This window comes from Staphylococcus sp. HMSC061G12 (assembly GCF_001838465.1).
In the GTDB taxonomy this organism is placed as follows: Bacteria; Bacillota; Bacilli; order Staphylococcales; family Staphylococcaceae; genus Staphylococcus; species Staphylococcus simulans.
The window spans coordinates 34,331-91,907 of record NZ_KV837062.1; the positions used below are offsets into that span (position 1 = coordinate 34,331).

Below are 57,577 nucleotides of genomic sequence, written 5' to 3' on the forward strand. Positions count from 1 at the left end.
TTTTAAAAATAATAATAAATCATAAAACCATAGTTAACTTTTATAAACTTATAGTAAATATGTGCAATTCTCCTTAAATCTTAAGCTATCATGAAAATATCTTAAACAAAGGAGCATAAATACATATGAAAATTAAATCAACTGTTTTTTCTACTCTCATGATTTCTACTGCACTTCTCGCAACTTCCCAAGCAACTTATGCGAACACTGACACTATCGGTCCAGCTTCAAATGCGCATAATCAGTCTACAAAAAACATGTCGAATCATCCGCATAACATCTTAAATCAAAATGTTTCAATTGCACATCGTGGCGCGAGTGGTTATACACCTGAACATACTTTCTTCGCATATGACAAAGCGAAACATGAACTTAACGCAGACTATATTGAATTGGATTTACAGATGACTAAAGACGGCAATCTTATCGCGATGCATGATGAAACGGTAGATCGTACAACTGGTGGAAAATTCCATGGTCCCGTCAAAAATTATACGACAGAACACCTGAAACAAATGGATGTCGGTACTTGGTTTAACGTTGAAAATCCACAATATGCGAAACCTGAATATGAAGGCGCAAAAATTCCGACGCTTGACGAGATTTTAAATCGTTATGGTCAAGATACTAATTATTATATCGAGACAAAGTCACCAGATGTGTATCCAGGTATGGAAGAAAAATTACTTCAAACACTGAATCAACATGGCTTATTAACTCCTGCAAAACTAAAAAACGGACAAGTTGTGATTCAAAGCTTCTCACAAGAAAGTTTACTGAAGATGCAACGCTTAAATAGCCATATTCCGCTTATTCAACTAACAGATGTTGGTCAATTATCCGCTTATACTGATCAACAACTAGACTTTATTTCATCTTATGCACAAGGTGTCGGCCCTGAGTATCATGATGCGACACCACAAAATGTCGACAAAGCACATCGTCACGACTTACTTGTTCATCCATATACAGTAAATACACAACCAGAGATGCAAGCATTGCTGAATGCAGGTGTGGATGGTGCATTTTCAAATTATATCGATCAGTATATTCAGTTACGTGATCAAAAATAGTACTAATTGACCACATATAGTTATTTCATGTATGAGCTTCTAACAGCTTACTAGTATTTTCATTCTATAACTAAAACAATATTTAGTTTTAAAAACCACAAGATATAACAATGACCCCATTCACTTCATTTAAGAAACGAATGGGGTCTTATTTATTAATCTTTAGGCAACCAACGAGAGAGTTTGCCTTTTTTAAATAATATCATTAATACAACATAGCTGATGAAAGCACCGACAGCACTTGAAGTAATAAAGGCTGCCATTAAAGGTTTAATCGCAAAATGTTGTAAACCGAGTACGAATGCTAATGGAATACACATAAAACTTCCGATTAATCCTGTACCGATGACTTCACCTATAGCTGCCATAAATAAATGTTTACGGTAGCGGTAAAGTGCACTTGCCAACAATACACCAATCATACTGCCAGGAAACGCAAAAGCAGATCCTGTGCCGAACATCATTCTAATTACAGAAGATAGAAAGGCTTGTGCCAATCCAAACCACGGTCCTACAAATACAGCACATAGCACATTAATCATATGCTGAATCGGTGCTGCTTTAATCGGTCCAATAGGGATAACAATCAAACTGCTTAAAACCACATTAATGGCGATAAACATTGAAGTCAGTGTAAGCTTTCTTACATTCACAATAAAAAACGCCCTTTCACTTATAATTTAAAGTTACTGCTTGTGGTGCGCTGCATTTAACTGATCAGCCATCGTATTAATCATCATCTGCAATAAATCATTCGCATCTGCTTGGGCATCACGAAATTCTGTCACAATCGGCAACGCATTGATTTTTTGTTGAATCTCCGCAATCTCTGCTTCACTACGCTTGAAAGCTTCCATTTTGCCATAGTTCTGCAAATTGACTGATTGCTTTTGTCGTTGTTTCAAATCAGCCATCCACGCATCGATATGATGATTACGATGTATTTGTTGTTCAACTTTTTGATATTCTTTAACGGTTTCTAAAGCTTTTATTTGATCACTGAGTGCTTGTGCCTTAGCGATAATCTCTGCTTTATCGTACATTATGCTTCAACCGCTTCAGCTTCCACAATATTTAAGAATGTACCGTTTAAAGAATATTGTTTCGCTTCATCAATTTTCACTTTCACTAATTGACCAATTGCTTCTTTAGGTCCTCTGAAATTGACAAGTTTATTTTTCTCAGTATAACCTGCTAAAACATTTTCATCTTTTTTACTGCTGCCTTCACATAATACAGTGACCACTTCACCTTCGTATGCTTTTAAGGCACGTTCTGAATAATAACCGACTTTTTTATTCAAACGTTGTAAACGTTCTTTCTTCACTTCAGTTGCCACGTTATCTTTCATACGTGCTGCTGGTGTACCATCACGTTGTGAATAAAGGTACGTATACGCATGTTCGAATTCAACTTCATCATATAGTGATAAAGTCTCTTCAAATTGTTCTTCAGTTTCATTTGGATAACCGACAATGATATCTGTCGTTAACGCAACATCTGGAATTGCTGCTTTGATACGATTTACTAAATCTAAATAACTTTCACGTGTATATTTGCGTCCCATAATTTTAAGTACGGCATCATTACCAGATTGTACCGGTAAATGAATATGCGGAACAATATTGCCGCCTTTGGCAATAACTTCAATCATGTGGTCTGTGAAGTCCCATGGATGACTTGTTGTGAAGCGAACACGTGGGATATCAATTTTAGCGATATCTTCAAATAAATCGCCTAAACCATATTCAATATCTTGTAAGTCCTTACCATATGAGTTAACATTTTGTCCTAATAATGTAATCTCTTTATAACCTTGACGTGCTAAATCACGTACTTCTTCAATAATATCTTCTGGTCTACGGCTACGTTCTTTACCGCGTGTAAACGGAACAATACAATATGTACAGAACTTGTCACAACCGTACATAATATTGACCCAAGCTTTGAAATAATCATCACGTACTTTAGGCAAGTTTTCAATAACATCGCCTTCTTTTGACCATACATCAATGACCATTGCTTTAGATAAATAAGCTTCTTCTAAAATTTCAGGCAGTTTATGAATATTATGCGTACCGAAAATCATGTCCACATTTTGGAATGATTTTAAGATTTTATTTACAACTGATTCTTCTTGTGACATACAACCGCAAACGCCGATTAAGCAATCTGGACGATCACGTTTTAAATGTTTTAAATTACCGATTTCACTGAACACTTTATTCTCCGCATTCTCACGGATTGCACAAGTATTCAGTAAAATAACATCCGCTTTCAACATGTCGTCTGCTAGCGTATAACCAAGTGCCTCAAAAATACCTGCCATTACTTCTGTGTCATGTGCGTTCATTTGACAACCGTATGTTTTAATAAAGAACGTACGGCCTTTACCCATATCTTTAAACTTTTCATCTATTTGGAAATCACGATTATATTTTACTTCTTCTTTACCGCGTTTTTTGGCTTCTTTTAAACTAGGAGGTTGATACACTGTTTCGAAGTACTGACTATAATCTTTTTCTTTTTTATTTCGTTGAGCAATGACGTCTAAAGAACCTGCTTTTCTTTGTTCTTCATTCACTTCGCAAAATCCTTTCTATATCCCCGATTTATCATTATTACATTATATATGGTTTATCATAAAAGTGCAAAATGATTCTTGTTCTCATAAGAAAAAGCCGGTCAATGTGACCGACTCTTTGATTAGTGTTTAGATTTAGGGTTCAAAGCATCTTTTAATCCTTCACCCACGAAGTTGATACATAAAATTGTAATCGTAATAATCATCGCTGGTGGCATCCAAATCCATGGTTTACTGCTTAATACATCCGCTTCTTGCGCATCCGATAACATATTCCCCCATGTCGGTGTTGTTTTCGCAATACCGAAACCAAGGAAACTTAAACCAGCTTCTGCCACGATTTGTACCGCAAATAATAATGTTGCTTGTACAATGATGACACTTAAAATATTTGGAAGTAAGTGTTTTAACATAATTTTATAAACAGGTGTTCCAATTGAAACAGCCGCTAAGAAATATTCATTTTCTTTTTCCTGCATGACTTTACCACGTGTTAATCTGGCAATCCCAACCCATGATAAGGTAATGATTACAGCTGCTAAAATAAATGCTGAGCCATATGGGTTTTTGATTTTGTCACTGAATGTCGCATTTAATACGATTGCGAATGGAATGAATGGGAACAACATAACAAACTCAGTAAAACGCATTAAAATGGTATCTACTTTGCCGCCATAGTAACCTGAAATCATTCCGACAATCAAACCGATGATTAAAATTCCGGCAGTTGTCACAATCCCAAAGACCATAGAGACACGACCAGAATAAAGCAGACGACTTAAAATATCACGTCCACCGGCATCTGTGCCTAACCAGTGTTCTGGTGACATATCCCCTTTAATATAAACCAAATTTTGTAAGTTTGGGTCGTACGGCGCAAGCAGTGGAGATAACATTGAAATCACAAATATCGCAATTAATGTAATCAGCGCTGTCATTGCTAATTTATTATGTGTGAAGTGAATCATGGCTGTTTTCAGCGGTGAATAACTTTCATGTTTCTTTTTTGATTTTTTAGACATGTTTTCTCCTCCTTAGTTGCTCTTAATTCTAGGGTCTACAATACTGTATGTGATGTCGGATATTAAGTTCGCTAATAGTCCTAAAAATGCAAAGAATAAAAGTAATGCCATCATTAATGGATAGTCTTTACCGCTGATTGCTTCAATTAATAATTTACCGATACCAGGATAAGAGAAAATCGTTTCAGTAATTACAGCCCCGCCGAAGATAGATAACACATCTCCACCGAAGAATGTCACAATCGGAATGACTGAGTTTCTTAAAATATGTTTGTTGTAAATTTTGTTTTCTGAAATACCATTTGAACGTGCTGTTCTGACATAGTCTTTACGTGAATTTTCGATAATATCATTTCTTAAGAATTGTACGTAACCTGCTGTCGACATAATACCTAGAATCAATGCAGGCAATAAGGCATGATAAATTTTACTCATATAGTACGGGAATGTACCTTCTTCCAAACCAATCGTCACTGAGCCTTGGAATGGGAACCAGTTTAATTGGAAAGCAAATAAATAAATTGCGAACACACCCGCTACAAATGAAGGTAACGCGAGTAAGAAATAGTTCGCGATTTGTATAGAATAATCTAAAGGTGAGTACGGTTTCCGTCCTGAAACAATACCAAGCGGAAACGCTAAAATATAAGTAAATATCAAACTTAATGTACCTAGTGTAATTGTGTTTGGCATTCTTTCTTTAATTAAATCTAAAACTGGACGTTTGAATCGTACAGATTCACCTAAATCACCTTGAGCGATTTTTTCAGCCCATTTCATATATTGCACATGAATCGGCTGGTCATAGCCTAATTTTTTTCTTTGCTGTTCAATATATTTAGATGCTGAACTATCAGTTGACGTTACAGATCCTGTAAAAGCATCACCCGGCTGCATTTTCGCAATACTGAAGATAACGATTGAAATTAAGAATAATAACGGAATCATCAATAATAAACGACGAACAATTAACTGAATCATTTTTCCACCTCTTCCTCAATCAATAAGCATGCTGCGAAATGATTTTGACTGACTTCTTTATACTTTGGCTTAGTTGTTTTACACGCTTCTTGAGCAATCGGACAACGGGTATGGAATGGGCACCCTGTCGGTGGATTGGCAGGAGAAGGTAAATCACCTGTTAATAAAATACGTTCTTTTCTTTTTTCTGGATCAATTTCAGGAATAGCTGAAATCAAAGCTTGTGTGTACGGATGTTTAGGGTTGTTATAAATTTCATCTGACGGACCTTGTTCTACAATGTGTCCGAGATACATAACTCCAATGTAATCACTCACATGCTTTACGACACTTAAGTCATGGGCGATGAATAAATAACTGAGATTAAACTCTTCTTGCAAATCATCTAATAAGTTCAAAACTTGAGATTGTACAGAAACATCTAACGCACTGACAGGTTCATCTAAAATGATAAGTTTTGGTTTTAAAGCGAGTGCGCGTGCAATACCGACCCTTTGTCTTTGACCTCCTGAAAATTCATGCGCATATTTATAATAATCTTCTGTGTTTAGTCCTACTTTGACAAGCAGTGCTTTGACTTCTTTTTCGAGTTCTTCTTTAGATATTTTATGATAGTTTTTAATCGGTTCAGCGACGATATCGCCGACCATTTGAAGCGGGTTTAATGATGCATAAGGATCTTGAAAGACCATTTGAAAACCTTGTCTCGCTTCTCTCAACTTTCTACCTTGAATCTTTGTGATATCCTCGCCATCGAATAAAACAGTACCATCTGTCGGTGTCTGTAATCTTAAAATGCTGCGTCCTGCTGACGATTTACCACAGCCTGATTCACCAACAAGCCCCATTGTTTCTCCTTCATTAATTTTAAAACTGATACCGTCTACTGCTTTAACTTGACCGATTGTTCTACGAAAAAATCCACCTTTAATTGGATAATATTGCTTAAGATTGTTTACTTCTAAGATTGTCTTTTTATCCATATCGTTCCTCCATTATTGCTCGTCATATAAATGACAAGCGACTTTATGTTTTGCGTCAATCGATTTTAAAGCGACGTTTTCAGTTTTACAGATATCCATAACATGCGGACATCTGTTTGCGAATTTACATCCTACTTTCGGCATATTAACAAGTGAAGGGACACTACCTTCAATAACTTCTAATTTTTCAACATCACTGTCTAATTTAGGTATCGATCTGATTAAAGCTTGTGTATAAGGATGCTTCGGAGATTTGAAAATTTCATTAGTCGTTCCAGTTTCAATAATATTACCGGCATACATTACGGCAACGCGGTCACAGAGTTCTGAGATAACAGCTAAGTCATGCGAAATGAAGATGATAGACATATTCGTTTCTTTTCTGATTTTTCGTAACAACTCTAAAATTTGGGCTTGTACTGTAACGTCTAAGGCAGTGGTAGGCTCATCAGCGATTAATAAATCAGGACTACAAGAAATAGCTAATGCGATCATGACACGCTGTCTCATCCCACCTGATAATTGATGCGGATAGTTATCAATGACTTCTGCGGCACGCGGAATACCTACTTGGTTAAGCAAATCAATCGCTTTGGCTCTCGCTTCTGATTTATTCAATTTCAAATGCAGCATGATTTTTTCAGTAAGCTGATTACCAATTGTAAATACTGGATTTAAAGCTGTCATCGGTTCTTGGAAAATCATTGAGAGTTCTTTACCTCTTAGTTGGTTATAGTCATTCTCACTGATGTTGTCTACACGCTTACCTTTAAAGACGATTTCTCCTTCTTCAATCTTGGCAATTTTTTCTGGTAATAACTGCATCACAGATAAACTTAATACAGATTTACCTGATCCTGATTCACCTACGATCCCAAGAATCTCCCCTTCTTCAACTGACAAATTAATATCATTAACTGCAGAATGCCATTCTTTCTTTATGTAAAAGCTGGTTTTTAATTGTGTTATTTCTAAAATATTCCTCGATGTCAATTTCAACACTCCCTTTTTTTGCTTAGAAAAAGCCTCGAAAATAATCGAGGCTTTTCATGCAAAATTATTTTTCTACAGTCCATTCATTTGCAGGGTTAGATCCTTTGAATGAAACTTCAAAGTTTTTAACTTTATTGCTAACTAAAGTAATATCTTCAAGTTCTACAAGAGGGATAACTGGAACATCTTTATTCCAAAGTTTTTGCCATTTCAAGTAGATATCTTTACGTTTTTCTTTGTCGTTTCCTACAACATCAAAATCAGTAGCTTCTGCTAATAATTTATCTGATTCTGGGTTGTTGTAACGTGATTCATTCCATAATGCATTTGATTTATATAAACCTGATGGATCTGGGTCAGCCCCTTGTTGCCATCCTCTGACATAAACTTCAACGTTACCGTCTGATTTTTCTAAATCTGCATTATATTTACTGAATTCAACCATGCTGACTTTAGTTTTCAAACCAACTTTTTCCCAATAACCTTTAAGTGCTGCAGTTCTTGGTTCAAATGTTGGGTTTGTACCTGCATAGTGTTTCAAGCTGATTTCGAATTTTTTACCTTTAGGGTCTTCTCTGAAACCATCGCCGTCTCTATCTTTATATCCTGCTTCATCTAATAATTTTTTCGCTTTTTTAACATTGTAGCTATAGTCTTCTAAGCCTTTATTACCTTGAGATACCCAATGACTTGTTGGAATTAATGAGTTCGTTGGTTTAGCGTAACCATACATGAATGCTTTAATCCATTCATCTTTATTGATCGCATAATCCATTGCTTTTCTTAAACGTACATCTTGGTATTTAGGAAGTGGTTCTCCGACTTTCATTGCTTTTTTATCATATTTGTTTAATACAAATCCGATAATCATGTATTGTGTTGATGGTGCTGTTAATACTTTAATGTTGTCTGCTTTAGAGTCTTTAACTTGTTTTGCCATTGGTGGTGTACCTTGACCTACCATGTCGATGTCGCCGTTTTGAAGAGCTTTAACCATCGCGTTTTGGTCTACAACTTTATAGTTGATTTTGTCTAGTTTTGGTTCACCTTTCCAGTAATCTTTGTTTTTCTCAAATTGTACTGATTCGCCATCTACGATTTTTTTAACTTTGAATGGTCCATAACCGATTGGGTGTTTACGAACAGCGTCTGATTTCGCCATATCTTTAACTGGAATATCTTTAAAGATTTTTTCACTCAATAAATCGCCAGCATAAATTTTCAATAAGTTATTAACTTTTTTCTCTTTGAATGTGATTTCTACATTGTAGTCATCAATTTTTTTGATACCTGAAATTGTATCCGCTTGACCTTCTTTTTTCGCTTGTGCCCCTTCGATACAATCTACGTTGTCATAACGTGGACCATCGTAGTCAGGATTTGCTAATGTTTCTAATGTGAAAATCCAGTCATTGATTGTTAATGGATTACCATCTTGCCATTTCACACCTTTTTTCAATGTGAATTTATATTTCTTAGCAGGTTCGATTTCTTTCCATGACACTAAGTTTGGTTCTAATTGTAAATGATCATCCATTTTGAATAATCCATCACTGAATAATCCGATAACACCTGAATCAGTGACTGATGCTGCATAAATACCAGAGAAGTTACCTTCTGGTGGTGCACCTGTACCAATATTTAATGTACCGCCTTTTTTGTCACTCTTGCCCGTACTGCTTGAACCCTTAGTATTATCAGAATCCGACTTTTTGCTGCCGCATGCTGATAGTACTAATAACAGTGATAGTAAAACTATCGCTAACTTAAACCATCGTTTCTTCATATAATTCCTCCTCTTGCTGTTATCTCTATGCCGCTTATATGAAATTATTATATTAATATTCAGACTATTGTGTCAATGACACTTCTATTTTTTATTATTTTTATAATTAGGTTGTTTGATAAAACAAAAAAGCACTCCTGTAATTAGGAATGCTTTAGCAAATAATATTTATTAATCATATTTTGCAGTCAAATCTTCCATTGTAATACCAGTCGGTACATAATAGAACTTCACTTGACTGATGACACTTGGTACTTCTAGTTCGACCATTCTGTCATTAATATTTTGAATTAGAATCAAACACTCGCTCATTGTGCCTTGAACGGTTGTTTCTAATGGCGATACTCTAAATTTTAATCCAGATTGTTCAATAATAGAAATCGCTTCATCAACATATGGAATAACGTCTTCACCATTGGGTGTTTTAGGTAATACTTGAATACTCATCAATGTATCTTGCATCTTTCAAACCTCTTTTCACTATTTCATTAACTTTACTGTATCAAAATTTATATTTTCTATCGAATATTCTATCTTAGTTTTATGGAAATCATACAGTGTGGTAATAACAGCTGATAATAATGAGGCGATGATCAATTTCTTTATAGACTAGGCGGTGGATTTCATCAAGTTTCAAAACTTTAAAACCACCTTCACTGATTCGTCTAACATATAGAGGCACAGGATGATTACCTTCATCAAAAGGAATTTCACCTTTAATTTGTCTGATTGCTCGATTAAAATGTTTGATTAATTCTCCATTTAAACTTTTGAAATGGGTATGATCATTATTTGCTGTTTCCGTAAAATCGATTAATAAATGATCGTCTACTAACACTTTTACGAGATGTCCATTGATATAATCTCTAATACAGTGTGCTAAATGTTTTCGATTGGCTTCGTTTTTTAATAAATAAATACGTGCATCATACCCTTGTGGTGTTTCATTTTCAATTATATGTTCATTTGAAGGATCCACTTGCTGTCCTTCTAAGTAATTATGTGCAATTTTATTTAATAAGTGCTCTTGTGTCATAGGAGTTTCATTTCCGTTTATCTCTTTCTTCATTTTGTACACCTCTTAAATGCGACTTATTTAAACATTACCCTGATTAAGCGGTATGCCAAACTTTTATTTTAAAATTTAGTCAATCTCAATTTAATGGATATACAAAATAATCATATAAATATATTTTCAGAATCATAAATAAGCCTTCATACCCTTACAATAACTTATACCCGTTATTTGAAGAATATGAAGGCTATTTTGTATTTTAAATAAATTGTTTTGTTAGTTCATCAAATTGTGATTGGTCAATGTTGATATCTTGCTTAGCTAAAGCTTCTCCGCTCATCACTTCTAATTGTGATTCATAAGAAGGTGTTTCTTTATCTTGATATACAATACCTGTCAGCAATGATTCATGATTGATAACTGCTTGTGTTGCTTTACCTTTATTTGATGGATCATAATCTTCTAATTCATCAACAGATACAAGATTTTCTTTAAACCAATCATACGTATTTACTTTATTATAAGTCACACATGGTGAGAAAACGTTCACAAATGAGAAACCATCATGGTTGATTGCTTCTTCGATTAAAGCAGTCAATCCTTTGATGTCACTTGAGAAACCTTGTCCTACAAATGTTGCACCTGATGATAATGCTAATTCTAACGGTGCGACGTTTTGTTCAATGTTGCCTTTTGGTGTAGTTTTTGTCACAAAGCCAGGTGCTGATGATGGTGATGTTTGTCCTTTAGTTAAACCATAAATTTGGTTATCCATAACGATGTACGTAATGTTCATGTTACGACGTAATGCATGAATGGTATGACCCATACCAATCGCATAACCATCTCCGTCACCGCCTGAACAAATCACTGTTAAATCTTTATTGGCCATTTTAACACCTTGCGCAATCGGTAAAGCACGACCGTGAATCGCGTGCATACCATATGAGTTAACATAGCCTGATAAACGACCTGAACAACCGATACCTGTAATTAATGCTACTTCTTCTGGTTCTAAGCCTACATTTGCAGCTGCTTTTTGAATCGCTGCTTGGACTGAGAAGTCACCGCAACCTGGACACCAGTTAGGCTTAACGTTATTTCTAAAATCTTTAAATGTTGCCACCTGTAACCACTCCTTCAGTTTCTTTGGCAATTTCTAAACCTTTTTCTTCAATTTCATGTGGTAAGAATGGTGTACCATCATACTTCGTTTGATTGATTAATTTTGATGGACGTTCACATTCATTTTTAATATATTCGCAAGTTGTCCTTGATAGTTATGTTCAACAACAACTACTTTTTTCGCTTTATCTACCGCTTCTTGCACAATTTGTGTAGGGAACGGATGCAATTGTTTAATTTGTAAATGATTGACTTTAATACCTTCATCTTCAAGACGTGCTTTACCTTCTTGAATTGCACCTTTTGTTGAAATGAAACCAATATATAAGATATCCGCTTCATCATACGGTTGATCGTCAATCACAGGTTCATTGATTAATAACTTTTCTGTCTTACGCATACGTTTGTCCATTTGTTCTTGACGGTTTTGTGCAGACTCGCTAGGTTTACCTTCTGGACTGTGTTCTACGCCTGTCACATGATGAATACCGCCTTTAACACCTGGAATTGGTCGTGGTGATACACCGCTTGCTGTTAATGCATAACGTTTGAAGTAAGATTTATCATCTTCATCTCTTTCAATATCACTTTGAAGCAACTCGCCACGTTTAATTTCTACACGACCGAAATCTAATTGTTCAACAGTTTGTTTACCTAATGCTAATTGTAAATCACTTAAGATAATGACTGGGCATTGGTATTCTTCAGCTAAGTTGAAAGCTTCTACTGTTAAATAGAACGAATCTTCAGCATCTGTCGGTGCTACGACAATTTTAGGAATATCGCCATGCGTACCATAAATCATCTGCATTAAGTCAGATTGTTCTTCTTTTGTCGGTAAGCCTGTTGATGGACCGCCACGTTGTGTATTCACAATCACTAACGGTGTTTCAGTCATACCTGATAACCCGATAGATTCCATCATTAACGACAAGCCAGGTCCTGCTGATGCTGTAAATGCACGGACACCTGCATAGTTTGCACCGATAGCCATTGTCGCAGCCGCAATTTCATCCTCTGTTTGGATAACTGCACCATTTACTTTTGGTAAGTTTTCAATCATATATTCCATGATTTCTGATGCTGGTGTAATCGGATAAGCAGCCATAAATTTAGAACCCGCTGAAATCGCACCTAAGCCAATCGCATCGTTACCAATCATATATAAATGCGGCTCAGACTGGCTTGCTTCAAGGTGGTAGTCACCTTTTAAGTCTGTCATTTCTTCTTTCATAGCTTCATAGCCTGCATGCAACGCTTGAACGTTCATGTCTACAATATTTTCGCCTTTTTTACCGAATGTATTCGCAATTAAAGATTCGAAAGATTTGATATCTAAATCCATAATGGCACATGTTGCACCAATTGCGACCATGTTTTTCATTAATTTCGTACCTAGCTCTTTTGCGATATCTGTAAAAGGCAGTACGATCAGTTGGGCTTTACAATTTTCAGGACGAGACGGTTTTGCTTTTGCATCTACAATAATTACGCTGTCATCACGCATTTCATGATGGTTTAATTCAATCGTTTCTTGATCAAATGCGATTAGAATATCTAAATCATCGCTGATCGCATGTACAGGTGTTGTTGATACCCTGATTTTATTATTGGTATGTCCGCCTTTAATACGGCTTGAGAAATGTCTGTATCCGTAGAGATAATACCCTTCACGGTTCATTGCTGTGGCAAAGATTTCCCCAGTCGATTCAATTCCTTCACCTTGTTGTCCGCCTACTTTCCAAGATACTTGTGATTTCATACCTAGCTTTGCCTCCTGTAATATAATTCATCTATCATCATAACAAAATAAACCACTGTATTACTATGATAACAGTGGTTTTAAGTGAAATTCATACTAACGGACGATACCCTATCAGACCATTTCGAATGGGTTATCTTCGTTAATTAAAATCCGTTCAATCTTTTTGGTTTTACCATTTTTATCTAAATCAATAACTACACCAGATAAAACTTCTCTTCCCTCGTCAGGTACAACATGACGTTGCGGTAAACTTGAGATAAAACGGTAAATGACTTCATCACGATTAATACCTAAAATACCATCATAGAAGCCAGTCATACCGACATCTGTAATGTAACCTGTACCTTGAGGTAAAATACGGTTATCTGAAGTTTGAATATGTGTATGCGTTCCAACTACAGCACTTGCGCGGCCATCTAAATACCAGCCCATCGCATTTTTCTCTGATGTTGTTTCCGCATGAAAATCTACAAAAATATAAGGCGTTTCTTTTTGCGCTTCTTTTATCAAAGCATCTGCTTTTTTAAATGGATCATCAATATCTTGCATAAAAGCGCGTCCTTGCAAATTGATAACAGCAAGTTTTGTGTCATTAATCTGCATATAACGCATGCCGACACCTGGTGCTTCATCAGGGAAGTTCGCAGGTCTGACCATACGTTTCGCATCATCAATAAACTCATAAATCTGACGCTGACCATACGTATGATTGCCCATCGTCATAAAGTCTACGCCTTCACGTAATAATTGTTTATAAATTTTTTCAGTCAGTCCTTTGCCGTGTGCCGCATTTTCAGCGTTCACAATTGTCGCAGTCGGACGGTAATGTTGTTTCAATTTAGGAAGATACGTCGTGATTGCCTGACGTCCTACCTTACCTACGATATCGCCGATAAATAATATTCTCAACGTTCCTTCATCCTCTCATATTAGTTAGTTTAATGGAAAAAGCATCAATTGAAAAGTATCAATCGCGTTCTGAAATCAAAGATTCTTTTAAGTTTTAATAACTTCATCTTTAATTTTATGTAGAGCGGGTAAAAGTAATTAAGTCATTCATACATCACATTGTTGTATTTGTAAAAAATCTGTCAATTTTCGACTAGAAGTTTTACTTTTTCAGGGTGTGTTTGTATGTTATGATTTGTCTATCAAATTTATAGGAGATGTCGTTATTCAATGTCAATTAATATTGATCCCGAAAAGTTCGCAGAACTAGTACTTCAATCAAATCCGTCAAAAAGTGAGGATGCTGAAGATATCGCAAAAGAAGCTTTAGAACTTTATGTTAATGCTTATCGTTTAGCTGAAAGATACGCACAATTATCTTCAAACGCTTTAGATACATGCGAAGTACTTAAAGAAGTAAAACAAACAGATTTACTTTTATCTAAATAAAGACAACGATTATAAAAATAAAAGCAATGCAGTGATATACACTGACACATGAAACACGTGAAGTTAAGCAAAATATGCTTAACTTCTTTTTTATGTTCAACTTTTTATTGTTTCTTCAAATGTTCTATCAATAAGCTTAGATTATCATCAATGTATTTATTCTTATGTGTAAACAAATAAAAATCACGTTGTATATCTACAGGTACTACGCTTAAATATTGATGATCATAAGGAGTCAGTGCTGAAGAGGAAACAATAGATATTCCCATACCACTGCGCACCATATTTTTAATCAGTGTGGTATTATTCATTTCAACTAAAAAGATATCATCTAAGCCTAGTTTCTCAATTCCCTTCTCTTGGTATGCACGCGTACCTGAGCCTCTTTCTCTAATATAAAAAGTTGAAGCTTGTTCAAACACTTGCCCTTTTCTACGAATTAAAACTAACTCATCATGTTCAATTTTAATTTTATTTAACGCATTGTCTTGAATTTCTTTTTCTACAATACCTACATCGATACTATTATGTTTAAGATGTTCAATAATATGTTCTGAGTTATCTAATCTCGCATGAATGTGTAATTTAGGATATTTTAGAGCCAAGTCTGCGAGATGTTCAGACAATCGATATTCTCCGTAAGTGTAACTGCTGCCAATGGTTAGTTCTCCTGAAATTGTATGAGGTGCTTGTTTTAAATCTTTTCTCAAACGATCTTCAAGTCGCTGTTTTTGTATCGCATATCGAAATAAAGTTTCACCATCAGTTGTGAGTCGCATGTTCGAATGTTTAAATTCAAATACCTTCACGTCATAGTCACTTTCTAAGCGTTTAATATCTCGGCTGATTGAAGGTTGCGAGGTATATAAGTTTTGTGCTGCTTTCGTGTAGCTTCTCGTTTTTACGACTTCAATTAATACTTTAAAAGGATCCATTGTACGTCCTCCGACTCTTTGACTTTTCACTATTATAACAAATTTGTTATGAGCGCTATACCAAATATTTATTTAACGTTATAGTCAGCCAATGATAACCTTAATTTTAAGGAGGCATGACTATGACAACATTTAGACAAAAACCTTTCATACTAGGGATACTCTTTACTCTGGTTATCGCACTCATCAGTATGTTGTTAGCGAAGTTGCCGATTCTCGCAAATGTAGGTGCATTGACTATTGCCATCTTATTTGCGATTGTTTATCGACATATTAAAGGATATCCGGAAACACTTAGACCTGGCATTGAATTTTCAGCGAAAAAGCTTTTGAAATTTGCGATTGTCTTGTATGGTCTTAAACTAAATATTAACGAAATCATTACACAAGGACGTACATTATTACTCGTGGATATCGGTGTAGTTATTTTTAGTATCTGTTTTATTTTCTTATTAAACAAATGGCTTAAAGGTGATCGTGATATCGGTCTTCTATTAGGTATCGGAACAGGAATTTGCGGTGCAGCTGCTATTGCCGCAACTTCTTCAATTCTAAAAGCGAAAGAGAAAGACACAGCATTAAGTGTAGGCATTATCGCATTAATCGGAACACTCTTTTCATTAGCCTACACTGTTATTACATCTATCTTTAATATTGCGCCACAATTATATGGCGCATGGTCAGGCAGTAGTTTACATGAAATTGCGCATGTCGTATTAGCTGCTGGATTTGCGGGAGAAGCTTCACTTAAAATCGGACTACTCGCAAAACTCGGACGTGTATTTCTATTGATTCCAGTCAGTTTGATTTTACTCGCAATCATGAAATACAAATCACAACATAGTGCACAAAAAGCTAAAATAGAAATTCCATATTTCTTATTTGGTTTTATTATTGCTGCACTGATTAATACGTATTTACCATTGCCAGAACCTTTAATGGCAGTATTAAATTTCTTAGCAACATTACTCATCATAATGGCAATGGTTGGATTGGGCTTGAATGTTGCCTTAAAAGATATTAAAGATCGTGCCGGCAAACCATTAATAGCAATTGTAATCGCATCTATTATATTATCCGCATTAACTTTTGCGACTCTAAGTATGCTGCATATATAAGTTTAATATGAATTAAATGAAACTATCCCTTGAGCTCATTCAAAAGCTGAAGGGATAGTTTATTTGTATATAAAAGAACCTTGAGCTATCTCTAGCCCAAGGTTCTGTTGGTTTCAAAAATTATTTTGCATATTCAATTGCTCTCGTCTCACGAACAACTGTCACTTTGATATGTCCTGGATACTGTAGTTCATCTTCTATTTGTTTTTTAATATCTCTTGCTAGGCGATGTGCTTTCAAGTCATCGATGTCATCTGGTGATACAATCACACGGATTTCACGACCTGCTTGAATCGCAAATGCTTTTTCTACGCCTTCATAACCTTCAGATAGTGCTTCTAAGCGTTCCAATCTGCGGATATAATTTTCAAGTGTCTCTTTACGAGCACCTGGACGCGCTGCTGATAAAGCATCTGCTGCAGCAACTAGGATAGAGATAATAGATGTTGGTTCAACATCCCCGTGGTGGGAATGAATCGCATTAATAACTGTTTCGTTTTCATGATATTTCTTCGCAAGTTCTACACCAATTTCGACATGGCTGCCTTCTACTTCATGATCAATCGCTTTACCAACGTCATGTAACAAACCAGCACGTTTTGCCAATGTCACGTCTTCACCAAGTTCAGCTGCAAGCATTCCTGATAAATGTGCAACTTCGATTGAGTGTTTTAAGACATTTTGGCCATAACTTGTTCTGAATTTAAGTCGACCGAGTATTTTAACTAGGTCTGGATGCATGTTATGAACGTTAATTTCAAATGTAGCTTGTTCACCAGCATCTCGGATAATATCATCTACTTCTTTACGTGCTTTTTCTACCATGTCTTCGATACGACCCGGATGAATCCGACCGTCTGAAACAAGGTTGACTAAAGCTGTGCGTGCAATTTCTCGTCGAATAGGATCGAAGCCTGATAATATAACCGCTTCTGGTGTATCATCTATAATTAAATCGATACCCGTCAATGTTTCTAAAGTACGAATGTTTCGACCTTCACGGCCAATAATACGACCTTTCATTTCATCATTCGGTAAGTTGACTACCGATACTGTTGACTCTGAAGTATGTTCAGCAGCTAAGCGTTGAACCGTTGTTGCCAACAATTCTTTTGCGGTTTTATCAACTTTTTCTTTCGCTTCATTTTCCTTTTCTTTAACAAGTACTGCAATATCTTGTGACAGTTCTTCTTCAACACGTTGAAACTGTTCTTTGATAGCTTCATCACGTGTGAGACCGGAGATGCGTTCTAATTCTTGTTCGTGCTTCATTATTATGGATTGAACACTACTCTCTTTTGCATCTACTTGTTGTTGTTTTTCTTCAATTTTCGATTCTTTTTGCTCTAAAATCTCATCTTTTTTGTCTAATAGATCAGACTTACGCTCTAAGTTATCTTCTTTTTGAAGAAGGCGGGTCTCTTGTTTTTGAAGATTTCCACGTATTTCTCGAAGTTCATTTTCTGTTTGTTCTTTTAAACGTTGATTTTCTTCTTTCGCCTCAAGTAATCTCTCTTTCTTGAGATTCTCTGCTTCTTTGTTCGCCTGATTGATAATATCATCTGCAGTTTGTTTTGCTTGCACTTGTTTATCGTGCAAAACTTTTTGGGCAACTATATACCCTACAACAACTCCTAGAATACAACCCAGCAAAATGAGTAGGAGGGTTAATAAATTCACACAAACACCTCCTTTTTCTAGGATTTTGTTTATTTGTATATCAATTTCAATATGATTATATGAAGTTATATAAGAATCATACATACCAATTGTACTTTTTTAACATGAGAAGTGTCAAGGTTAATAGTTTACATAACCTTCATAATTACACCGCAAAAAGAAAAACCTGGAAGCTATTTCCAGGTTTATAAAATAGATACTATTCTTCTTCAAATAAAGATGCATTTTCACTATTTTTTTCTGCTTCTTTTTCTTCTTTCTCTTCAACATCTCCATCAAAAATACCAAGTTTTTGGCGTAATTTTTGATCGATGTCTGCTTTAACATCAGGATGTTCTTTCAAGTAATTCTTAACGTTTTCTTTACCTTGACCCATACGGTCGCCATTGTAAGAATACCAAGCACCTGATTTATCAACGATATCATGTTCAACACCTAAGTCGATTAATTCGCCTTCTTTAGAAATACCTTGTCCGTACATAATATCAACTTCTGCTACTCTGAATGGTGGCGCAACTTTGTTTTTAACTACTTTAATTTTAGTACGGTTACCTACAATTTCTTGGCCTTGTTTTAATTGTTCTGCACGACGTACTTCTAAACGTACTGAGCTGTAGAACTTCAATGCACGTCCACCTGGCGTTGTTTCAGGGTTACCGAACATTACGCCGACTTTTTCACGGATTTGGTTGATGAAAATCGCTGTACAGTTTGATTTAGAAATGGCACCTGAAAGTTTACGTAAAGCTTGTGACATTAAACGAGCTTGTAAACCAACGTGTGTATCTCCCATTTCACCTTCAATTTCAGCTTTAGGTGTTAATGCTGCAACTGAGTCGACAACAATAATGTCTACTGCACCACTACGCACAAATGCTTCTGCAATTTCTAAACCTTGTTCCCCATGGTCAGGTTGTGAAAGGTATAAGTTATTGATATCCACACCTAATGCTTCTGCATATACAGGATCTAACGCGTGCTCAGCATCAATAAATGCTGCAATTCCGCCTTGTTTTTGTACTTCAGCAATCGCATGCAATGCAACTGTTGTTTTACCAGAACTTTCTGGTCCGTAAATTTCTACAATTCTTCCTTTAGGGTATCCGCCTACTCCTAAGGCATTATCTAATGTAACAGAACCGCTTGATACACTTGAAACTCGGCGCGCTTTGTTATCGCCTAACTTCATAACCGCACCCTTACCAAACGATTTCTCCATATTCTTAATTACAGTATCTAGCGCTTTTTGACGTTCATTATTCAATGTCTGGCCTCCTATTCGAGATATCTTCTCAAATTTATCTTAATTCATACTATACAGGTTTCTATCCTAAATTACAAGAAATAAACGAATATTTGTTCGGTTATTCCTTGTTTTAAGTGATAACCAACCGAACACTAGTACTTATAAACGTAATTTTTTATCTATTTCTTACTTAGAAAACATATTTATCAAACGGATATAGACATAGTTTGGCGTTCTATGTTTAATTAAATTCCTTTTTTGCGTCATAGTAAACGCTTCTATTTTGAAGTCATCTTCTGTGCGTACACCTAAATACACTTCATCCTCTTCATGCAATAAGGCTACACCGATATCAGTTTGATAAAGTTTACGTACTTGTTCTGCACCTGATTTTAATCGTGTTTTAATATCTAAGTCTTGTTCTACAAAGATAACATCATCAACCAACATACCTCTTAACTTATCAAGTTTATCATCTTCTTTAAGTTTAGAGTAAACTTCTCCTGATGTAACACCATCATAAATCGCAAAAGTACCCGGTACTTTTTCAAGTGTTGCTTGTTCGATTGTTGTTTCATCAGAACCAAAATAATAATCTCCAATACGATTAAGGATTTCTGTTCTAATTGGTTTGATTAAAGACTTACATGTAGCTTCATCTGGTCCACTTGCTGTAACACGAATTTTAACTTCATGAGAACCAGCTAAAGGAGCAATTGTTGGATTAGATTGATTGTCGATTAAATCTAACAACTCTGTTTCAACACGTGATTCTCCGATACCCGCAAACTTCAATTGTTCAGAAAAGATTGTACCGTTTTCTTGCATTAATAATGGAAGTAATTCTTCTTCTGCCATCGGATTCATTTCTTTTGGTGGTCCAGGCATTAACGCAATACGTTTACCATCTTGTTCTACTAACATGCCAGGTGCCATACCTACTTTATTTGGCAGAACCGTTGACCCTTCAATCACTAATGCTTGTTGTTTATTATTTTCGCTCATTTCTTGTTTTTGTTCTTTAAAGTAGCTTTCAATATATTCTAATGCTGTTTCATCTGTAACCAGTTCACGCCCTAAGACTTTTGCTACTGTATGTTTCGTTAAATCATCTTTTGTCGGACCAAGTCCGCCTGTCATTACGATCGTATCGTTAACTTCTAGAGATTGACGCAATAAGCGTTCTAATCTAGCTTCATTATCTCCAATTACCGCTTGTTCCACGACATTTAAGCCAACACCGTTAAATAATTGAGAAAGGAACTTCGCGTTAGTATTGAGTATTTGTCCTAATAGGAGTTCTGATCCTACTGCTACAATAGAAATTTTCATAAAATTTCCTCCATTACCTTTGAGAATCTTAATTCATACTATACAAATATAAGAGTGGCATAAACATAGTGATTTGTGAACTCATATGCATTCAGTTCACCGCTATGTATATGCCACCCTTAAGATGATATAGATTATGATTGTTTTTTAAATACATCTCTACCTTTGTAGAAATATTCAATACCTGAAAGAACTGTAAAGAATACACCGATGTATAACAATACTTGTCCGATTGGGAAACCAATCCATACGACAAGTGGTTCACCAAGTAAAATCCAAACTAATGCAACCATTGTAACTGCTGTTTTAATTTTACCTAATTGACCTGCAGCGCTGACAAAGCCTTGTTCAATTTGAAGTAAGCGTAAGCCTGTTACCGCAAATTCACGTGCAATGATAATAATCGCTACAACTGAATTCGTTAAACCTAGCTCAACAAGTACGATTAAAGCACTCGCAACTAACAATTTATCTGCTAGCGGGTCTAAGAATTTCCCCATGTTTGTCACTAAATTCCATTTACGTGCTAAGTAGCCATCCGCAAAGTCACTGAGTGAAGCGATGATAAAAATCAAACCGCTGATAAAGAACTCAATACGAATCGAATGACTTCCGATAAATGTCATATTGCCAAAGCCGAAGTCGACTAACGCAAAAAGAATAAATACCGGTATTAAAATTACCCTGAAGATGGTTATCTGATTGGGTAGATTCATAAACATTTCCTCTTTTCTTGCTATTTTATAATAAGAATACTGCTGCCACCCATAAGACCAAAGTTACCACAATAAAAATACTGAGCCAAACAACCAGTTGCTTAGAATCTTTACTTTGTGTTTTATAATCTGGCGGATTTGAACCACTGAATTGTTCAATAGTTTCATCATAGTGGCTATCTGCAGAATTCGGCAGCTCCTCTTGATGATGAGCAATCAGGATAGAAGCATCTGTATTCACAGCTTTGGCATATTTCTCAATAATACCTTCCGCATAATTCGGATTAGAAAGCGCATTAAAATCATTCGCTTCGATAAGAGTCAAAGTTTCTCTTTTCACTTTAGTCTTTGACTCTAATTCATTTAACGTCATGCCTAAGCGTTCTCTTTTCCCTTTTAATGTCTGTCCAATTGTATTGCTCATGTTTTGACACTCCTTGAAACATTATTCAAAAAATCCGAATCCTCCGCCAAAGTCATCAAAGGAATTACCGAAATCTAAGTTATTCTTACTTTTAACTGTTTGTTGTTTCATATGTTCATATTTGATTTCTTGATCTTCAGTTTCTCTCAACTCAATAATATAATCAAAGTCTTCTAACTGATAATCACAAGAATCTACAAATAAATCCGGATGTTCTACCACTTTGATTGCTGGTAAAGTCATCACTTCATCGACTAATTGACGATGCTTAGGATCATTTTCTCTGGCAGTCACTGCCCCATCGATAATATAAACATGTTCTGGTCCGTATTCTCCTTTTAATAGAGAATTACGTATGGTTTGTTTAATCAATGTAGAACTGATAAACAGCCAACGCTTATGCGCACAGACACTGCCTGCTACAATTGATTCTGTTTTACCGACACGTGGCATGCCACGAATACCGATTAGTTTATGGCCTTCTTCTTTAAAGATTTCTGCTAAAAAGTCTACCAGCAGACCTAAATCCTCACGTTCGAATCTGAACGTTTTCTTATCATCTGCATCTTGTTTGATATAGCGGCCATGTCTAACTGCTAAACGATCACGTAATTGCGGTTTACGCATTTTAGTAATCGAAATTTCATCAATTTGACTTACAATATCTTCAAAGCGTCGCATTTTGTCTAAACTGTCTGCACGAATTAATAGACCTCGACGATTTTGATCGACGCCATTAATTGTCACAATACTGATCCCCATCATCCCTAATAGACTTGCGACATCTCCTAAAAGTCCAGCTCGGTTAAAGGTAATTTCATATTCTAAATACCATTCAATTTTTCTTTCTGGTGCTATCATGTTTTAACACGCCCCTTAGTTCAACAACATATAGAATTCATCAGAATGAAGTGATACATACTCATTTTCAATAGAATTGAAAGATATCTACATTATACATTATCTCTAAGTATATGAATATGGAATTCATGTTTAAATATACCAACCGCCATTGACTTTCTGTATTGTACCTGTGACACTTTGTGCACGTTTATCATAAAGATAAGCACATGTGTACGCAACTTCATCTGGTGTAACCATACGTTGTTGTGGCAGTTCATCAATAATAGTTGCTAATTCAGAAGGTTCAAACTCATCTGCCATATTACCACTGACCATGCCAGGTGTCACAGCATTGACTGTAATATTTGTCATCGCAAGTTCTTGGCTTAAAGCTTTCACAAAACCGATTTGTGCCGCTTTCATCGCAGAATAAACAGTTTCCATGCTCGCACCTGTTTCTCCCCATATTGAAGAGATAATTAAAATGCGGCCATGAGCACTTGCTCTTAATTGTTCTAAAAAGAAACGTGTAATAAGCATCATGTTTTTAACATTCAACTGATAACATGCATCAATGTCTGTTGCTGTCATATCTTGAAACATGCCATATAAACTGCGACCAGCTGCATAAACTAAAACATCCAAATTATGAATAAATGAAAATACAGATTCCATGTTTATATCATGCGTCAAATCCGCTTGTACAAACGATACATTCTGACTCTCATATTTAGCTTTCAGCTGATCTGGTGACGATTGATTATAATGAACAATGACCTCATAACCATCTGACAATAATTGTTCTACAATAGCGGAACCAATAGAGCCAGAACCTCCAATGACTAATGCTTTCATTTACTTCTTAATCTCCAGTCTGCTGTCAGCAATTTGATCAAAGTTTAAACTTTTCTCTGCCGCTTCATTAATACTCTCTAACGTAATACTATCTACAATGTCCAACATATTGAATAAGCTGACACCTTCGAAATAAAGTTTTGTATATTGATTCGCAATATATTCTGGTGAGTTCAAACTTGAAATAAACTCTCCAATAAATTGTTTCTTCAACAATTCAAAGGCTTCTTCATCTTCTAAATTGCCGACCTTAGCTTTCAACTCATCCAACAATAATGACTTCAACTTATCTGGGTCTGGTGTTGAACTTGTAATTAAAGAGAAGCTGTAAGAAGGTTCTAACACAAATTGATAACCAAATGTATCATCAATTAAGCCTTCATTTAATAAGTTTTGATAGAAGTCTGTTTCTTCACCTAATACCATTTCGAAGAAGAATGTCATTTCAATATCACGTTTCATAAAGACTTCTTTTGATGCTTGTTGCGGTACGTTTTTAAAGCCAAGCATCAATCTTGGAATTTGAATATTCATTTCCTCAACCACTTTGGTTTGTTGAACTGCTTCAGGCTCTTCTAAGTTATCGCGTACAATTTCAGGCTGTGCTGTCAATTCTCGTTTTGCTTCATGATCACGAACTAAATCATGAATACGTTCAGGATCGACATTACCTACAACAAACATCACCATATTAGATGGATGATAAAATGTTTCGTAGCAAAGATATAAATCATCTTTTGTAATTTCATAAATACTTTCAACACTGCCAGCAATATCTACTTTAACAGGGTGTTGTTTATACATTGCACGTAATGTATTGAACATTAGCTTATAACCTGGTTGTTCTTGATACATTTTTATTTCTTCAGCAATAATCCCTTTTTCTTTTTCAACTGTTGCTTCAGTGAAATAAGGCGTCTCTACCATGTTCATCAAACGTAAAATGTTCGACTCTACATTTGAGGTTGCGCTAAATAAATAACTTGTGCGATCGAAACTTGTAAAGGCATTGACTTGTGCGTTATCTTCCGCAAAGTCAGTAAATAAGTCGCCTTCTTCTTTTTCAAATAATTTATGTTCTAAGAAATGCGCAACACCATCCGGTACTGTCACAAATTCATCACTGCCTAAAGGTTTAAATTTGCTGTCTAATGAACCGAACTGTGTCGTATATGTAACAAATGTTTTTTGGAACCCTGGCTTTGGAATGATAAAAACTTTTAAGCCATTATCCATTTGCGCTTCATATACTGTTTCATCGATTAACTCATAATAACGTTTTTTCATTTATGCTTCGTCCTCCTTCGTCAACACATAAATCGTATCTAGGATGGCACTTTGTGTGAGACGAATAACATCTTCTTTCGTCACATCGTGAATTTTTTGTCCATAATTACCATTTGTTAAATCTTTCGGTAATAAGATTTGATTATGCGCAATTTCTACCATACTTTTCGGACGATCTTGTGATTCATTACGTTGTGAAATTAAAATTTTCTTCGCAAGTTCTAATTTCTCTTCACTGAATTCACCACGTTGGAATTTTTCAAATTCCGCTAAAATCGTATCTTTCGCAACTTCATATTTTTCAGCAGAAACACCACTTAACACAAACATGTAGCCATTCTTACCATCAATTTGTGAATGTACAGAATATGCTAAACTTTGTTTTTCACGCACTTCATTGAACAAGACAGATGATGGATCGCCACCGAACATTGTGTTGAAGACCACAAAGGTATAGTAATCTGGTTGTCCATAGTATGTGTTGAAGCGATAACCGATGTTCAACTTCGCTTGGTCAATTTCGTCATATTCTACAATAGTTTGCGGCAGTTCGTCTTTAGAACGTTGTGCTTGAATGACTGAAGACACTTGTTGTAGTGGTTTAATATCAAACAGTTGTTTGATTTTGTCTGTGACTTCTTCTGAATCGACATTACCTACGACATAAACAGCACAATCATCGTTCTCTAACATGGATTGGTATGTATGATATAACAATTCTGGTGTGATTTGAGGTATATGTTCGATTAAACCTGATGCTAGATAACTATATGGTTGATCGCCAAACATGTTTTTCATTAATTTTAAGAAAGCTAGTTGTGCTTTATTATCATTGATTGCTTCTAGTTTCTTTTTCAATAATGTCTTTTCTTGTGTCACAAATATTTCATTGAAACGTTCGTTTTCAACTAACGGATGATAAAGAATTTGTTGAAGTAATGCTAAACCTTCATCAAACAAAGGGTCTTTATGTTTTAAGTAACGTTCGTTCACAATTTCTAATGTAATTGTGATGACATGTTTATCCTTGAACTTTGTCACGAAACTATTGACATAAGCTCCATATAACTCTGATAGTTTTCTGTTAAACGCTTTATCTGTCGGCCATTCTTTTGTGGCTCTGACAAGTAATTTACTTAACAAGGCACGCGCAGTCATAGTTTCTTCATCCAGCGGTGCCATAAATTTGAATGTGATAATTGTTGTTTTAAATTTATCCGTCGGCATCACCTTAATGCGCGGCTCTGTATGATTGTGTTGTTGACTCACACTGTCACACCCTTTCTTAATTTTCTTCAATTTTACGTATTGTTTTAAATTTGACTACTTCACTCTTGAAGTAATTATAAGAGTAAAGAATCGGTCTGTTTTGATGGTCATAATGGATTTGTCTTAATAGCATCAATGCTTCATTTGGTGCTGACTCTAAAGCTTCTGATACTTTAGGTTCATAGCTAACCGATTCAATCTCTGTTTCTGAATATGCGATACTGATATCAGCAAAAGCTTTGATTGCAGTTAAAATGGATTCATCATGCGCTTGAAATGCAGCACAAGTCAGGTAACTCGTTGCCACTTTATCTAAACAATAAACAACAGGACTACCATCAGCGGTTCTGATTCTTTCAATCAACGTGACAAATTCGCCTTCTTTTAAATCCAGCGCTTTACGATCATACATTGTTGCTGGTTGTTGATCTAAATTCATAAAGATTGTGCCCGCTTTATAACCTTCATTTTCAATCATTTTGCTGATGCTTAACAACTTATCAAGTGGATAGAAGAAAGGTTGAGAAGTTTTAACACTCGCTGTTGCTTCAAAGTTTTGTGTTAAAACTTGTTCCGTAATAAGTTCATCCACTGCATCATATACATCATCAGTTTTTGCGTTAACTTCTCTTGCGATTGATAAAGTACTTGGAACCGGATCACCCGGTTGCAAGTTACCTTCTTCAATTTCATTTAATATCCATTCTTTAATTCTGTATATCGAATTCGTATTTGTCATCATTACACCTCACCATTATCTAAATCCACTAATACTTGTCGTGGTTTACTGCCTCGTTGTGGTCCAATCACTTGGTTGTTTTCTAAATCATCCATTAAACGTGATGCACGGTTGTAACCGATTCTGAATTGACGTTGTAAAAGGGATGTACTCGCTTTTTGCTGTTCGACAATAAATTGATAAGCTTCATCATATAGCGGATCTTCACTTTTCTTTTCTCCGCCCTCTGGTGTTGTACCAGGTTCCATTTCTTTAACATAATTCGCTTTTTGTTGATCAATTACAAAATTCACTACATTTTGAACTTCTTGATCACTTAAGAATGCACCTTGGATACGCGTTTGAATAGAACCGCCATTACCAAAGTACAACATATCCCCTTTACCTAATAGCTTCTCAGCTCCGCCTCGGTCGATAATCGTACGAGAGTCTGTTTGAGAGCTGACCGCAAAGGCAATACGTGATGGAATATTGTTCTTGATTAATCCCGTAATAACATCCACAGATGGACGTTGTGTCGCAATAATTAAGTGAATGCCTGCAGCACGAGCCATTTGTGTAATACGTTGAATCGCATTCTCAACATCTTTACCTGCAACCATCATCAAGTCAGCTAATTCATCTACAATTACGACAATATAAGGTAATAGAGATTGTTTTTCATCTAATTCCTCATTTTGACGCTTCATATAATCATTATAGCTTTCAATATTTCTCGTACCCGTATGTTGGAATAAATCATAACGACGTTCCATTTCCGCCACAATTTTCTCTAACGCTTGCGATGCTTTATGAGGATTTGTGACCACTGGAATTAATAAATGCGGAATACCGTTATATACATTCAATTCTACCATTTTTGGGTCAATTAGCATGAGTTTTACTTCATGTGGTTTCGCATTCAGTAAAATACTCGTAATGATACCATTGATACATACAGATTTACCGCTTCCGGTAGAACCTGCCACAAGCAAGTGCGGCATTTTATTTAATTCTACGCTGATAGGTTCGCCTGATATATCTCTACCCAAACCTACCTCTAATTTATTCTTAGAAGGGAATTTTTCATCTAAGACTTCTTTTAATGAAACTAATGCGATTTTATCATTCGGTACTTCGATACCTACTGCTGAACGACCAGGAATCGGCGCTTCAATACGCACATCTTTGGCAGCCAAAGCTAACGCAATATCATTATGCAAGTTGACGATTTTGCTGACTTTAACCCCTTGTGCTGGTTGTACTTCATATTGAGTCACTGCCGGACCGATTTTGATTTGGGTTACTTTCGCATTAACATTAAAGTTCTTCAATGTATTTTCAAGCAGTCGCCCTTTCTTTTGAACTTCAGCACGTGATGTCGTTTTTTGTTTCACTGGTTCATTCAAAATAGAAAGCGGCGGTAATTGATAGTCTGAATTTTCAACTTCACCCGCTTCAGAAATACTGCCCATATCTTCAGATGATTCTGTTGATTCATTTGTTTGTGTTTGTTCTACCAACTGACGTTTTTCACGTTTTCTTTTAGGTGCAGGTTCTGCTTGAGGTTTAGGTTCTGCTGGTTTTGGTGTCTCTTCTTTTTGATCATCACCGAAAATCGGAATCGCAGCTTCTTGCTTCTCTGCTTCTGACATGGGAACTTCTGTAAAGTCGCTGACATCCTTCACTTCTTCTTGTTGTGCACGCTCTGCTGCTTTTTCTTCTTTACGGCGTTGTTTTTCTTCTGCACGCTCAGCTTGACGTGCTTTACGTTCTTTTCTATGTACTGCTGCTTTTTCACTGCCTGATTTTAATTTCTCTAAGAAAATTTTAGCCACATCACGATGACGTTGTTTAGATAATAAAATAAAACTAGAAATAAAAAGTAATATTGTTAAGATGACAACGCCGACAATGGATACAAGCGGTATAGAGAAATGAACTAAATAATAACCAAGCACCCCGCCGCCGAAATTCGGAAAATGGGTTTTATCATATTGACGATACACATAAGAAATAACAGGTTCACGGTCGCCCGCAGCACCTTTCGTAAAGACTAAATACAACTGTGTCGCAAATAATAACGCAACTTGTAACACAATTGAACCTGTTAATCTTCTAGTTTTCGGCAACTTGCCGTTATAAGCTAAAAAGCCTGATGCTAATATAACGAGAATGTAGGTTAAGTATCTACTATAGCCAAACAAGTAATTGAAAAGGGTATCAATTACTCTTCCGATTATTCCTAATTGGAAGGCACCTAGAACAACAAGCACTACCGTAATAATCGCAGCAATATAGCGTAACGGTGCTTCATTTTGTTTTTTCTTTGTGGTTTTTCTTCTTGCTGTCGTTTTACGTTTCGTATTTGTTGTTCTTTTCTTTCTTTGTGCCAAAACATACACCTTCTTTTCCATAAAATATGTCTTAGTGAATATGTATTATGCGTACAGACAAACTAAGGTGCCTATACGCACACATGCTAAACTTACTATCCTTCTATTTTAACATTTAACGTATAGACCACATAGTTACACATGTTTAAAATATGAGCTATACGATGAAATGCTATGGTACGCATGTTTGCACACCATAGCATTCTTGTATGTTAATCTTGCATACTTTTAATTAAACTTCAGAAATAATTGGGATAATCATTGGACGACGTTTTGTGTTTTCAAACAACAACTTGCTGATTTTATCACGCATATTTTGCTTGATTTCAGACCATTCAATACGACGTTCTTGAAGACCTTGTTCCACTATCTCGCGTACTTTTTCTTCCGCTTCTTTCAACAATTCTTCACTTTCTCTGACATACACGAAACCACGTGATTGAATTTCAGGTCCTGCCGCAATTTGTCTGTTTTTCGGATCTAAAGTCACAACCGCAATGAAAATACCATCTTCTGCTAATAAATGGCGGTCACGTAAAACGATATTACCGACGTCACCGACACCGATACCATCAATCAGTACGTTACCTGATTCTACTTTTTCATTTAAAATCATATCTTCGCCATCGAAGTTTAAGACATCGCCTTTTTCAGCTAAGAAAATCTTTTCAGGTGCTACACCTGCTTCAGCCGCTAATTTCGCATGGGCAATCTGCATTTTGAACTCGCCTTGGACAGGGATAAAGTATTCTGGCTTCATGATGTTAATCATCATTTTGAGTTCTTCCATGCAACCATGACTTGATGCGTGGATTTTCTTATTATTTGGGATGATATCTGCTCCGGCACGTGCTAATTCATTTAACGTGTCACCGATAATTACTTCCATGTTAGCTGACGCTGTCATGGCTAAGAAGACTGAATCACCTTTTTCGATATTCATAATTTTATGCTTTTGACGCGCCATTTGGTTCAATGCTTCTACAGGTTCTCCTTGCATACCTGTCGCAATAATTACCACTTCATTTTTCGGATAATTTTTAACTTCATTAATTGGAATTAATAAGTCTTTTGGAATATCAAAGTATCCCATTTTACGTGCAATATTGAATGATGTTTCTAGTGAACGTCCTAAGAATGAGACTTTACGATTCAATTTGCAGGCAATATTTAACACTTGTTGAATTCTGATAAAGTTTGATGCATAGCAAGACACAATCAATCTGCCATTCACTTTTGTAAATGCATCTAACATATGAGATTCAATCACATTTTCAGGTGTGTTGTAACCTGGTTTCTCCGCTTCAGTCGAATCACTGATTAACGCAAAGACACCTTCGTCTCCGATTTCAGTCATTTTCTTAAGATCTGGCGCATAGTTGCCTTGTAAACTTTGGTCAAATTTAAATTCACCAGTATACACAATTGCACCATATGACGTATGAATCGTTACACCTAAACTATCTGGAATACTATGTGATGTATTAAAGAATGAAACATTGACATTTTTAAAGCGCATTACAGATTCATTGTTGACTGTATAATATCTGACTTTCTTATCAATTTTACGTTCTTTCATATATTCTTTAACAAGTGCTAATGTCAATTTAGAACCATATACTGGTGCGTCAACTTTTTCTAAAACATAGCTGACTGCACCAATCGCATGCTCATGTCCATGCGATAAGAATATACCTTTTAATTTATCTTTATTTTCAATGACATATTGAATATCAGGAATTACAATGTCGACACCCAGCATTTCGTCTTCTGGGAACATTAGACCTGCATCCAACATAAACATTTCATCGTCAACTTCAACGATATACATATTCTTCGCAATTTCACCCACGCCGCCAAGCGGGATGATGCGAATATCATTATTCTTTTTCTTTACTAAATTCAATTTTTCTCCTCCTATTTATAATCCCCGACCATATAAGTATTCACTCTATATTATAAGTTAAAATCTTTTTAATGTACACTAATGAATCCATAGGCCAGCACGATGTTAAACCGTACATATGTATAAAAGAATGCTTGTGAAGCAACATCAAGTTGTACAAGCATTCTTCTTATTCAATCTCATATTCTATTAGTTTTCTTTATTTAATAATACACGGTGAGATGCATTCACACGGCCTTTACTGTCAATTTCAGTTACTTTAACTTCAATTGAGTCGCCAAGTTTCAATACATCTTCAACTTTATTGATACGCTCATTCGCAATTTGTGAGATGTGTAATAACGCATCAGTGCCTGGGAATAATTCTACGAACGCACCGTATTTTTCAATACGTTTAACTTTCGCATTATATGTTTGACCCACTTCTGCTTCACGTGTAATTTCTTCAATAATTTCACGCGCACGATTGATCATCGCTTGATCTACTGCACCGATAAAGATAGTACCATCTTGTTCGATATCCAGTTTAACACCTGTTTCATCAATGATTTCATTGATTTTCTTACCGCCAGGTCCAATAACATCTCTGATTTTGTCTGGTTTGATTGTCATTGTTTCAACTTTAGGTGCATACGCACTTAATTCTGGTCTTGGTTGATCGATTGTTTGAAGCATGTGTTCTAGAATTGTTAAACGGCCGACACGTGCTTGTTCTAAAGCTTCTTCAATGATTTCTCTAGTTAAACCATCGATTTTGATATCCATTTGGATTGCTGTGATACCATCTTTAGTACCGGCAACTTTGAAGTCCATGTCGCCTAAAGCATCTTCCATACCTTGAATATCTGTAAGAATTGTATAGTTATCATCGCGTGTTACAAGACCCATCGCAATACCAGCAACTGGTGCTTTGATTGGTACACCTGCATCCATTAAAGCAAGTGTAGAACCGCAAATAGATGCTTGTGATGATGAACCGTTTGATTCAAGCACTTCGCTGACAATACGTACTGTATATGGGAAATCTTGTGTGTCAGGAATGATATATTTCAAAGCACGTTCGCCTAATGCACCGTGTCCGATTTCACGACGACCTGGTGCACGAACTGGACCTGTTTCACCTACTGAGAAGTTCGGGAAGTTATAGTGATGCATAAAGCGTTTTTCAACTTCAGGTCCTAAACCGTCAATTAATTGATATTCGCTTAATGCGCCTAATGTCAATACAGATAACGCTTGTGTTTGACCACGAGTGAATAAACCTGAACCATGTGCACGCGGTAATAAACCGACTTCAGATTCTAATGGACGAATTTCATCTGGCTTACGTCCATCTGGTCGTACTTTTTCATCCGCAATTTGACGACGGACTTCTTCTTTTACTAAATCATTTAAGATTGCATTTACTTCAGCTAGTAACGCTTCGTTTTCCGGATCTTCTTCATCTTCGAAAATCTCAATAATTTCGTCACGAACTGCGTCGATATTTTCTTCGCGTTCTTTTTTATCGAATGTTTGAATTGCTTCTTTCAAACCTTTTTCTTGTGTTAATGCAGTTACTTTTTCTTCGACTTCTGCATCACGTTCAACTGGAATAAATTCTGATTTCTCAGGTTTAAGGTAATCAATAATTTCCTCTTGGAACGCTACTAAACGCTTGGTTTCTTCATGACCGAAGAAAATTGCATCTAACATTTCTTTTTCAGTAATCTCGCTTGCGCCTGCTTCAACCATGTTAACTGCGTCTTTATGGCCTGCAACTTCTAAATCTAAACGAGATTGTTCTTTTTGTTCTACAGTCGGGTTGATTACATATTGACCATCAACATAACCGACATTTACCCCTGCAATCGGACCTTGGAATGGGATATCTGATACACTTAATGCCATTGATGAACCGATCATTGCTGCCATTTCTGGTGAACAATCCGGATCAGCACTTAACACGATATTCATGATTTGAACATCATGGCGGTAACCTTTAGGGAATAATGGACGGATTGGTCTATCGATTAAACGCGCAGTTAAAGTTGCTTCGTCAGCCGGACGACCTTCACGTTTTTTAAAGCCCCCAGGAATTTTACCTGCTGCATACATTTTTTCTTCATAGTTAACTGTTAATGGGAAGAAATCTCCATCACGCGGTTCTTTTGATGCTGTCGCAGTAGATAATACAACTGTATCCCCATAACGTACGAGTACCGCACCGTTTGCTTGTTTTGCCATCTGCCCAGTTTCAATTGTTAACGGACGGTTTGCCCATTCGGTCTTAAACACTTTCTTGTCTTGAGACATTAGGAATCTCCTTTCTCTTACTACCTCTTTTACATTAATAATTCTATCATATCATTTACATGATTATTTTTATACGCACATTCGTATCTAAGCTATAAAAAAAGGAAAGCAACCAACGATGGTCCTTTCCTCTAACTGGTATCAGCGTTTTACTTAAGAAAAGATTAACGACGGATACCTAATGATTTGATTAATTCACGGTAACGTTGAATATCTTTTTTACGTAAGTAGTTTAATAAATGTCTACGACGACCTACCATTTTTAATAACCCACGACGTGAATGGTGGTCTTTTTTGTGTGTACGTAAGTGTTCGTTTAAAGCATTGATTTCTGCAGTTAATACTGCGATTTGTACTTCTGGTGAACCTGTGTCTGTTTCGTGTACACGGTATTGTTTGATTAATTCGTCTTTACGTTCTTGTGAAATTGCCATTGTCAATTTCCTCCTTTAATAATTTAGTCTCCCCAGTCTGAGTCAGGCGTCGGAGTATCGACCTGCCAAGAGTGAGGACTGTTTTTAATCTTGTTTTGATTACCACATGTGTAATCATTCCGACCTAAATATTATAAGATACTTCATCACCGAAATCAACCGATAATAAATATTTCGCTTGTTCTTTATCTTTATTCATTTGTTCTACAAGCGGATCAATACCATCAAACTTGATTTCCGGTCTTAAATAGTGGTGCCAAAAGACAATCACACGTTCACCATAAATATCTTCTTCAAAATCAAAGATATTCACTTCAATCACGACATGTGATTTCTTAGGATCATGGAATGTCGGTTTCACACCCACATTACATACGCCTCTATAAATACGTTGTTCTGTACCGATAGCTAAGCTGACTGCGTACACACCTTTTTTAGGTAATACATAATCGTCGCTCGGTTCAATATTTGCTGTTGGGAACCCGATTGTTCTGCCACGTTTTTCACCTTGGACTACTGTTCCTTTGATGCGGTAACGATAGCCTAGTTCATCATTTGCTTTTTGCAAGTCGCCTTCTTTTAATGCTTTTCTAATTTCAGTTGTTGATATTTTCTCTGAGAACATTTCTTGTTTGCTCACAATCGTTGTATTAAAGTGTGTTTTTAATTCTTGGAGTACAGACATATTGCCTTTACCATGTTTGCCGAATGTAAAATCAAAGCCTGCAACGACTTCTTTCACATGGTTTGCGATTAAATATTCGTTCACAAACTCATCAATCGAAACATCCGCAAATTTAGATGTGAAATTCACAATAATAACATAATCGATGTTATATGATTCTAAAATTTCGATTTTATCACTTAACGGCGTTAAATAATCCGTTCTTTTTTGTTTAGGATTCAATACAACCGATGGATGGGGATCAAACGTCATAATCGCTTTTTTCAAATTACGTTTTTTCGCAATCTCATTTAAAGTATGAAAGACTTGCGCATGTCCTTTATGCAAGCCATCAAAAAATCCCAATGCCATCGCAACGTCTTCTTGTATATATTGCTCAGGTTGAATTGGATGTGTAACTTCAATTACTTTCATTTTGCGATGCTCCTTTAGTTAAATACCTTTTTAGGTTTGATTTCATTCGGTTTCTCAGCGTGCGGAATATAAAGCGCTAAGGCTTTTTCTGTTTCTTTATCTTCCATCACTGTTACTTCATCAATCGCTTCAGAAAATTCATTTTTATAAAATTTCTGTCCATTTAAAATGCGTTTTTTGATGTTCGGGTCGTCAATTTGAATATGAGGCAACCCTTTCAAACCATATTCTATCGGAAATAGCTTTTCCTGTAATGCTTCTTGCTTATATAATTCATCAATTTGATCCAAAGTTAAACTTTCATCGATAGAAAAGCCGCCGCTTTCTACACGTGTTAATTGAGACATATGTGCCGGAAAACCTAATGTTCTGCCGATATCAGTTGCTAACGTTCTGATATATGTCCCTTTCCCACAACGTATAAATATATCAAATGAACATGTGTCATCTTTATACCGAATCTCAGAATTACGTTCAATTTCATAAATGCGTACTTTTCGTTTAGGGCGCTCAACTGTTTCATTATTACGTGCGTACTCATAAAGCTTACGTCCATTCACTTTAACAGAAGAATACATCGGTGGAATTTGTTCAATTTCACCTACAAATGATAAAATCGCTTCATCAATTTTATCAGCTGTTAAATCTTTACTGACTGCTTTCGTTTCTAGCACCTCTCCAGTTTGGTCTTCAGTAGTTGTACTCACACCGACCGTAACCGTTGCTTGATATGCTTTACCCATTTCCATGATATAGTCACTGACTTTAGTGGCACCACCAACACAAATTGGTAAAACGCCATTTACTTCTGGATCTAATGTGCCTGTATGTCCTACTTTTTTAGTATGTAAAATTTTACGCAATTTAAATACAACATCATGGCTTGTTAAACCACGTTCTTTAAATACAGGTAAAATACCCTCCATCAACTACACCTCTTCTCTCTGTCATACCTCTACTATTTTACAATAAATTCAAAATGAAATATAGGCAAAGAAAATAAGCAGCTGTTGAACGCATATAACACTTCAACAGCTGCTTATATTTTTAATCATCAAAATCATCATCGTCGTCATCATCTTTAATTTCGAACCATGACACAGACAGTACTTTTTTATTGAGGGCATTCACTTTAATTACTGCGCCTTCATCATCGTCTACGATTTGTTGAACCGTATAAAAAGGTGGATTGTGCTCTTTTTCTAAATCAATATAAACAAATTGACCTGGCACTTGATGTTGTGCGACCGCTTTTGCTGTTTCTTCTGAAATATAAGGTGTCTCTTTCTTCTTAGTTGCTTTTTCTGGCTGTGATTTTGACTTAGTCGGTTGTTTGACTTTTACTGTATGGACATTTTTAATTGCGCCGTCTTTTTTATCTACTTCTAAATCATACTTCAACCCTTCATCTAACAATTTTACCTTATAAGTTGTTTTAGCTTTGTTCAAAGAAATAGATTGAATTTTGCCGTCATAACGATCATCTACTAGTTTTTTAACTTCTTGTTGGGTGTAGTCGTGTTGCGTGGACTTGAAATAAATCACTGCACATAATATCACTATCAATATACAAATAATGACTATCAACAGTATTTTAATCATCTTTTTGAGCACCATTTGAAGTCACCTTTTCTATAATCAAAATAAACGTTGTGCCAACATCAAGCACACTTTGTACTTGAATTTCTATGTCATTACGTTTGGCTAATTCAAACGCGATATAGAGTCCTAAACCAGAACCCCCAGATTGTCTTGCTCTTGCTTTGTCCACACGATAAAATTTATTGAAGATTTGTTCTAAATCTTCTGGCGGAATACCAATGCCACGATCTGAAATATTCACGTTTATGTGCGTTGGATGTTCCGTCGCATGTATCATCACATCATCTTGACTGTACTTAATCGCATTATCTAAAAAAATTGTCATCAACTGTTTGAACTGATCTTCATTCACAAATGCACGTGCAGTATTATCACAGTGAAATATAATCTCCCTATCATATGCATGTGCGAAACGTGAAGCCTTATGCTCTAATATTTCATTTAAATCAACAGATTGCCGTTCTGCCTGTTGATTACTGCGCTCTACTTTAGCTAAATCCAACATTTGCTCAGTTAAATATTTCAGCCGTTGTGCTTCATCGCTGATCGCATCTATACTTTCATTTAAAATATCTTCTCTAGTTTTTCCAAACCGCTTCAACATCTGACTATATGAATTAATCACCGTAATCGGTGTTTTCAATTCATGAGAAGCATTGGATATAAATGCTTGCTGCTTTTCATCATGTTCCTTTAAATTTTCCATCATATCATTATATGTCTGGGTTAATGCTTGCAACTCTTTAGTATCCTTTTGATTAATATCCATAATGACATAATGATTCGTTTCAATCGTCTTTTTCATTTTCTCAATCAATTGATTTATCGGTTGTAAAATAATTTGAGTCAGTAATCGATTTAATAAAAAGACAATCAACAAAATAAACAATGTAGAAAGTGTTAAAACCACTTTTAAAATATCGTATTTACTGTATTTGAAATCGATATTCTCAAAAATTTGTAAATTACTGACTTCTCCATCTTTCCAAACGAGCGGAATACTGACTAAGACAAAATGATGCCCTTTTTTATAAATAGCCTTTTTATATTGTTTATTTTTATACGGTTCACTTAAATCTTTATATTTTGGATTAGATGTGACTTGAAATTTACTATCATCATCTTTACCTACAATCGCAATATAACCATCAGTTAAAATCAAACTTTGCAATACTTTTTCTTTGTCGTTATGATTTTCTTTGGCCTTTCGTAATTCCTCCATCGTGCTGATTGCTTTATCTTCTAATTGTGCGATTTCCGCATTTAACGAAGTGGTACGATAAATAAAATAGATCGTCAAATTAGTAATAATGACAACAATCGCAATCATCAAAGTAATATAAATTTGAAGTTGTGTTCCTAGTTTCATAACTAAGCTCTCATTATATAACCGATACCTCTGACACTTGATATAATTGAAGTATCAGACGTATCTAATTTCTTTCTTAAGTATCTGACATAAACATCTACAACATTCGTATCACCTACGAAATCATAACCCCAGACATACTCAATGATCTGCGCACGATCTAAAGCAATATTTTGGTTAGTCATAAAATAGTACAACAAATCGTACTCTTTTTGTGTGAGTTCGACTAGACTGCCATCGACAAAAACTTCTCTAGATTGTGGATTCAATTCGATGTAATCATGTGTTAAAACTTCAGCAGCTTCTTTTTGATTTAATTGCTGCTGTTTTAAATGTACACGAATCCGTGCTAATAATTCTTCAATTTCAAATGGCTTAGTCATATAATCATTCGCACCAGAATCTAAACCGCTGACTTTATCCATGACTTCATCACGTGCAGTTAACATAATAATTTTAATATAGTCATCATCATTTCGAATACGTCTGAGCACTTCTAATCCATTTAAATCTGGTATCATCACATCAAGTAAAATCAAATCAATGTGACGTTCTTGATAAAGTTGTAATGCTGCTTTACCAGAATGCGCAATACAGACATCATAGCCTGCATAATCCAATTCTAGTTCAATGACGCGTGCTATTTTCTCGTCATCTTCCACAATTAAGATAGTTTCCACTTTCTATTCACTCCTATTTCAATGCAAGCCCAACATATTGCCAATAAACATAATACATCACAATCATGGTAAGCATATATACTGGCATGATACCTAAACTTAAATACATGAGCTGTTTAATTGTAAATGGTCTTTCTTTATTCTCATAAAACAATAACAAGGCTTTAGAACTGACTGGAAAAGTTAAGCAGTAGTTCGTACCGATCAGCGCAATAAATACAACTGCTGTCAGGTTTAAACCAAACATTTTACCAAAAACAATCAGTAATGGAATAAAGACGACTGCACGTGTTGTATGACTTGTAATATACAAGTGAGAAGTCACAGTCAATACTACAATAATCACTAGCGGCACAAATTCATTTACCAGTTTGACATGATGCATCACTTGATATAATTGATGTTGAATGACATCGAGCACTTTATATTTCACCAATAGATTGCCGAGTGCAGTCGCACCCGCTACAAAGAAAATTAAGCTCCATGACACTCTGTTAAATGCTTCACGCCATCCGATCAAATCAACTTTAGGCATAATCATAATCAAGCTCATTAAAATTGTCACAAAGGCGATATCGAAATCATGCAGTGGTTCAGTTATCCAAAGTATCACTGTCAAACTAATGAGGACTGCTGCTTTTTTCTCTTTTTTAGTCAATGGTTGTTTTTCATATTGTATTATATTTTCTGTTGAAATCTTTTCGACAGGCTTCATATAAAACTTTTTTATCATAAATAAGCTTATTATTGCAATAATTATCCCAAATGGAAAGCCCCATAGTAAGAATTGAAGATAAGAAATAGAACCATCTGTTTGATTTTCAAGTAGCCCAATCCCAATAATATGACTGCCTGCACCGATTAAAGATAAGTTTGTTCCCATCAAAATTAACACTGGCATCAATATGCCTAAATACTGACGATTCGAATTAAAACGATTGCCAAATGCTTGATATACAGGTAGAAGTGCTGCTGCACGACCTGAAGTAGATGGAATAATTAAAGATAAAATTTGTACTAAGATAAAGACAAAGATATTCATACGTTTTCCAGACCTACACTTCGCTTCAATCCAGCGAATCAAACGATCTAATAAACCACTGGTTTCCACTACGCCACCAATAATAAATGCGCCAATCATTAACCAAATCACATGTTCTTCTAATGATTGATACAAAATATCTTGCGGCATACCGAGTAAAATACCTAAACATACAACCAACATCGCAGATAACCCTGCTGGCATTTTACTAAAAATAAATAGTCCTAAAGATAACACAAACAAAGCCACACTCAATTGTCCTAAATAGGACAAATTTGTTTCTAAAAACAGCCATAGCGTGAAAATAAGATAAAGAATGGCTGCGATTAATTTAGAATAACTCATCTTTAAAGCACAAAATGTCTTTGTTTAGTTGTGTGTGTTTGTGACTTTGTTTGATTCATCTTCATACCGATTTGAATTGAGTGATATATATTTCGTGCACATTCCTTTAGCCATTTTGATGCATACTCAATAGAATCATCTAAACTTGAAGGCTGTTTAATAATGCTGTGAAAGGCATTAATACCACTTTGATAATTAAATTCCGCATCTTGACCGATTGTGCCTGCTAATGCAATCACAGGTGTATCATATTGTTGAGCGATTCTCGCTACTTCAGCAGGAATTTTTCCGTTTGGCGTTTGGAAATCTAAACACCCTTCTGCTGTGATGACTAAATCAGCTTGTGCAATAACAGGTTCAATATGCAAGTACTGTTGAATTAATTCAAAACGTGGATGCAATGTAGCGTTCGCAAAAGCGATTAACCCTGCACCTAATCCACCAGATGCGCCAGAACCTTGTTGATAAGCAACTGACTCACCTGTTGAACGTTTTATTAAACGTGCCAAATGATCAAGGTTGTCCGATAAATGTTCGACTTCTTTTGGACTTGCACCTTTTTGTGGACCGAATACTTTTGCGACCCCTTTTGGTCCACATAAAATATTCGACCAATTCACTGCTACATCTATAGGTGTATTTAATACACGCGGATCAATATGAGATAAATCCATATCATGAATACGGTCAATTTCACCTCCGCCATGGATAAATATTGTTTTACCTTTATAATCTTTGAAACGTGCACCGATTGCTTGTGCCATGCCGACACCGCCATCAGATGTTCCCGAATCACCACAGCCGATTAAGATACATTCAGCACCATGATCTAATGCGTGGATAATTGCTTCACCTACACCGTAAGTAGAAGTGTGAAGCGGATTTCTCTGGTTGCTAGGTACATGTCTTAGACCCGCAATTGCGGCCATCTCAATTACCGCAACTTTTTGTTTGTTTTCATAAAACATACCATAAAATGTTTTGCGTTTTTGTCCTAATGGATCTTCTGCATTTAAATGATAAAGCTGACCATTTTTAATTTGCGTGATAGTTTGCGCAAATCCTTCGCCTCCATCCACCATGGGAATCACTTGAATATTTAAACTTTCATCTGCTTCATGCAGACCTTTTTGAATTGCTGTACCGACTTCTGCTGAACTCAAGCTTTCTTTAAAGCCTGAGGGTATCACTGCAATTTTCATTGTTATAACCTCCTAGTAAAAATCCTTATCGCCTATGTTAAGGAGGTTAAGTTTGTAAAGAATTAGAGAATTATTAGAATTCAATTAAAAAAGCAGCTATGCACTTGCATAGCTGCCCATAACTTCATTTAATTAGTCATTTTTATGAAGATCTTGAATCATTCTTTCGATTTTATTACCGTACTCGATTGAGTGATCATATTCGAAATATAATTCTGGAATTGTTCTTAGACGAAGTCTTGAACCTAATTCCGCTTTAATAAAGCCTCGCGCTTTTTCTAACGCTTTAAACGTATCGTCTACTTCTTTTTCTTTACCTAATACTGTTAAGTAGACTTTAGCTTGAGATAAATCGTTTGTCACTTGTACGTCAGTGATAGTTAAAAATCCGATTCTCGGGTCTTTAACTTTATTGTTGATAATATCCATCAACTCTTGTTTCAATTGTTCACCAACGCGTTCTGCTCTCATTTTACTCATGTGTGTTTCACCTCTTTATTTCAACAATGAACGATTGAGTTCAATCCAAGATTATAAACTATAATCGTCCCTTTTACAAAACTTTTCCCTTTATATTGAGCAATTAATCAATATGACACGCGCAACATGTTAAGAAACAGTTAAGCATATTAATTTTGCGTAAACGTATAAGATATCATTTCAAAAAAAATCTTTACATTTCAGAAATGAACACATACTTTTTAAAAATAATAGTCTCCTTCAAAAATAAAACCAAGCACTTTATAGCTGTATCAAGCGTTTAAAGTACTTGGGTTAAAATTTCTTATTCATACTAAAAATAATTCAATCACTATCATGTTATTTTTAGTCATTTCATTTTTAAATTTCATTTCATTATTGAACTTCTCGTTGTCGTGAACGTTTCATCAAATATGTTAATACTAATGCTGAAACTGCACCACATAATGCGACCACAATACCAATTTTAAAAATCATTTGGTAGGCAACAGCTTCATGTCCTTTAAAGGCATCCAGTAAGTTACCATTTAATTGATACACCCAAAAGACTGGCGCATACGCTAAAAACGAACCGACACTCATCGCAGACCCTGAAAAATCTTCAGGTAATTTCAATTCTGAAATTGGCGCAAGCAATACACTTTTTGATAAGAATGTCGTTAATGACAAGAATACTAATAAGACAATACTTAACTGTGTTCCGATTTTAAAGTATACAATAATGATTAAAATAACTGTTGATGCGAGTAATGCTACACCAATCATTTTCGCTGAAGATTTAAAGACAAAGTCCGAAATCATTCCCGCAATAACACCAGCGATAACCCCCATCAACGCTGTATTGATTACACCGAAAAATGCAGTTTGTGCTGTTGTTAAATGATAGACACTTTGTAAGTAAGGTACAGTGTAAATCAAAATAATATAACCCCAATATACTGACATTGCGGTAATCGCGGCTAACCACACTTTTGGTTGTGTTAACACATACAATAACCCTTTTAAAGCTTTCGCAGATTTATAACCTGTTTCTTGATTATGCGATTCATCAGCCGCAATCCCATTTTTCGGTACAAATTTCCATATTAAAATAATCATCGGGATTAATAATAAGTTATAGGCTAACATACCGCCTTTTAATACGACGACGCCACTTACCGCAGCCATAATGGCTACAAGTAATAAGTTCATCAACATTTCTTGTGCACGACGAATGGATTCTAATAATCCAAAACCTAAACCTCTATGTTCACGATCAGTGAAGAAAACTACCCCATTCAATACTGCAGGCCAGAAGAAAGCTTCAACTAACCCCCAAATGACTGCGATCACTTTTAATATCGTAAAGCTTGGATTCAAGAAAATCACGATACACATCGTAATAAAACGAATTGACATCCCCGTGATGAGTAAAGAACGAATCGAGAATCTATTATTGATCCATCCACCTGGAATATAGAAGAACATTGATAACCCGATTAAACTAAAAATCACACCAAGTTCCGCATTATTAACATGCAGTACCTGCAAGAGTTGGTGATAAAACGTACCTTTAAAAGCTTCGAATCCTGAATAAATAATTTGTCCTGCAGTGACAACAGAGAGATATCCTGCCAGTTGTCTTGCATTTTTCAATCCTAGTTTATGCATCAGCCAATTCATGTTGTTTTTCCTCCTAGTTGCGGCCTATGTCAAAGTGATTCTTGCAAATGTACTAAATTTTGTGGATAGTCTGTAAACACACCATCCACACCAAAGTTAAAGAGTTGGTTCACTCTATCTACATCATTCACGGTATATACATTTAAAATATAACCATCATCTTTGATACGTCTGACTAACGCTTCAGTCAAATCAATATCTTCCAAATGCAAAATATGTGTATCACAAAAATCTAAAACTGTACGCCAATCTTCATAAAATGCACACATTTCATAGAGTACCGCTCTAGGATATTGAGGAAGTGCTTCTTGAACTGCTTTAAGCAATGGAATATTAAAACTAGAAAATAATATTTCTACTTCAGGACTAAATTTCGGCATTGCTTCAACTAACTGTTTAATTAATGATTTAGCTAATTTTGGTCCATGATTACCTGTAATACCTTTTAGTTCAATATTGACATTTAGTTGAGAGGCATTCACAAAATCAATAAATTCATCGAAAGTTAGAACTTTTTCTTCTTTGAATTTTGGATGGAACCAATAACCTGCACTCGCTTGTTGGATATCTTTAAATAAGGTTTCACTGATTTCTCCTGTCATTGAAGTTGTACGATCTAAATAATCATCATGAATCATTATTAATTGTTCATCTGCAGTAATTCCGACATCGACTTCAATCCATTGCAGTTCAGGAATTTCTGCTGCGGCATGATAAGATGCTAACGTGTTCTCTGGTGCGACACTTGGTACACCCCTGTGTCCAAAGATTGTTTTCATAGCTGTTCACCTTCTAGATTATGGAATAGATTGCTGTAGTGATATTAAATTCAACTTCTCACAACTTGTTAAAAGTTATGTATAATTTCAATTTAATCATATGCCTATGCAAAGCCTATTTCAATAAGTTTTATGGTTTTTATTGAAACTTTACAATACATTTACAAACCTAGTTCTTATAGAGGTCAATCTGTTTTAAAATAAAAAAATCCAATCTGAATACAGTGCTGAGACTATCATCAGATTGGATATTTAATATGTTTTATGATTTTTATTCATCAAAAACTAGAATGTTGAAGAAATGTCCATCAATATCTTCAAATGTGAAGCCATAAAAACCATCACGTTCTTTAGGTTGATCGATAATTTTACCTCCGAAACTCTGTACATCTTCTTTAAGTTGATGTGCTTCTTCTTTTGTATCAACCGAAAGTGAAATCAACGCATCATTACCATAAGGTACGCGATGAATATATGATTCAAAGTATTTCATGGCTACAATCATTATCGGAGAGCCTTTTTTTGCTTTGATACCGAACATCTTACCCTCTTGTTCCGGACGTTCCATAATCTCAAAGCCGATATTTTGATAAAACTTCTTGCTTTTGTCTAAGTCCTGACTCGCAAGATTAAACCAAATATTGTTAACCATCATACATACACCTCCCAATTATATTTATGATAGTAATCCCTTAATCATACGAAAAAGCACTCCCGCTTAAGGAAGTGCTTTTATCTAAATTATCAAGTTTAACGTTGGATTTCAACCATTTCGTATGCTTCGATAATATCGTCAACTTTTAAGTCGTTGTATTTTTCAATTGTGATACCACACTCGTAACCTTTTGCCACTTCTTTCGCATCGTCTTTGAAACGTTTTAACGTATCAAGTTTACCTTCGAAGATGACAATACCGTCACGGATGACGCGTACTCCTGCGTTACGTGTGATTTTACCTTCAGTTACATAACAACCTGCGATTGTACCGACTTTAGAAACTTTGAATGTTTGACGAACTTCAGCTTGTCCGATGACTTTTTCTTCGTATTCAGGGTCAAGCATACCTTTCATCGCTGATTCAATTTCTTCGATTACGTCGTAGATAACACGGTGTAAACGTAAGTCTACATTTTCTTGTTCAGCTGCACGTTTCGCACCAGAGTCAGGACGTACGTTGAAGCCGATGATGATACCGTTTGAAGCATTCGCAAGTGTAACGTCAGATTCGTTGATTGCACCCACTGCTGTATGGATGATACGAACGTTAACACCTTCAACATCAATTTTCATAAGTGAAGCTGCTAATGCTTCTACTGAACCTTGTACGTCACCTTTGATGATTACGTTAAGGTCTTTCATTTCACCTTGTTTCATTTGTTCGAACAAGTTGTCTAATGAAACGTTTTTGCTTTCTTGACGTTGTTGTAAGATGCTTTCTTCATGACGTGCTTCACCGATTCTACGTGCTTGTTTTTCGTCAGAGAAGACAACGAAGCGGTCACCGGCTTGTGGTACATCATTAATACCAGTAATTTCAACCGGTGTTGATGGACCAGCTGATTTGATACGTTGACCTAAATCATTCACCATTGCACGGATACGACCGAACGTATTACCTACTACAATAGCATCTCCCACATGCAACGTACCATTTTGAACTAATAATGATGCCGCAGGACCACGTGATTTGTCTAATTCAGCTTCAATAACTGTACCGACAGCACGTTTGTCTGGGTTCGCTTTTAATTCTTGTACTTCTGATACTAAGACAATCATTTCTAATAAGTCTTCAATACCGTCACCGCTTAATGCTGAAAGTGGTACGAAGATTGTGTCGCCGCCCCAGTCTTCAGGGAATAAACCGTGTTCAGTTAATTCCTGCATAACACGATCAGGGTTTGCTGTTGGTTTATCAATTTTGTTTACCGCTACGATAATCGGCACATCTGCTTCTTTTGCATGGTTAATCGCTTCAATTGTTTGAGGCATAACACCGTCGTCTGCTGCAACCACTAAGATTGTGATATCAGTGACTTGCGCACCACGTGCACGCATAGTAGTGAAGGCTGCGTGTCCAGGTGTATCTAAGAAAGTGATTTTTTTGCCGTCATTTGTGATTTGGTAAGCACCGATATGTTGTGTGATACCGCCCGCTTCACCTTGTGTCACATGTGTATTTCTGATTGAGTCAAGTAGCGTTGTTTTACCATGGTCAACGTGTCCCATGATTGTTACAACTGCTGGACGCTCAATTGCATCCGGATCTTCTTCTTCATCATCGAAGTAGATATCTAAGTCTTCTTCGTCAATGACTACTTCTTTTTCTACTTCTACACCATAATCATCAGCGATTAACTCAATTGTTTCATCGTCTAATGATTGGTTAATGTTTGCCATAATACCAAGTAAGAATAATTTCTTAACGATACTTGATGACTCAATATTCATTTTGTCAGCTAATTCGCCAACCGTAATACCTTCTAAATAAGTAATTTTTTCTGGCATTTCTTTTTTCGGTTGTTCTGGTGCTGGTTTTTGATTATTGTTTTTCTTATGTTTGTTGTTGTTTTTATTATTATTTTTGTTGTGGTTCTTGTTGCCTTTTTTATTATTCTTTTTAGCATTACCGCTATTATTGTTGTTATTATTTTTTTTATCTTTATTATTGTTTTGATGTTTTTTGTGATTATTTTGAGCAGCTTTATCGTTTTGCTTATCTTTAGATGAATTTGGTTTGAATTTTTTATCCAACTCTTTGATTTCATTCGGTTCTAACGCTTGCATGTGGTTAGACACCTCAACATTCATCTTCTTCAATTCATCAATAACATCTTTACTTTTTAATTTTAAATCTTTTGCATACTCGTAAATTCTCTTTTTACTCATATAATCACTCCTTACGTTATTCATCTATCATTGATAATAGCTTTTTGGCAAAACCGTTATCCATTATAGCTATATTCACGCGAGAAGATTTGCCAAGTGCTTGGCCTAACTCTTCTCTTGTACCGAATATACGCAACGGAACGTGATAACTCTCACATTTTTGACTGATTTCTTTGGTTGTCCTCGATGACGCATCCTCAGACAGAATCACTAACGATGTTTTTCGCTTTTTGATTTCTGTCAGAATAACCGACTCACCACTTTTAACCTTGCCAGCCCGCATTGCCAATCCTAAAAAATTCAAGATGTTGCTCTTATTCATTTTGGAATCTCTTCTCTGTAAATGAGACGTATGATTTCTTTATAGACAGGCTCTAAAGTTTCAGCATCAGCATTAAAGAACTTCTCTAAAATGCCTTTTTGCTGTGCTTTTTCTACAAGTGCTACATCTTTAGAAACGTACGCACCACGTCCAGGTTTCTTACCTGTCGCATCTGCAGAAATTTCACCTTCTTTGTTTATAACCACACGAATCATATCGTTTTTGGGACGCATTTCATTTGAAAGTATACACTTTCTCATTGGAATCTTCTTTTTCTTCATAAAGGCATTCACTCCAAATTATTCTTCTACGTCTTTTTTAGCTTCTGTTTCTTCTGAAGCTTCTTCTTCTGACTCAGCTGCTTCAATGTCTTCCGCTTCTTCTGCTTCAACATCTTCAACTTCCTCAACTTCAGGTACTTCTTCTACTTGTGCCACTACCACATCTTCAGAAAGATCTTCTTCGATTGGTGTTTCTTCAACTTCGTCTTGTTCTGGCACTGGGTAGATACCTGCTTCACGTGCATCTGTTTCAGATTTAATATCGATTTTCCAACCTGTCAATTTCGCTGCTAAACGTGCGTTTTGACCACGTTTACCGATAGCTAGTGATAATTGATAATCAGGAACAACTACTGTTGTAGATTGATTGTCTTCGTCTACAATTACTTCTAAAACTTGTGAAGGGCTTAATGCGTTTTTCACAAAGACTTTAGGATTTTCATTCCATTGTACGATATCAATTTTTTCTCCGCCAAGCTCTTCAACAATCGCTTCAACACGGACACCTTTTGCACCTACACATGCGCCGACAGCATCAATATCATCATTTTCAGAGTAGACACTGATTTTTGAACGATCGCCCGCTTCACGTGCAACTGATTTAATCACAACAGTACCATCATAAATTTCAGGTACTTCTTCTTCAAACAAACGTTTCAATAAGCCAGGATGACTACGTGATACATAGATTTGAGGACCTTTTGTCGTTTGTTCTACTTTATTAACGTATACTTTGATACGTTCATTTGGAATGTAACTTTCATTTGGACTTCTTTCAGCTTCAGATAATACCGCTTCAGTGCGTCCTAAGTTAACATACACATATCTGTGATCGACTCTGTCGATGATACCAGTCATGATATCTTCTTCTTTATCGATAAATTCATCATAAAGAATTTCTCTTTCAGCATCGCGTAAACGTTGCATCACAGCTTGTTTTGCTGCTTGTGCACCCACACGGCCGAAGTCTTTCGGTGTAACATCTTCTTCGTAGATATCACCGATTTCATATGCTGGGTTTTTCACCAACGCTGTACTGATGTCCACTTCATCGCGGTCATCAAATACTTCTTCTACGACTTCTTTACGTGCGATAACTTTGAACGTACCTTCGTCCATATTCAATTCCACACGTGCATTACGTGAAGATTCATAGTTCTTTTTATAAGCAGTAATCAATGCTGCTTCAATCGCATCGATTAGTACTGCTCTAGGAATTTTCTTTTCTTTTTCCAAATATTCTACTGCTAATATTAATTCATTTGACACGGTTAAATCCTCCTACTCACGTTAAATCAAAACTGCATGACGTGCTTTAGCAATTTTATTTCTTGGGATTTCAACTTGCTTTTTCTTTGATTTGACTTGCACTTCGATCACAACTGACTCGTCATCTACTGACTGCAAGACACCTAACCATTCTTTAGCACCTTCAACCGGCGCATAAAGAGTGACAAATACAGGTTGATTGACTGCATTACGAAACGCCTTATCGTCTTTGATAGGACGCTCAGCACCTGGTGACGCAACGTCTAGGTAATACATTTGTTCAATCGGATCTGCTTCATCCATTACTGCGCTGATTTTTTCTGATGCTAATGTGCAATCATTTAAATCAACGCCGCCCTCTTTATCAATAGAGATTCTAAGATAGCGGTCTCTACCTTCTTTTGTGAATTCAATATCCACGAGTTCAAAATTCAATTCATCTAAAACCGGTTGAATAATTGTTTCGATTTGTTCAGTAATTTTACTCATGCTGACCTCCTTTATACAAATAGAAAAGAGCGGGTAAACCCCACTCTTCGTGACTAAAGTTCATTTTTTACGCACTATGATTATAACACAGTACATCTTTAAATGCCAATTGTAGCACAGTTGACACTTTTTAAGCATTACATATCAAAAATTGATAATTGTGCTTTATCAGGTAAACCAGGTAATGAACCTAAATCATCTAAATACTCAATGACTTTTTGAGAAAGACCCGCTTTCTTATTCAAGTCTTCTTTAGATAAGAACGGTCCTTCATTACGCGCTTCAACAATACGTTTCGCTACGTTTTCACCTAGACCTGGCACCGCAATAAACGGTGGAATCAATGTATCGCCTTCAATAATAAATTCAAATGCCTGACTCTTTTCTAGACTGATCGGCTGCATACGGAAACCGCGATGCGCCATTTCGTTCATGATTTCAAGCACAGTTAAAACGTCTTTTTCTTTCTTGCCAAGTTCCATGTATTTAGAATACATATCTTTCACTGCCGCTTTGATACCTTCTTTATCTTTGATCATGGTTAATAGGTCAAAGTCTGATGCACGAACAGTAAAGTAAGACGCATAATAATATAACGGATAATGTACTTTGAAGTAAGCGATACGTACCGCCATTAATACGTAAGCTGCCGCATGGGCTTTCGGGAACATGTACTTGATTTTCTTACATGAGTCTAAATACCAATCCGGTACATTATTCTCTTTCATAATTTCTTCCCATTCTTCTTGCAGGCCTTTACCTTTACGTACTGCCTCCATAATTTTGAAGGCTAATGATGGTTCTAATCCGGCATACATTAAATACACCATGATATCGTCACGACAACCGATAACTCCAGATAGATCACATGTACCTGAACGTACTAATTCTTGGGCATTGCCTAACCATACGTCTGTACCATGGGATAATCCAGAAATCTGAACGAGTTCAGAGAATGTTGTCGGCTTCGTATCTTCTAACATTTGACGAACGAACGCTGTACCGAATTCTGGTACACCGAACGTCCCTGTCTTACATAAAATATCTTCTTCTGTAACACCTAAAGATTCTGGTGTACTGAAAATACGCATTGTTTCTTTGTCATCGACCGGCACTGTTTTCGGATCAATACCTGATAAATCTTGAAGCATACGAATCATCGTCGGATCATCGTGTCCAAGTATATCTAGTTTCAAGACGTTGTCATGAATGGAGTGGAAGTCGAAGTGCGTTGTCATCCAAGCTGATGATTGGTCATCCGCTGGATATTGAATCGGAGTAAAGTCATAAATATCCATATCATCAGGTACTACAATGATACCGCCAGGGTGTTGACCTGTTGTACGTTTAACACCAGTACAACCTTTAACTAAACGGTCAATTTCAGCACCACGTTTATGAATACCTTGGTCATTTAAATAACCTTTGACATAACCGAATGCAGTTTTCTCTGCGACTGTACCGATAGTTCCGGCACGGAATACTTTATCTTCACCGAATAAGACTTTCGTGTAGTTATGTGCTTCAGGTTGATATTCACCACTGAAGTTCAAGTCAATATCTGGTACTTTGTCACCTTTGAAGCCTAAGAATGTTTCGAAAGGAATATCTTGGCCTTCTTTAATCATTTCAGCACCACATTCACATGTCTTATCTGGCAAGTCGAAACCAGAGCCGACGGAACCGTCATTAAAGAACTCGCTCTTCTTACATTTTGGACAAATGTAGTGCGGCGGCAATGGATTCACTTCGGTAATTTCAGTCATTGTCGCAACGAAGCTTGAGCCGACAGAACCACGTGAACCTACTAAGTAACCATCATTGAGTGATTTCTTAACCAAACGTTGCGAAATCAAGTAGATTACAGCGAATCCGTTACCAATAATACTTTCTAATTCTTTTTCAAGACGATCAATAACAATTTGTGGTAAATCATCACCATATAATTTACGCGCATTCGCATAACTCATTTCACGAATTTCTTCATTCGCACCATCCATATTAGGTGTATACAATTTGTCTTTAATCGGTACAACACGTTCAATACGATCAGCTAGTGCTTGTGTATTATCCACGACAATTTCTTTCGCTTTCTCTTCACCTAAGAAATGGAATGCATCTAACATTTCATCTGTCGTTCTGAAATGTGCTTCTGGTAACGTAGAACGATTTAATGGGTTACCTGGTTGAGAAGCGATTAAGATTTTACGTGCAATTGCATCATGTTCATTTAAGTAATGCACATTACCTGTCGCAACCACTGGCACATTGACTGCTTTACCCGCTTCAAGCAAACGCTGATAAATCTCAATCATAGTTTCATTATCACGAATCAATTCACGATCGATTAAATCTTGGTATAACGCAGGCGGTTGTACTTCTATATAGTCATAATATTTCGCAATATGTTCAACTTGTGATTGGTCTTTCTGCATTACCGCAGTAAAGACTTCACCTTCATCACATGCTGAACCGATTAATAAACCTTCACGGTACTCATCTAATAATGAACGTGGAATTCTCGGTGTACGATAGTAATACGTCACTAAGGATTCACTGACAATCTTGAATAAGTTTTTTAAACCTGTTTGGTTTTGAACTAAAATCGTCACATGACTTGGACGTGCACGTTTATAAGCATCTTCGTTTGATAGTGATTGGTTGATATCTTGATGATTTTTAACACCGAGTTCATCCACTTGTTTCAACATTTTAATAAAGATATAAGCCGTAGCTTCTGTATCATAGATGGCACGGTGATGTTGTGTCAGTTCAACACCATATTTTTTGGCTAAGAAGTTCAAACCATGTTTACCAAATTCTGTATTTATCGTACGTGATAATTCTAAAGTATCGATAACACCATTTGTATAATGGCCTAAACCTGCACGTTCATAGCCAGTATCAATGAAGCCCATATCGAAGGATGCATTATGGGCAACGAATATCGCATCTCCGACCCATTCTTTGAATTCTGTTAATACATCATCAATTTCAGGAGCATCAACTAACATTTCATCTGAGATGTGCGTCAAATTCTTGATAGTTTCAGATAAACGCTCATGGGGATTACTGAAACGTTCGAACTTATCAATGATTTCGCCATCATGGACTTTTACAGCGGCTAACTCGATAATTTTGTCGTATTGGTTTGATAAACCAGTCGTCTCAACGTCAAATACCACATAAGTCGCGTCTTTAAGATTACGGTCAGTCGGATTGTAAGCAATCGGTACACCATCATCGACCAGCATACCTTCCATACCGTAAATCATTTTAATGGCATGCTTTTCAGCAGCACTGAACGCATCTGGATAAGCTTGAACGACATTATGGTCTGTTACTGCGATGGCAGGATGTCCCCATTTCGCAGCTTGTGCCACATAATCACCGATTTGATTAATACCGTCCATTTGACTCATCGCTGTATGCAGATGTAATTCCACACGCTTATCTTCTGCTTTATCTAGTTTTGGTGTTTTCTTGATTTCTTCAATATCAGACATCATCATGACTAAATCACGTACGAAAGTATCTTCTTCAATACGGCCTTGCGCACGTACCCATTTACCGACACTTAACGCTTTGAAATGTTCTAAATCGTCTTTGTTTTTACGTGTAAACATTTTTAGTACGAGTGAGTCTGTGTAATCTGTTACTTTTAATTCTACGATGTGACGACCACTTTTTAGTTCTTTGATATTCATATCAAAGATAACGCCTTCAATCGCCACTTTGAATTCTTCTTCAATAATAGATTCAATCGGTCTGACGTTATCCACTTGGATTGGTTTACCGATTTGACATTTATCAACAGCACTTTCGTTATTATCTTGTTGCTTAGCTTTTTCTGCTTTCATACGTTCTAATTTTTCAGTTGCTTCTCTTGCGCTTTGTTGATCTTCTTCTTGAATATGTGCTTCTAATGAAGCTAAATCATTATCATGTTCAGACGTGTCTGTTTCAAAGACAATCTTATTCACATCAAAGCCGCATTGTTGGTATGCTTTGACTAAGCTTCCGTTACACGCTTTATGGAAATAATCACGTTCAATATCATTTGAAACCATCACTTTTAAGACATTACCTGAAGTAATCAGACGTTTTTGTCTTAATTGTCCTTTTACTTTGGGTGACAATCTCGTCTGTTCAATACAATGGTTGAAGTATTTCATCGCAAACTCATCTTGGTTTCTTGTATCTTGAACAACAAAATGCCAATCTACAGTCGCAATCTCTTTAAATTCTTCAATCAAAGCGTGGGTAAATAACATGTAGTCTTCATAAGTTAAAAAGCGAGGCAGTGTAATTTGAAATAACCATGTCCGCTCTTTTTGAGAGACATCAATGCGGTTTAATTCACTGTTTTCTATAATATCTGGTTCGAGCTGATTCGCAATTTTAATCTGATCAGCTAACACTTTAAATTTTTCTTGATTTGTCATTGCCAAGACCATTACCACCTTAGTCATTAATTACATCGTTCATACGGTTAGGGAGAATTTTAATTTATTTAAAAAGGTGCATGCCCTTTTGAGTATAGAAAAAATGGAACCACGTTTGACAACGCGGTTGATTTTCATCTCTGTTCTGAAGTTCTAAAATATTATACCAAATTTCCAGTAATACTTAAAATGAGCAAACTGAATTTTTCGCTATGTAAAAAGCCGAAGTGCAGTCAGAGCACTTCGGCTTTTTGATTTATAAAATTAAATCTGTTCGTATAAATCTTTCACGTAATTCACTAAATCTGCTGCCGCAACTTCTTCGCTTTCTCCATTGTCACGACGTTTCACTTCAACAATACCTTCTGCCGCACGTTTACCAACTACAACACGCACTGGTAAACCGATTAAGTCAGCATCGTTGAATTTAACACCTGCACGTTCTTTACGATCATCGTATAAGACTTCAAATGACGCTTGAAGCGCTTGGTATAACTCATCACCAAGTTCTCTTTGGTCATCTTTCTTAGGATTAATCGTAATTAAGTGTACTTCAAATGGTGTCACTGATTTAGGCCAGATAATACCATTGTCATCATTGTTTTGTTCTACAATCGCACTTAATGTTCTTGAAACCCCGATACCATAGCATCCCATTATTAATGGTTGTGCTTTACCTTGGTTATCTAAGAATGTCGCATTCATAGATTCAGAGTATTTTGTGCCGAGTTTGAAGACTTGTCCAACTTCGATACCTTCTGCGAATTTAGCTTCGCCTGAACCATCGCTGAGCGGTTCACCTTCTAAGATGAAGCGGAAGTCTCCGAACGCTTCTACGTTAAAGTCACGTTCTGGATTCGCATTCACATAATGGTAACCATCTTCATTTGCACCAACGACAATATTAGGGATTTCTTGTACGAAATTATCCGCATATACTTTGATACCTTTTTCTTGAATAGGTCCAATTGAACCTGGGTTCGCACCCACTAAGTTGATAATTTCATCTTGGCTCGCAAGTTCAATATTGTCTGTACCGAAGTAAGCTTTTAATTTTACATCATTCACTTCATGATGACCACGCACTAAGACAATCACAAATTCGCCATCTACTTTGAATACCATTGATTTCGTAATTTGATCTAGTGGGCGATTTAAGAAATCTGCCACTTCTTGTGCTGTATGGGCATTTGGTGTTTCAACCTTTTCTAATTCCAGTAAAGCTTCATCGTGTGCTTTTGGCTCATACACAACTTCTGCTTTTTCAATATTAGCAGCGTAGTCGCTGTTTTCACTGTAAACAATTGTATCTTCACCGATTTCACTTAACGCCATAAATTCATGAGTATGGCTGCCGCCGATTGCACCTGAATCTGCGACAACTGGACGTGCGTTAATACCCGCACGCTTAAAGATACGGCCATATGCATCATACATATCATTGTATGTCTCATCTAATGACGCTTCATCCGCATGGAATGAATACGCATCTTTCATAATGAATTCACGACCGCGTAATAAACCGAAACGTGGACGCTTTTCATCTCTGAATTTAGATTGAATTTGGAATAGTGTTAAAGGTAATTGCTTATAAGATTTCAATTCATCACGTACTAATGATGTGACGACTTCTTCATGTGTTGGTCCTAACGCGAATTGACGACCATTACGATCAGTCAGACGCATTAATTCACTGCCATAAGCTTCCCAACGTCCTGACTCTTCCCATAATTCTGAAGGTTGTAATGCCGGCATTAAGATTTCTACCGCATCAATTTTCTCCATTTCTTCTCTGATAATTGATGTAATATTATTTAATACACGTGTCGCAAGTGGTAAATAACTATAAATTCCACTTGTACTTTGTTTAATCAATCCTGCTTTTAACAGTAATCGATGACTTAAGGCTTCAGCTTCCGCTGGCACCTCTCTTAACGTTGGTATAAATACTTTTGACTGTCTCATAAAACTGAGCTCCTCCATTTCCTATAAGAAATAACGTTGTATGTCATTCCATGTCACTAATATCATAATAATTACTACAAATATAGCACCTGCACCAATAATGTAGGCTTCCGCTTTTTTGTTGACGGGCTTTCTGAAAATCGCTTCATAAATAACGAACAGAATTCTTCCGCCGTCTAATGCTGGAATTGGTAATAGGTTCATTAAACCTAAGTTCACACTTAACATAGCTGTCCATGCTATCAAGTTAATGATACCAGTTTTCACCACAGTATCAACATTATGGTAAATACCGACAGGTCCATTCAACATGTCGAATGAAAATCCACCTGTAAAGATACTGCCTATCATAGACACAATTGCTGTGAAAATAATCGTTCCTGCTTTGAAGAATTGCTCTACACCTGTTGTAAGCGGCGCAATCAGAGAGCTATGGTCTTTATCAGGTTGGAAACCTAAGATATAGCGTGTTTGAGATGTCAGTTTGGTTAACTTCTCAACGACTTTTTTAGGTTTGAATTCAGCTGATTTTTGGTGACCGTCACGCTCATATTGAATTGAAACTTTTTGACCTTTATTATCTTCTAAAGCTTTTGTGATATCTTTAAAGTTCTCAATTTTTTTATCACCGATTTGTTCAATTTTATCGCCAGGCTTCAAACCGATTTCTTGTGCTGGTGTATTATCCGCGACTTGTTTCACCACATTATTCGGTGTGCCTTGGTAATATGCTAATCCGATAAAAATCACAATCGCAAGCAAGAAGTTGAATAATGGTCCTGCAAACAATGTTAAGAATTTTTGCCATGGTGTTTTGTGTACCAATTGGCGATTACGCGGTGCAATTTGGATTAACGAACCATTTTCTACAAAATATGCTTCTTTCGCAATATAAAAACGATGGCGTTCGTCATCATAAGATGTAATACCTTCTAAATACATTTCATCTTTGAAGTCAATTTTCTTCACTTCAATGACTTCTGCTTGTTGGAATTTATGTTGATCATCTAACAAGATATGCGTAATTTCATCTTGATCATTTAATTTAATCTTAACTGACATACCTGGTTCTACAGGCGGTTCTTCTAAACCGTCCCCTGCCATACGGACATAACCGCCGACGGGTAATAAACGGATAGTATATAACGTTTCATTCTTTCTGAAACTGAATATTTTCGGTCCCATGCCTATCGCAAATTCAGGACACATAATCCCTGCACGCTTCGCGAAGAACATGTGACCGAACTCATGCACGAAGACTAATACGCCGAATACGATAATAAAAGATAGTATAGTTATTAGCAAAATTGGGCCACTCCTATTTAATTAATTGGTCCATCAAATATGTAAAACTTGCTTAAACAAGATACATGTGACGGTAACATTTTATAAAATCATTTTAATGAAAATCATGCGAACATACAACAAATATACGATGTTACAAAAATGGGCTCTATAATAAATTCGGTTGATGAGATAAC

49 protein-coding genes and 1 pseudogene are annotated in these 57,577 nt (G+C 36.1%); 3 read left to right on the top strand and 47 right to left on the bottom strand.

The features are described from left to right. The first annotated feature begins 125 nt into the window (after nucleotides 1–125). Nucleotides 126–1,073 (top strand): glycerophosphodiester phosphodiesterase, encoded by a 948-nt coding sequence (locus tag HMPREF2937_RS05535; protein ID WP_070864181.1) that lies wholly within the window; start codon nucleotides 126–128, stop codon nucleotides 1,071–1,073. A 155-nt stretch (nucleotides 1,074–1,228) separates the two neighbouring features. On the opposite strand, the gene thiW is transcribed toward HMPREF2937_RS05535, so the two are convergent. The 13 genes and pseudogenes from thiW to HMPREF2937_RS05600 form a co-directional block, all read right to left on the bottom strand. Next, nucleotides 1,229–1,726, bottom strand: coding sequence for an energy coupling factor transporter S component ThiW (gene thiW / locus HMPREF2937_RS05540; RefSeq protein ID WP_002480748.1), 498 nt, complete (start codon nucleotides 1,724–1,726; stop codon nucleotides 1,229–1,231). 33 nt (nucleotides 1,727–1,759) lie between these two features. Beyond that, nucleotides 1,760–2,116 (bottom strand): YlbF/YmcA family competence regulator, encoded by a 357-nt coding sequence (locus HMPREF2937_RS05545; RefSeq protein ID WP_002480747.1) that lies wholly within the window; start codon nucleotides 2,114–2,116, stop codon nucleotides 1,760–1,762. Then, nucleotides 2,116–3,657 (bottom strand): tRNA (N6-isopentenyl adenosine(37)-C2)-methylthiotransferase MiaB, encoded by a 1,542-nt coding sequence (gene miaB, locus HMPREF2937_RS05550; protein WP_002480746.1) that lies wholly within the window; start codon nucleotides 3,655–3,657, stop codon nucleotides 2,116–2,118. The genes HMPREF2937_RS05545 and miaB overlap by 1 nt, the downstream gene beginning before the upstream one ends. Before the next feature lie 122 nt (nucleotides 3,658–3,779). After that, nucleotides 3,780–4,679, bottom strand: a complete 900-nt coding sequence (gene opp4C, locus HMPREF2937_RS05555) for an oligopeptide ABC transporter permease (protein WP_070848263.1) — start codon at nucleotides 4,677–4,679, stop codon at nucleotides 3,780–3,782. Nucleotides 4,680–4,691: 12 nt separating this feature from the next. Beyond that, entirely contained in the window at nucleotides 4,692–5,660 is a 969-nt protein-coding gene (gene opp4B, locus HMPREF2937_RS05560; protein WP_070864182.1) for an oligopeptide ABC transporter permease, read from the bottom strand. Next, nucleotides 5,657–6,643, bottom strand: coding sequence for an ABC transporter ATP-binding protein (locus HMPREF2937_RS05565; RefSeq protein ID WP_023015664.1), 987 nt, complete (start codon nucleotides 6,641–6,643; stop codon nucleotides 5,657–5,659). Before HMPREF2937_RS05565 ends, opp4B begins: the two co-directional genes overlap by 4 nt. Before the next feature lie 12 nt (nucleotides 6,644–6,655). Further along, nucleotides 6,656–7,636 carry an ABC transporter ATP-binding protein gene (locus tag HMPREF2937_RS05570; protein WP_082709446.1) on the bottom strand — a complete coding sequence of 327 codons (981 nt, stop codon included), beginning with the start codon at nucleotides 7,634–7,636 and terminating at the stop codon, nucleotides 6,656–6,658. A gap of 64 nt (nucleotides 7,637–7,700) precedes the next feature. Beyond that, nucleotides 7,701–9,422, bottom strand: a complete 1,722-nt coding sequence (gene opp4A, locus HMPREF2937_RS05575) for an oligopeptide ABC transporter substrate-binding protein (protein WP_070864183.1) — start codon at nucleotides 9,420–9,422, stop codon at nucleotides 7,701–7,703. A gap of 171 nt (nucleotides 9,423–9,593) precedes the next feature. Beyond that, on the bottom strand, nucleotides 9,594–9,884 hold the full coding sequence (locus HMPREF2937_RS05580; RefSeq protein ID WP_002480740.1) for a thiamine-binding protein: 291 nt from the start codon (nucleotides 9,882–9,884) through the stop codon (nucleotides 9,594–9,596). Nucleotides 9,885–9,972: 88 nt separating this feature from the next. Next, nucleotides 9,973–10,491 carry a type II toxin-antitoxin system YoeB family toxin gene (locus tag HMPREF2937_RS05585; RefSeq protein ID WP_070864184.1) on the bottom strand — a complete coding sequence of 173 codons (519 nt, stop codon included), beginning with the start codon at nucleotides 10,489–10,491 and terminating at the stop codon, nucleotides 9,973–9,975. A gap of 205 nt (nucleotides 10,492–10,696) precedes the next feature. Next, on the bottom strand, nucleotides 10,697–11,563 hold the full coding sequence (locus HMPREF2937_RS05590; RefSeq protein ID WP_070864185.1) for a 2-oxoacid:ferredoxin oxidoreductase subunit beta: 867 nt from the start codon (nucleotides 11,561–11,563) through the stop codon (nucleotides 10,697–10,699). Next, a pseudogene (locus HMPREF2937_RS05595) lies at nucleotides 11,550–13,324 on the bottom strand (2-oxoacid:acceptor oxidoreductase subunit alpha). Before HMPREF2937_RS05595 ends, HMPREF2937_RS05590 begins: the two are co-directional and overlap by 14 nt. A 114-nt stretch (nucleotides 13,325–13,438) precedes the next feature. Next, entirely contained in the window at nucleotides 13,439–14,236 is a 798-nt protein-coding gene (locus HMPREF2937_RS05600) for a TIGR00282 family metallophosphoesterase (RefSeq protein ID WP_023015669.1), read from the bottom strand. Between the two features lie 270 nt (nucleotides 14,237–14,506). Between HMPREF2937_RS05600 and HMPREF2937_RS05605 the strand changes: the two genes are divergently transcribed. Next, nucleotides 14,507–14,725 carry a hypothetical protein gene (locus HMPREF2937_RS05605; RefSeq protein ID WP_002480735.1) on the top strand — a complete coding sequence of 73 codons (219 nt, stop codon included), beginning with the start codon at nucleotides 14,507–14,509 and terminating at the stop codon, nucleotides 14,723–14,725. A gap of 104 nt (nucleotides 14,726–14,829) precedes the next feature. Here HMPREF2937_RS05605 and HMPREF2937_RS05610 read toward each other — a convergent pair whose 3' ends face one another. Next, entirely contained in the window at nucleotides 14,830–15,660 is an 831-nt protein-coding gene (locus HMPREF2937_RS05610) for a LysR family transcriptional regulator (RefSeq protein WP_002480734.1), read from the bottom strand. A gap of 122 nt (nucleotides 15,661–15,782) precedes the next feature. On the opposite strand from HMPREF2937_RS05610, the gene HMPREF2937_RS05615 reads away from it, so the two are divergent. Continuing rightward, nucleotides 15,783–16,778 (top strand): YeiH family protein, encoded by a 996-nt coding sequence (locus HMPREF2937_RS05615; RefSeq protein ID WP_070848256.1) that lies wholly within the window; start codon nucleotides 15,783–15,785, stop codon nucleotides 16,776–16,778. A 120-nt stretch (nucleotides 16,779–16,898) separates the two neighbouring features. Here the strand turns inward: HMPREF2937_RS05615 and rny are convergent, their stop codons facing one another. The 33 genes from rny to rseP form a co-directional block, all read right to left on the bottom strand. Next, nucleotides 16,899–18,458 carry a ribonuclease Y gene (gene rny / locus HMPREF2937_RS05620; protein WP_002480732.1) on the bottom strand — a complete coding sequence of 520 codons (1,560 nt, stop codon included), beginning with the start codon at nucleotides 18,456–18,458 and terminating at the stop codon, nucleotides 16,899–16,901. Between the two features lie 199 nt (nucleotides 18,459–18,657). Further along, nucleotides 18,658–19,722, bottom strand: coding sequence for a recombinase RecA (gene recA, locus HMPREF2937_RS05625; protein ID WP_002480731.1), 1,065 nt, complete (start codon nucleotides 19,720–19,722; stop codon nucleotides 18,658–18,660). Nucleotides 19,723–19,890: 168 nt separating this feature from the next. Then, nucleotides 19,891–21,036 (bottom strand): CinA family nicotinamide mononucleotide deamidase-related protein, encoded by a 1,146-nt coding sequence (locus HMPREF2937_RS05630; protein WP_070864186.1) that lies wholly within the window; start codon nucleotides 21,034–21,036, stop codon nucleotides 19,891–19,893. A 134-nt stretch (nucleotides 21,037–21,170) separates the two neighbouring features. Then, complete coding sequence (gene pgsA / locus HMPREF2937_RS05635) at nucleotides 21,171–21,752, bottom strand: CDP-diacylglycerol--glycerol-3-phosphate 3-phosphatidyltransferase (protein WP_023015674.1); 582 nt, start codon at nucleotides 21,750–21,752, stop codon at nucleotides 21,171–21,173. Nucleotides 21,753–21,777: 25 nt separating this feature from the next. Then, nucleotides 21,778–22,176, bottom strand: a complete 399-nt coding sequence (locus tag HMPREF2937_RS05640) for a helix-turn-helix domain-containing protein (RefSeq protein ID WP_002480728.1) — start codon at nucleotides 22,174–22,176, stop codon at nucleotides 21,778–21,780. Nucleotides 22,177–22,197: 21 nt separating this feature from the next. Continuing rightward, a complete protein-coding gene (locus HMPREF2937_RS05645) occupies nucleotides 22,198–23,037 on the bottom strand; it encodes a DUF3388 domain-containing protein (RefSeq protein ID WP_070864187.1) in 840 nt (279 codons plus the stop codon). Between the two features lie 132 nt (nucleotides 23,038–23,169). After that, on the bottom strand, nucleotides 23,170–23,874 hold the full coding sequence (ymfI, locus tag HMPREF2937_RS05650) for an elongation factor P 5-aminopentanone reductase (RefSeq protein WP_070864188.1): 705 nt from the start codon (nucleotides 23,872–23,874) through the stop codon (nucleotides 23,170–23,172). Beyond that, nucleotides 23,875–25,161, bottom strand: a complete 1,287-nt coding sequence (gene yfmH, locus HMPREF2937_RS05655) for an EF-P 5-aminopentanol modification-associated protein YfmH (protein WP_070864189.1) — start codon at nucleotides 25,159–25,161, stop codon at nucleotides 23,875–23,877. It abuts the gene before it with no gap. Continuing rightward, nucleotides 25,162–26,388 carry an EF-P 5-aminopentanol modification-associated protein YfmF gene (gene yfmF, locus HMPREF2937_RS05660; RefSeq protein ID WP_180364621.1) on the bottom strand — a complete coding sequence of 409 codons (1,227 nt, stop codon included), beginning with the start codon at nucleotides 26,386–26,388 and terminating at the stop codon, nucleotides 25,162–25,164. It lies immediately after the preceding gene. A 58-nt stretch (nucleotides 26,389–26,446) separates the two neighbouring features. Next, nucleotides 26,447–27,169, bottom strand: coding sequence for a GntR family transcriptional regulator (locus HMPREF2937_RS05665; RefSeq protein ID WP_002480723.1), 723 nt, complete (start codon nucleotides 27,167–27,169; stop codon nucleotides 26,447–26,449). Nucleotides 27,170–27,171: 2 nt separating this feature from the next. Continuing rightward, nucleotides 27,172–29,544 (bottom strand): FtsK/SpoIIIE family DNA translocase, encoded by a 2,373-nt coding sequence (locus HMPREF2937_RS05670; protein ID WP_002480722.1) that lies wholly within the window; start codon nucleotides 29,542–29,544, stop codon nucleotides 27,172–27,174. 232 nt (nucleotides 29,545–29,776) lie between these two features. Then, nucleotides 29,777–31,450 carry a ribonuclease J2 gene (gene rnjB / locus HMPREF2937_RS05675; protein WP_002480721.1) on the bottom strand — a complete coding sequence of 558 codons (1,674 nt, stop codon included), beginning with the start codon at nucleotides 31,448–31,450 and terminating at the stop codon, nucleotides 29,777–29,779. Nucleotides 31,451–31,639: 189 nt separating this feature from the next. Then, nucleotides 31,640–33,745 carry a polyribonucleotide nucleotidyltransferase gene (gene pnp, locus HMPREF2937_RS05680; protein WP_070864191.1) on the bottom strand — a complete coding sequence of 702 codons (2,106 nt, stop codon included), beginning with the start codon at nucleotides 33,743–33,745 and terminating at the stop codon, nucleotides 31,640–31,642. A 164-nt stretch (nucleotides 33,746–33,909) separates the two neighbouring features. Further along, nucleotides 33,910–34,179 (bottom strand): 30S ribosomal protein S15, encoded by a 270-nt coding sequence (rpsO, locus tag HMPREF2937_RS05685; RefSeq protein WP_002480719.1) that lies wholly within the window; start codon nucleotides 34,177–34,179, stop codon nucleotides 33,910–33,912. Nucleotides 34,180–34,303: 124 nt separating this feature from the next. Next, complete coding sequence (locus tag HMPREF2937_RS05690) at nucleotides 34,304–35,278, bottom strand: bifunctional riboflavin kinase/FAD synthetase (RefSeq protein WP_002480718.1); 975 nt, start codon at nucleotides 35,276–35,278, stop codon at nucleotides 34,304–34,306. A gap of 14 nt (nucleotides 35,279–35,292) precedes the next feature. Then, a complete protein-coding gene (truB, locus tag HMPREF2937_RS05695) occupies nucleotides 35,293–36,207 on the bottom strand; it encodes a tRNA pseudouridine(55) synthase TruB (RefSeq protein WP_180364620.1) in 915 nt (304 codons plus the stop codon). Nucleotides 36,208–36,325: 118 nt separating this feature from the next. Continuing rightward, nucleotides 36,326–36,895, bottom strand: a complete 570-nt coding sequence (locus HMPREF2937_RS05700; protein WP_070864192.1) for a PepSY domain-containing protein — start codon at nucleotides 36,893–36,895, stop codon at nucleotides 36,326–36,328. Then, nucleotides 36,873–38,249 (bottom strand): sensor histidine kinase, encoded by a 1,377-nt coding sequence (locus tag HMPREF2937_RS05705; protein WP_070864193.1) that lies wholly within the window; start codon nucleotides 38,247–38,249, stop codon nucleotides 36,873–36,875. The genes HMPREF2937_RS05700 and HMPREF2937_RS05705 overlap by 23 nt, the downstream gene beginning before the upstream one ends. A 2-nt stretch (nucleotides 38,250–38,251) precedes the next feature. After that, on the bottom strand, nucleotides 38,252–38,929 hold the full coding sequence (locus HMPREF2937_RS05710; protein WP_070864194.1) for a response regulator transcription factor: 678 nt from the start codon (nucleotides 38,927–38,929) through the stop codon (nucleotides 38,252–38,254). A 13-nt stretch (nucleotides 38,930–38,942) separates the two neighbouring features. Beyond that, nucleotides 38,943–40,316, bottom strand: a complete 1,374-nt coding sequence (locus HMPREF2937_RS05715) for an SLC13 family permease (protein WP_070864195.1) — start codon at nucleotides 40,314–40,316, stop codon at nucleotides 38,943–38,945. Between the two features lie 2 nt (nucleotides 40,317–40,318). Further along, the gene (locus HMPREF2937_RS05720) at nucleotides 40,319–41,518 is read right to left on the bottom strand and encodes a glycerate kinase family protein (protein ID WP_070864196.1); all 1,200 of its coding nucleotides are present in this window, start codon (nucleotides 41,516–41,518) and stop codon (nucleotides 40,319–40,321) included. A 132-nt stretch (nucleotides 41,519–41,650) separates the two neighbouring features. Next, the gene (gene rbfA / locus HMPREF2937_RS05725; RefSeq protein WP_002480711.1) at nucleotides 41,651–41,998 is read right to left on the bottom strand and encodes a 30S ribosome-binding factor RbfA; all 348 of its coding nucleotides are present in this window, start codon (nucleotides 41,996–41,998) and stop codon (nucleotides 41,651–41,653) included. 375 nt (nucleotides 41,999–42,373) lie between these two features. Then, a complete protein-coding gene (locus HMPREF2937_RS05730) occupies nucleotides 42,374–43,660 on the bottom strand; it encodes an MFS transporter (protein WP_070864197.1) in 1,287 nt (428 codons plus the stop codon). 29 nt (nucleotides 43,661–43,689) lie between these two features. Next, a complete protein-coding gene (locus tag HMPREF2937_RS05735; protein ID WP_070864198.1) occupies nucleotides 43,690–44,439 on the bottom strand; it encodes a glycerophosphodiester phosphodiesterase family protein in 750 nt (249 codons plus the stop codon). A 271-nt stretch (nucleotides 44,440–44,710) separates the two neighbouring features. Further along, entirely contained in the window at nucleotides 44,711–45,094 is a 384-nt protein-coding gene (locus HMPREF2937_RS05740) for a VOC family protein (protein ID WP_002480708.1), read from the bottom strand. A gap of 95 nt (nucleotides 45,095–45,189) precedes the next feature. Beyond that, nucleotides 45,190–47,325 carry a translation initiation factor IF-2 gene (infB, locus tag HMPREF2937_RS05745; RefSeq protein WP_070864199.1) on the bottom strand — a complete coding sequence of 712 codons (2,136 nt, stop codon included), beginning with the start codon at nucleotides 47,323–47,325 and terminating at the stop codon, nucleotides 45,190–45,192. 16 nt (nucleotides 47,326–47,341) lie between these two features. Next, nucleotides 47,342–47,647 carry a YlxQ family RNA-binding protein gene (locus tag HMPREF2937_RS05750; protein ID WP_023015690.1) on the bottom strand — a complete coding sequence of 102 codons (306 nt, stop codon included), beginning with the start codon at nucleotides 47,645–47,647 and terminating at the stop codon, nucleotides 47,342–47,344. Beyond that, nucleotides 47,644–47,928, bottom strand: a complete 285-nt coding sequence (gene rnpM, locus HMPREF2937_RS05755; RefSeq protein ID WP_057509824.1) for an RNase P modulator RnpM — start codon at nucleotides 47,926–47,928, stop codon at nucleotides 47,644–47,646. Before rnpM ends, HMPREF2937_RS05750 begins: the two co-directional genes overlap by 4 nt. Nucleotides 47,929–47,946: 18 nt before the next feature. Beyond that, the gene (gene nusA, locus HMPREF2937_RS05760; RefSeq protein WP_070864200.1) at nucleotides 47,947–49,197 is read right to left on the bottom strand and encodes a transcription termination factor NusA; all 1,251 of its coding nucleotides are present in this window, start codon (nucleotides 49,195–49,197) and stop codon (nucleotides 47,947–47,949) included. A 21-nt stretch (nucleotides 49,198–49,218) separates the two neighbouring features. Then, nucleotides 49,219–49,686: a ribosome maturation factor RimP gene (gene rimP, locus HMPREF2937_RS05765; RefSeq protein WP_070864201.1), complete on the bottom strand. Its 468-nt coding sequence runs from the start codon at nucleotides 49,684–49,686 to the stop codon at nucleotides 49,219–49,221. A 137-nt stretch (nucleotides 49,687–49,823) separates the two neighbouring features. Further along, nucleotides 49,824–54,131, bottom strand: a complete 4,308-nt coding sequence (locus HMPREF2937_RS05770; RefSeq protein WP_142351408.1) for a PolC-type DNA polymerase III — start codon at nucleotides 54,129–54,131, stop codon at nucleotides 49,824–49,826. A 264-nt stretch (nucleotides 54,132–54,395) separates the two neighbouring features. Then, entirely contained in the window at nucleotides 54,396–56,096 is a 1,701-nt protein-coding gene (locus HMPREF2937_RS05775) for a proline--tRNA ligase (RefSeq protein ID WP_002480701.1), read from the bottom strand. 21 nt (nucleotides 56,097–56,117) lie between these two features. Then, nucleotides 56,118–57,401, bottom strand: a complete 1,284-nt coding sequence (gene rseP / locus HMPREF2937_RS05780) for an RIP metalloprotease RseP (protein WP_002480700.1) — start codon at nucleotides 57,399–57,401, stop codon at nucleotides 56,118–56,120. Nucleotides 57,402–57,577: the final 176 nt, after the last annotated feature.

Bases quoted from the DNA above. Each gene is read 5' to 3' on its own strand.
- HMPREF2937_RS05735 (WP_070864198.1), bottom strand. From the start codon at position 44,439: ATGAAAACAATCTTTGGACACAGGGGTGTACCAAGTGTCGCACCAGAG.
- HMPREF2937_RS05740 (WP_002480708.1), bottom strand. From the start codon at position 45,094: ATGATGGTTAACAATATTTGGTTTAATCTTGCGAGTCAGGACTTAGAC.
- HMPREF2937_RS05715 (WP_070864195.1), bottom strand. From the start codon at position 40,316: ATGAGTTATTCTAAATTAATCGCAGCCATTCTTTATCTTATTTTCACG.
- HMPREF2937_RS05615 (WP_070848256.1), top strand. From the start codon at position 15,783: ATGACAACATTTAGACAAAAACCTTTCATACTAGGGATACTCTTTACT.
- opp4B (WP_070864182.1), bottom strand. From the start codon at position 5,660: ATGATTCAGTTAATTGTTCGTCGTTTATTATTGATGATTCCGTTATTA.
- rbfA (WP_002480711.1), bottom strand. From the start codon at position 41,998: ATGAGTAAAATGAGAGCAGAACGCGTTGGTGAACAATTGAAACAAGAG.
- HMPREF2937_RS05690 (WP_002480718.1), bottom strand. From the start codon at position 35,278: ATGAAAGTAATTGAAGTTACACATCCAATTCAACCTGAGCAATATATA.
- yfmF (WP_180364621.1), bottom strand. From the start codon at position 26,388: ATGCCGACGGATAAATTTAAAACAACAATTATCACATTCAAATTTATG.
- yfmH (WP_070864189.1), bottom strand. From the start codon at position 25,161: ATGAAAAAACGTTATTATGAGTTAATCGATGAAACAGTATATGAAGCG.
- pgsA (WP_023015674.1), bottom strand. From the start codon at position 21,752: ATGAATCTACCCAATCAGATAACCATCTTCAGGGTAATTTTAATACCG.
- HMPREF2937_RS05775 (WP_002480701.1), bottom strand. From the start codon at position 56,096: ATGAGACAGTCAAAAGTATTTATACCAACGTTAAGAGAGGTGCCAGCG.
- HMPREF2937_RS05610 (WP_002480734.1), bottom strand. From the start codon at position 15,660: ATGGATCCTTTTAAAGTATTAATTGAAGTCGTAAAAACGAGAAGCTAC.
- opp4A (WP_070864183.1), bottom strand. From the start codon at position 9,422: ATGAAGAAACGATGGTTTAAGTTAGCGATAGTTTTACTATCACTGTTA.
- HMPREF2937_RS05545 (WP_002480747.1), bottom strand. From the start codon at position 2,116: ATGTACGATAAAGCAGAGATTATCGCTAAGGCACAAGCACTCAGTGAT.
- rnpM (WP_057509824.1), bottom strand. From the start codon at position 47,928: ATGAAGAAAAAGAAGATTCCAATGAGAAAGTGTATACTTTCAAATGAA.
- opp4C (WP_070848263.1), bottom strand. From the start codon at position 4,679: ATGTCTAAAAAATCAAAAAAGAAACATGAAAGTTATTCACCGCTGAAA.
- HMPREF2937_RS05580 (WP_002480740.1), bottom strand. From the start codon at position 9,884: ATGCAAGATACATTGATGAGTATTCAAGTATTACCTAAAACACCCAAT.
- HMPREF2937_RS05630 (WP_070864186.1), bottom strand. From the start codon at position 21,036: ATGAAAATTTCTATTGTAGCAGTAGGATCAGAACTCCTATTAGGACAA.
- HMPREF2937_RS05665 (WP_002480723.1), bottom strand. From the start codon at position 27,169: ATGACAAATACGAATTCGATATACAGAATTAAAGAATGGATATTAAAT.
- HMPREF2937_RS05585 (WP_070864184.1), bottom strand. From the start codon at position 10,491: ATGAAGAAAGAGATAAACGGAAATGAAACTCCTATGACACAAGAGCAC.
- HMPREF2937_RS05705 (WP_070864193.1), bottom strand. From the start codon at position 38,249: ATGAAACTAGGAACACAACTTCAAATTTATATTACTTTGATGATTGCG.
- rpsO (WP_002480719.1), bottom strand. From the start codon at position 34,179: ATGGCAATTTCACAAGAACGTAAAGACGAATTAATCAAACAATACCGT.
- HMPREF2937_RS05730 (WP_070864197.1), bottom strand. From the start codon at position 43,660: ATGAATTGGCTGATGCATAAACTAGGATTGAAAAATGCAAGACAACTG.
- HMPREF2937_RS05565 (WP_023015664.1), bottom strand. From the start codon at position 6,643: ATGGATAAAAAGACAATCTTAGAAGTAAACAATCTTAAGCAATATTAT.
- HMPREF2937_RS05605 (WP_002480735.1), top strand. From the start codon at position 14,507: ATGTCAATTAATATTGATCCCGAAAAGTTCGCAGAACTAGTACTTCAA.
- HMPREF2937_RS05700 (WP_070864192.1), bottom strand. From the start codon at position 36,895: ATGGTGCTCAAAAAGATGATTAAAATACTGTTGATAGTCATTATTTGT.
- HMPREF2937_RS05535 (WP_070864181.1), top strand. From the start codon at position 126: ATGAAAATTAAATCAACTGTTTTTTCTACTCTCATGATTTCTACTGCA.
- HMPREF2937_RS05645 (WP_070864187.1), bottom strand. From the start codon at position 23,037: ATGATAGCACCAGAAAGAAAAATTGAATGGTATTTAGAATATGAAATT.
- HMPREF2937_RS05770 (WP_142351408.1), bottom strand. From the start codon at position 54,131: ATGACAAATCAAGAAAAATTTAAAGTGTTAGCTGATCAGATTAAAATT.
- HMPREF2937_RS05720 (WP_070864196.1), bottom strand. From the start codon at position 41,518: ATGAAAATTGCAGTGATACCCTCAGGCTTTAAAGAAAGCTTGAGTTCA.
- infB (WP_070864199.1), bottom strand. From the start codon at position 47,325: ATGAGTAAAAAGAGAATTTACGAGTATGCAAAAGATTTAAAATTAAAA.
- rimP (WP_070864201.1), bottom strand. From the start codon at position 49,686: ATGAGTAAAATTACTGAACAAATCGAAACAATTATTCAACCGGTTTTA.
- HMPREF2937_RS05640 (WP_002480728.1), bottom strand. From the start codon at position 22,176: ATGAGCAATACAATTGGACAGACATTAAAAGGGAAAAGAGAACGCTTA.
- HMPREF2937_RS05750 (WP_023015690.1), bottom strand. From the start codon at position 47,647: ATGAATAAGAGCAACATCTTGAATTTTTTAGGATTGGCAATGCGGGCT.
- pnp (WP_070864191.1), bottom strand. From the start codon at position 33,745: ATGTCTCAAGACAAGAAAGTGTTTAAGACCGAATGGGCAAACCGTCCG.
- ymfI (WP_070864188.1), bottom strand. From the start codon at position 23,874: ATGAAAGCATTAGTCATTGGAGGTTCTGGCTCTATTGGTTCCGCTATT.